This window comes from Myxococcus sp. AB036A (genome assembly GCF_006547355.1).
GTDB classification, from domain to species: Bacteria; Myxococcota; Myxococcia; order Myxococcales; family Myxococcaceae; genus Myxococcus; species Myxococcus virescens.
On record NZ_VHLC01000011.1, the window covers coordinates 57,672 to 115,342 of the forward strand.

37 protein-coding genes and 1 tRNA gene (2 of these 38 cut by a window edge) are annotated in these 57,671 nt (G+C 68.4%); 20 read left to right on the top strand and 18 right to left on the bottom strand.

Annotated features, from left to right (window positions below; translation table 11 throughout):
• From FL344_RS07005 to FL344_RS07025, 5 genes are all read left to right on the top strand, one after another.
• Window positions 1-6,351, top strand: partial view of a tetratricopeptide repeat protein gene (locus tag FL344_RS07005; RefSeq protein ID WP_141617977.1) — the 3' portion only. 5,931 nt of this gene lie to the left of the window's left edge; the window shows 6,351 of its 12,282 coding nt (coding positions 5,932-12,282); the start codon falls outside the window, past its left edge; its stop codon occupies window positions 6,349-6,351.
• A 134-nt stretch (window positions 6,352-6,485) separates the two neighbouring features.
• Window positions 6,486-8,498: an adventurous gliding motility protein GltJ gene (gene gltJ, locus FL344_RS07010; protein WP_141617978.1), complete on the top strand. Its 2,013-nt coding sequence runs from the start codon at window positions 6,486-6,488 to the stop codon at window positions 8,496-8,498.
• 239 nt (window positions 8,499-8,737) lie between these two features.
• Window positions 8,738-9,652, top strand: a complete 915-nt coding sequence (locus FL344_RS07015; protein ID WP_228564843.1) for a hypothetical protein — start codon at window positions 8,738-8,740, stop codon at window positions 9,650-9,652.
• A 144-nt stretch (window positions 9,653-9,796) separates the two neighbouring features.
• On the top strand, window positions 9,797-10,279 hold the full coding sequence (locus FL344_RS07020; RefSeq protein WP_090493066.1) for a toxin-antitoxin system YwqK family antitoxin: 483 nt from the start codon (window positions 9,797-9,799) through the stop codon (window positions 10,277-10,279).
• Between the two features lie 100 nt (window positions 10,280-10,379).
• The gene (locus tag FL344_RS07025; RefSeq protein WP_228564844.1) at window positions 10,380-11,480 is read left to right on the top strand and encodes a TIGR04552 family protein; all 1,101 of its coding nucleotides are present in this window, start codon (window positions 10,380-10,382) and stop codon (window positions 11,478-11,480) included.
• A gap of 84 nt (window positions 11,481-11,564) precedes the next feature.
• Here the strand turns inward: FL344_RS07025 and FL344_RS07030 are convergent, their stop codons facing one another.
• On the bottom strand, window positions 11,565-13,466 hold the full coding sequence (locus FL344_RS07030) for an Ig-like domain-containing protein (protein WP_194863025.1): 1,902 nt from the start codon (window positions 13,464-13,466) through the stop codon (window positions 11,565-11,567).
• Window positions 13,467-13,963: 497 nt separating this feature from the next.
• Entirely contained in the window at window positions 13,964-15,610 is a 1,647-nt protein-coding gene (gene ffh, locus FL344_RS07035; protein WP_141256342.1) for a signal recognition particle protein, read from the bottom strand.
• A gap of 311 nt (window positions 15,611-15,921) precedes the next feature.
• Here ffh and FL344_RS07040 point away from each other — a divergent pair.
• Together FL344_RS07040 and FL344_RS07045 are read left to right on the top strand one after the other, a co-directional pair.
• A tRNA-Leu gene (locus FL344_RS07040) sits at window positions 15,922-16,007 on the top strand.
• A gap of 65 nt (window positions 16,008-16,072) precedes the next feature.
• The gene (locus tag FL344_RS07045) at window positions 16,073-17,029 is read left to right on the top strand and encodes a pirin family protein (RefSeq protein WP_141617980.1); all 957 of its coding nucleotides are present in this window, start codon (window positions 16,073-16,075) and stop codon (window positions 17,027-17,029) included.
• A 6-nt stretch (window positions 17,030-17,035) separates the two neighbouring features.
• Here FL344_RS07045 and FL344_RS07050 read toward each other — a convergent pair whose 3' ends face one another.
• Window positions 17,036-18,991 (bottom strand): ATP-dependent DNA helicase RecQ, encoded by a 1,956-nt coding sequence (locus tag FL344_RS07050; RefSeq protein ID WP_228564845.1) that lies wholly within the window; start codon window positions 18,989-18,991, stop codon window positions 17,036-17,038.
• Between the two features lie 186 nt (window positions 18,992-19,177).
• Here FL344_RS07050 and FL344_RS07055 point away from each other — a divergent pair, with 186 nt between their 5' ends.
• Both FL344_RS07055 and FL344_RS07060 read left to right on the top strand, forming a co-directional pair.
• A complete protein-coding gene (locus FL344_RS07055; RefSeq protein WP_141617982.1) occupies window positions 19,178-20,851 on the top strand; it encodes an amidase in 1,674 nt (557 codons plus the stop codon).
• Between the two features lie 153 nt (window positions 20,852-21,004).
• Window positions 21,005-22,477, top strand: coding sequence for a glycoside hydrolase family 6 protein (locus tag FL344_RS07060; protein WP_141617983.1), 1,473 nt, complete (start codon window positions 21,005-21,007; stop codon window positions 22,475-22,477).
• Between the two features lie 26 nt (window positions 22,478-22,503).
• Here FL344_RS07060 and FL344_RS07065 read toward each other — a convergent pair whose 3' ends face one another.
• The 3 genes from FL344_RS07065 to FL344_RS07075 form a co-directional block, all read right to left on the bottom strand.
• On the bottom strand, window positions 22,504-23,967 hold the full coding sequence (locus FL344_RS07065) for an MDR family MFS transporter (protein ID WP_141591527.1): 1,464 nt from the start codon (window positions 23,965-23,967) through the stop codon (window positions 22,504-22,506).
• 182 nt (window positions 23,968-24,149) lie between these two features.
• Window positions 24,150-24,716 (bottom strand): hypothetical protein, encoded by a 567-nt coding sequence (locus FL344_RS07070; protein WP_141591528.1) that lies wholly within the window; start codon window positions 24,714-24,716, stop codon window positions 24,150-24,152.
• A 73-nt stretch (window positions 24,717-24,789) separates the two neighbouring features.
• The gene (locus FL344_RS07075; protein ID WP_141591529.1) at window positions 24,790-25,224 is read right to left on the bottom strand and encodes a hypothetical protein; all 435 of its coding nucleotides are present in this window, start codon (window positions 25,222-25,224) and stop codon (window positions 24,790-24,792) included.
• 163 nt (window positions 25,225-25,387) lie between these two features.
• Here FL344_RS07075 and FL344_RS07080 point away from each other — a divergent pair, with 163 nt between their 5' ends.
• The 6 genes from FL344_RS07080 to FL344_RS07105 all read left to right on the top strand — a co-directional run bounded on the left by FL344_RS07080 (window position 25,388) and on the right by FL344_RS07105 (window position 32,970).
• The gene (locus FL344_RS07080) at window positions 25,388-28,042 is read left to right on the top strand and encodes an ATP-dependent Clp protease ATP-binding subunit (RefSeq protein ID WP_141617984.1); all 2,655 of its coding nucleotides are present in this window, start codon (window positions 25,388-25,390) and stop codon (window positions 28,040-28,042) included.
• 98 nt (window positions 28,043-28,140) lie between these two features.
• Entirely contained in the window at window positions 28,141-28,773 is a 633-nt protein-coding gene (locus tag FL344_RS07085) for an Isoquinoline 1-oxidoreductase subunit (RefSeq protein ID WP_228564846.1), read from the top strand.
• The gene (locus FL344_RS07090) at window positions 28,770-29,231 is read left to right on the top strand and encodes a (2Fe-2S)-binding protein (protein WP_141591532.1); all 462 of its coding nucleotides are present in this window, start codon (window positions 28,770-28,772) and stop codon (window positions 29,229-29,231) included. Before FL344_RS07085 ends, FL344_RS07090 begins: the two co-directional genes overlap by 4 nt.
• 10 nt (window positions 29,232-29,241) lie before the next feature.
• Window positions 29,242-31,503, top strand: a complete 2,262-nt coding sequence (locus tag FL344_RS07095) for a molybdopterin cofactor-binding domain-containing protein (protein WP_141617986.1) — start codon at window positions 29,242-29,244, stop codon at window positions 31,501-31,503.
• Between the two features lie 359 nt (window positions 31,504-31,862).
• Complete coding sequence (locus FL344_RS07100) at window positions 31,863-32,363, top strand: flavin reductase family protein (protein WP_141591534.1); 501 nt, start codon at window positions 31,863-31,865, stop codon at window positions 32,361-32,363.
• A 25-nt stretch (window positions 32,364-32,388) separates the two neighbouring features.
• The gene (locus tag FL344_RS07105) at window positions 32,389-32,970 is read left to right on the top strand and encodes a superoxide dismutase (RefSeq protein ID WP_141591535.1); all 582 of its coding nucleotides are present in this window, start codon (window positions 32,389-32,391) and stop codon (window positions 32,968-32,970) included.
• Between the two features lie 45 nt (window positions 32,971-33,015).
• On the opposite strand, the gene FL344_RS07110 is transcribed toward FL344_RS07105, so the two are convergent.
• Genes FL344_RS07110 through FL344_RS07120 form a run of 3 tightly spaced genes read right to left on the bottom strand, consistent with a single transcriptional unit; the run spans window position 33,016 to window position 42,107 of the window.
• Window positions 33,016-35,310: an AAA family ATPase gene (locus FL344_RS07110; RefSeq protein WP_141617987.1), complete on the bottom strand. Its 2,295-nt coding sequence runs from the start codon at window positions 35,308-35,310 to the stop codon at window positions 33,016-33,018.
• A gap of 1 nt (window position 35,311) precedes the next feature.
• Window positions 35,312-38,695 carry an AAA family ATPase gene (locus FL344_RS07115; RefSeq protein ID WP_141617988.1) on the bottom strand — a complete coding sequence of 1,128 codons (3,384 nt, stop codon included), beginning with the start codon at window positions 38,693-38,695 and terminating at the stop codon, window positions 35,312-35,314.
• A 4-nt stretch (window positions 38,696-38,699) separates the two neighbouring features.
• Window positions 38,700-42,107: an AAA family ATPase gene (locus FL344_RS07120; RefSeq protein ID WP_228564847.1), complete on the bottom strand. Its 3,408-nt coding sequence runs from the start codon at window positions 42,105-42,107 to the stop codon at window positions 38,700-38,702.
• Between the two features lie 435 nt (window positions 42,108-42,542).
• Between FL344_RS07120 and FL344_RS07125 the strand changes: the two genes are divergently transcribed.
• The 5 genes from FL344_RS07125 to FL344_RS07145 all read left to right on the top strand — a co-directional run bounded on the left by FL344_RS07125 (window position 42,543) and on the right by FL344_RS07145 (window position 47,786).
• Window positions 42,543-43,553, top strand: a complete 1,011-nt coding sequence (locus FL344_RS07125; RefSeq protein ID WP_141618005.1) for a sulfate ABC transporter substrate-binding protein — start codon at window positions 42,543-42,545, stop codon at window positions 43,551-43,553.
• 12 nt (window positions 43,554-43,565) lie between these two features.
• On the top strand, window positions 43,566-44,408 hold the full coding sequence (gene cysT, locus FL344_RS07130) for a sulfate ABC transporter permease subunit CysT (protein ID WP_141617990.1): 843 nt from the start codon (window positions 43,566-43,568) through the stop codon (window positions 44,406-44,408).
• Between the two features lie 5 nt (window positions 44,409-44,413).
• Window positions 44,414-45,262 carry a sulfate ABC transporter permease subunit CysW gene (cysW, locus tag FL344_RS07135; protein ID WP_141617991.1) on the top strand — a complete coding sequence of 283 codons (849 nt, stop codon included), beginning with the start codon at window positions 44,414-44,416 and terminating at the stop codon, window positions 45,260-45,262.
• Window positions 45,259-46,326 (top strand): sulfate/molybdate ABC transporter ATP-binding protein, encoded by a 1,068-nt coding sequence (locus FL344_RS07140; RefSeq protein ID WP_141617992.1) that lies wholly within the window; start codon window positions 45,259-45,261, stop codon window positions 46,324-46,326. Before cysW ends, FL344_RS07140 begins: the two co-directional genes overlap by 4 nt.
• A gap of 92 nt (window positions 46,327-46,418) precedes the next feature.
• Window positions 46,419-47,786 carry a family 16 glycosylhydrolase gene (locus tag FL344_RS07145; protein WP_194863026.1) on the top strand — a complete coding sequence of 456 codons (1,368 nt, stop codon included), beginning with the start codon at window positions 46,419-46,421 and terminating at the stop codon, window positions 47,784-47,786.
• Between the two features lie 18 nt (window positions 47,787-47,804).
• Here FL344_RS07145 and FL344_RS07150 read toward each other — a convergent pair whose 3' ends face one another.
• The 9 genes from FL344_RS07150 to tssC form a co-directional block, all read right to left on the bottom strand.
• Window positions 47,805-48,362 carry a peroxiredoxin gene (locus FL344_RS07150; RefSeq protein WP_141591543.1) on the bottom strand — a complete coding sequence of 186 codons (558 nt, stop codon included), beginning with the start codon at window positions 48,360-48,362 and terminating at the stop codon, window positions 47,805-47,807.
• A gap of 59 nt (window positions 48,363-48,421) precedes the next feature.
• Entirely contained in the window at window positions 48,422-48,787 is a 366-nt protein-coding gene (locus FL344_RS07155; protein WP_141617994.1) for an HPF/RaiA family ribosome-associated protein, read from the bottom strand.
• Between the two features lie 149 nt (window positions 48,788-48,936).
• A complete protein-coding gene (locus FL344_RS07160) occupies window positions 48,937-49,995 on the bottom strand; it encodes a hypothetical protein (protein ID WP_141617995.1) in 1,059 nt (352 codons plus the stop codon).
• Between the two features lie 8 nt (window positions 49,996-50,003).
• Window positions 50,004-52,664 carry a type VI secretion system ATPase TssH gene (tssH, locus tag FL344_RS07165; RefSeq protein WP_141617996.1) on the bottom strand — a complete coding sequence of 887 codons (2,661 nt, stop codon included), beginning with the start codon at window positions 52,662-52,664 and terminating at the stop codon, window positions 50,004-50,006.
• A gap of 83 nt (window positions 52,665-52,747) precedes the next feature.
• Window positions 52,748-53,791, bottom strand: coding sequence for a type VI secretion system baseplate subunit TssG (gene tssG, locus FL344_RS07170; RefSeq protein WP_020478477.1), 1,044 nt, complete (start codon window positions 53,789-53,791; stop codon window positions 52,748-52,750).
• On the bottom strand, window positions 53,755-55,506 hold the full coding sequence (gene tssF / locus FL344_RS07175) for a type VI secretion system baseplate subunit TssF (protein ID WP_141617997.1): 1,752 nt from the start codon (window positions 55,504-55,506) through the stop codon (window positions 53,755-53,757). Before tssF ends, tssG begins: the two co-directional genes overlap by 37 nt.
• A gap of 37 nt (window positions 55,507-55,543) precedes the next feature.
• Window positions 55,544-55,939 carry a type VI secretion system baseplate subunit TssE gene (tssE, locus tag FL344_RS07180; RefSeq protein WP_090493023.1) on the bottom strand — a complete coding sequence of 132 codons (396 nt, stop codon included), beginning with the start codon at window positions 55,937-55,939 and terminating at the stop codon, window positions 55,544-55,546.
• 83 nt (window positions 55,940-56,022) lie between these two features.
• A complete protein-coding gene (gene tssD / locus FL344_RS07185; protein ID WP_090493021.1) occupies window positions 56,023-56,514 on the bottom strand; it encodes a type VI secretion system tube protein TssD in 492 nt (163 codons plus the stop codon).
• A gap of 119 nt (window positions 56,515-56,633) precedes the next feature.
• Window positions 56,634-57,671, bottom strand: the 3' portion of a protein-coding gene (gene tssC, locus FL344_RS07190; RefSeq protein ID WP_011554794.1) for a type VI secretion system contractile sheath large subunit. It continues 447 nt past the right edge of the window; only the last 1,038 of its 1,485 coding nucleotides appear in the window; the start codon falls outside the window, past its right edge; the stop codon is at window positions 56,634-56,636.

Genomic DNA, 57,671 nt, shown 5'->3' on the forward strand with positions numbered 1-57,671 from the left:
TCCCGTGCCTCGGCGGAGGCCGTGCCGCAGGAGCGCGCCGCGCTGCTGCGCCGCATCGCGGAAATCTACGCCGGCTCGCTCGAGAACGCGGAGATGGGCTTCCTGGCCGCCACGCGTGCGCTGCGCGAGCTGCCGGATGACCTGCGCTCGTTGGAGTTGTGCGTCGCGCTGGTGGACAAGGCAGAGGCGCCCGAGGAACTGGCCGCCATCCTGACGGAGGTGGTGGGCAAGGCGGGGGATGCGTCCCGCGCCGAGCTGTACCGCGCGCTGGCCCGCATCCAGACGGACCTGGGCGAGCCCTCCGAGGCGCTGGTGTCGTGGAAGCGCGTGCTGGAGTTGCGGCCCACGGACACCGAAGCGCTGGATGGCACCGTGCGACTGGTGGCGTCGCAGGGCAAGCCCACGGAGCTGCTGGAGGTGCTGCGCCGGCAGCTCGCGGTGGCGGAGGACCCGGTGCGTCGCGCCGCGGTGCTCTTCCAGATGGGCACGCTGCAGGAGGAGCAGCTCAACGACGCGCTGGGCGCGCTGGCCACTTTCCGGCGCCTGCTGGAACTCAAGCCGGACGACCTGCCCACGCTGGAGCGCATGGAGGCGCTCTGCCAGAAGCAGGAGCGTTGGCCGGAGCTGGCGGACGCACTGGCTCGCCGCATCGCGCTGATTTCCACGGAGGAGGGACTGGAACTGAAGTTCCGTCTGGCCATCGTGCGTGAGTCGCGGCTGCTGGACCGCACAGGCGCGCTGGCGCTGTACGGCGAGGTGCTGTCCGTGCAGGCCAACCATGCGGGCGCGGTGGGCCGCATGGAGGCGCTGGTGACCCGCGAGCCGCAGAACCTGCTTGCGGTGGAGACGTTGCTACGCGCCCTCCGCGCCAGCGGCGACATCACGCGTCTGGCGCAGGTCATCGAGACGCGTGTGGGCGTGTCGGGCGACGCATTCGAGCGCAAGGCGCTCCTGGGCGAGCTGGCCACGCTGCGGGAGTCCCAGGAGGAGTCGGAGCTGGCCTTCCTGGCCCTCTTCCGCGCCTTCAAGGAAGACCCGAACGACGCCGCCGTCCGTGCTCGGCTGGAGAACGCGGCGGATGCGTCCGCCAGCTATGACGAGCTGCTGGCCGCGTACGAGGAAGCGCTGCCGCGCGTGGCCGAGGCCGCGGATGCCGCGCAGGTCTGCCTCCGGTTGGGCCAGATGCTGGAGACGAAGCTGCGCGACTCGGACCGCGCCGTCTCCTACTACGAGCGCGCGCGCACGCTGCACCCCACGGTGCAGGAGCCGTCGCTGGTGGCGTTGGACAGGCTGTACCTCCAACTGGAGGCCTGGCCGGAGCTGGCGGGCATCTTGGAGGCCCTGGTCGCTGGCGTGACGGAGCCCTCGGAGCGGGTGGGTTACTTGTTCCGCCTGGGCCAGCTCTACCAGGAGCGGCTGGACAGCCCGGACCGCGCGGCGGGTGCCTACGAAGGCATCCTGGCGTTGGACCCGGAGCACCTCGCGTCGGCGCGGCTGTTGGAGGGCATCTACGAGTCGGCAGGCGCGTCGGAGAAGCTCTACGGCATCCTGAAGCTCCAGGCGGAGAAGGTGTCGGGCGCCGAGCGCGATCGCGTGCTGGCGAAGATGGCACAGGTCTCCGCCGAAGGACTGGCGGACCTGGGCGGGTCCATCGAGCTGTACCGCGAGCTGCTGGCGAAGAACGCGCGCAACGAGCAGGCGTTCTCCGCGCTGGAGTCTCTCTACGAGCGCGCCGACCGGCCGCAGGACCTGCGTGAGCTGCTGGAGGGCCGGCTGGCGGTGACGCTGGACCCCCGCGAGGTCGTGCGGCTCAATGAACGCCTGGGCCGCGTCGTGTACCGCCTGCTGAAGCAGCCGGAACAGGCCGTGCCGTTCTTCAAGGCCGCGCTGGACCGGGATGCACGTCACCGCGGCGTGCTCGACACGCTGCGCGAGCTTTACGACGAGACGGGCCAGCGTGAAGAGTTGGTGGGCGTGCTGCGCCGGCTGATTCCTCTTCAGGAGAGCAGCGACGGCGTGAAGGCGCTGCGTCTGCGCCTGGCGGAAGTGCTCGCCGGCATGGGCCGCCGCGAGGAGTCCCTGGACGCCGCCCGACGCGCGCTGGAAGTGGAGCCGCACCAGGTTCCCGAGCTGGACCGCGTGCACGAGCTCTTCGTCTCACTGCGTGCGTGGAACGACGCGGTGCGCGCGCTGGAGCTGAAGGTGCAGGTGCACCTCCTGACGGAGGAGCGTGAGCAGGCGGTCGCTGCTTACTTCGCGGTGGCGGACCTGTGGGTGGGGCAGGGCGGCAAGCCCGAGCTGTCCTCGGGCGCGCTGGAGAAGGTGCTCGAGCTGGACCCCGCCAACCGCACCGCCTACGAGCGTGCGTGCGACCTGTACCGGACGCACAACGACTGGCGTGCGTACGCCCAGGTGATGGACCGATACATGCCCCACCTCGTCACGGACGAGGAGAAGCTGGCCGCGCTGCGCGAGCTGGCCCGGGTGCAGGAAGCGCGACTGGGACAGAAGGACGTGGCCTTCCTGGCGCTGTGCCGCGCGCTCCAGTTGGACGCGTCGGACGACACGCTGCGCGAGGAGGTGGAGCGGCTGGCCGACGAGACGGGCAGCCACGAGGAGCTGGCCGCCGTCTACGAGGAGGTCGCCGACGATCTGCCGCGCGGCGCCCTGGCCGAGCGGCTCTACGCGACGCTGGCGCGCGTCCACGACACGCACCTGGATGACCCGCAGGCGGCGGAAGCGGCGTTCCGGAAGATTCTCGAGTTCGACCCGACCAACGCCACCGCGCTGGATGGGCTCGCCGCGGTGTTCCTGCGGCGTGGCCGTCAGCGTGAGTACGTGGTGGCGCTGGAGCAGAAGTTGGAGGCCGCCGGCTCCATCGAGCAGCGCAAGGGCATCCTCCGCGAGATTGCCCGCGTCTGGGACGAGCAACTGGAGGACCCCGTCGAGTCCGCCAGCGCGCTGCTGCGTGCGTTGGAGCTCGAGCCCGACGCGGAGACGCTCGGCGTGCTCACCGCGCTCTACCGTCGTCAGCGGTCGTGGCCGGACGTGGCGTCCACGCTGCTGCGGGCCCGGGACCTGGCGGACAGCATCGAGGAGCGCGCGCGCATCCAGGTGGAGGTGGCGGGCGTCTACGAGCGTGACATCGGCGACGACGAGTCGGCGGTGGCCGCGTACCGGCAGGCGCTGGAGTTCGACCCCGTCAACCGCGAGGCGCTGGATTCGCTGGAGCGGCTCCACACGCGGTTGGACCACCCGGCGGACCTGCTCGCCATCTACGAGCGGATGCTGGAGCTGAGCGAGGACTGGCGCGAGAAGATCCGCGTCCTCTTCCGCAGCGCGACCATCTGGGAGGACAAGTACCAGAACCCGGCGAACGCGGACGTCTGCGTGGAGAGCGTGCTCTCCATCGATCCGCAGAACGTCCAGGCCATCAAGACGCTCATCCGGCTGCGCCGGGCGCAGGCGCGGTGGGAGGACCTCATCGCGGCGTACGAGCGGCAGCTCGCGCTGGCCGTCAGCCCGCAGGAGCAGGCCGAGCTCTACGTGGACATCGGCAACGTCCAGTACCAGCAGCTCAAGGCGCTGGACCGCGCGGTGAACAACTACCACGCGGCGCTCGCGGTGGACGCTGAGTGCCGTCCGGCGTTGCACGCGCTGGGCACGATGTACGAGCGCAGCGGCAACTGGCCCTTCGCGTTGGAGATGCTGTCGAAGGAGGCGGAGCTCGCCGGGCAGTCAAAGGACGCGGTGGAGCTGTACTACCGCCTGGGCAAGATCAACGAGGACATGCTGATGGACACGGGCAGCGCCCGGACCGCCTATCAGCAGGCACTCGCGGTGGACCCCGGCCACCTGCCCAGCATCCGCGCCCTCAAGGGCATCCAGGAGCAGGAGAAGGACTGGAGCGGCTACGAGCAGACCCTGCGTCAGGAGGCGGAGCAGACCGAGGACCCGGCCGCCAAGGGCCGCGCGTTGCTGGACGTCGCGCGCTACCACGCGGAGACGCGCGAGGACCGGGACACCGCCACCGGCTACTGGCAGGAAGCGCTGAAGCACATCCCGGACAGCCTGGAGGCCGCGCGCCCGCTGTCGGACGTGTACATCGCGCACGAGGACTGGGCCTCCGGCGAGCGGATGCTGGACATCGTCACGCGGAAGATGGCGGAGATGGCGGTGGCGGACAAGGACTCTGTCTCCGCCGCGGACCTCTGCCGTCAGCTCTACCGTCTGGGCTACGTGGCGGAGAAGCTGGGCAAGCGTGACAAGGCGCTGGGCTGCTACGAGAAGGCCTACGAACTGGATGCCACGTACCTGCCCGCGCTGGAGGGGTACGGCAACCTGCTGGTGCAGACGCGCCGCTACGAAGGCGCGCTCAAGGTCTTCCAGACCATCCTCATCCACCACCGCGAGGAGCTGACGGACCTGGAGGTGGTGGAGGTGTACTGGCAGCTCGGCGACATCCACGCCGCGCTGAGCCAGACGGACCGCGCGCAGAACCACTTCGAGAAGGCGCTGGCCATCGACCCGGGCCACGAGCCGACGCTGCGCGCGTTGGTGGCGCTCCTGGAGAAGCAGGGCCAGTACGAGAAGTCCGCCGAGCTGCGGCAGCAGTTGGTGGGTGTGCTGGAGGGCGAGGCCCGCGCGAAGGTGTGCCTGGAGCTGGGCCGCATCGCGCGTGACGAACTGCACGACCCGTACATGGCCATTGACGCCTTCACCAACGCGCTCAAGTCCCAGCCGGACGCGCCGGAGGTGATGGACCAGCTCTACGTGCTGCTGCGCGAGACGCGTCAGGGCCAGAAGGCGGCGGACGTGCTGGCTCGCATGCTGGCGCTCCCCGCGCTGGGCCTGGAGCCGCACAAGGCCAAGCGTGTCTGGTTCGCGCTGGGCGAGCTGCGCCGCGATGACCTGAAGGACGTGGAGGGCGCCACCGAGGCCTTCAACGCCGCTCTGGACCTGGACCCGCGCTTCGTGGAGGCCTTCAGCGCACTGGAGGCGATGCTCGGCGCGGCGCGCCAGTGGAAGCAACTGGAGGAGAACTACACGAAGATGCTGGGCCGGCTGCCCAAGACGCCGGAGACGCACGTGGCGCGCATGGCGCTGTGGCGCGCGCTCGGCGACCTGTACCTCCAGGTGCTCAAGCACCCGGAAGGCGCGGTGGCCGCGTACGGCGTGGCTGCCAAGGGCCTGCCCGACGACGCGGCGGTGCAGGAGGCCTTCGCGGACCTCGCCGGACAGATGCCGGGCCGGGAGGACGAAGCCATTGCCGCGCTCCGCCGCGCGCTGCCGAACACGACGGACCCGCGCAAGGTGGTGGGCGCGTTGGTGCGTCTGTCCGCGCTGCGCAAGAACTACGACGGCGCCTGGCTCGCCGCTCAGGCGGTGTCCGGCCTGCTGGGCGAGGCAGGGGAGGACGAGCAGGAGATCCTCACCAAGCTGGGGCCCTACGCGAAGAACAAGGAGAAGGTGGAGCCGCGGCCGTTGAACGACCAGCTGTGGCACAACCACCTGTTCCACCCGAAGGCGCGCGGCCCGCTGGCGGAGCTGCTGGGCCTCCTCTTCGCGAAGGTGGGGCACCTGTACGCGGTGCCGTCCCAGCAGTACCAACTGGTGCCCAAGCGCCACCGCATCGACGTGGCCAGTGCGCCCGAGTACCACGTCCACCACTACCGGTATGTGGCGCGCGTGCTGGGCATGGAGGCGGTGGAGCTGTACTCGCCCTTCCTCGTGGCGACGCGCGAGCGGATGGCGAAGCGCTCCAACGAGCCGGCGCCCGAGCCGCTCATCAACGTGGAGTTGCTCCAGACGCACCCGGCCTCGCTGCGAGTGGGCGGCAAGTACTTCGCGGAGCAGGGCCAGAAGGAGGTCTATTACCTCCTGGGCCGCACCCTGGCGCTGGCGCGCTCCGAGCTGGCCTTCAGTCAGCGCGTGGCCCCCGAGCGGTTGGAGGCCATCCTCCAGGCGGCGCTGAGCCTCGTCGTGGGCAACGTGCGCATCGCGGAAGCGCAGCACCTGGTGGAGCCGGAGCGTCGGCTGCTGGAGCGGAGCCTCAACGAGCCGGACCGCGCGGCGCTGGCGAAGGCGGCGCGTGCGTGGTTGCCCACCGCGACGCCGCAGGCCGTGCGGCAGTACCTGGAGGGCGCGGAGCTGACCGCGGCGCGGGCGGGCCTGCTCGCTGCGGGAGAGATGGAGCCGGTGCGCCGAATGGTGCAGGGCGAGACAGGCTCCGCCTTCCGCGTCCCGGTGCGTAACAAGCTGCGGGAACTGTTGGTGTTCGCCACCTCCGAGGACCTGCACGAGCTGCGCGTCGCTGTGGGTACGCACGTGGAGGTACAGGTGCGCAGGTAGGGACAGACCCCGACGTGGGGGTCGTGCGTTAAAAGGCAGGCGGGCGGACTTGGCTCCGAACCTTGACCCCTCCGTCTGCCACTTCTACGATTCAGGCGGGATTTCTCCCGTCATTTCCGAGGCTTACGGGAACGATGCGTTTCGTCTGCGACAGCTGCCGCGCGCAGTACATGATCAGCGACGACAAGATTGGCCCCAAAGGGGTCAAGGTTCGTTGCAAGAAGTGCGGCCACACCATCACCGTGCGTCCCGCTGGCGCGACGGCCGCGAAGGACTCCGCGTCTGAGTCTTCGACCTCCGAGGCCTCCGCCTCGACTGACGTAGGGAAGGGGAGTGACGCCTCCGCCGCCACGATGCCGGCGACGTTGGGCACGCCGCCCGAAGGCGGTCTCTTCACCGACGTGGAAGAGGACGAGATTGGCGCCGTCTTCGACCAGGTGCTGAGTTCCGGCACGCAGAAGATTCCCACCGAGGCCGCGAACGAAGCCGCCGCGCGCGAAGCGTCCGCGGAGAACGTGCGCAAGCTGGCCGAAGCGGAGGCCGAGCCGGACAAGGAAGAAGCCAAGGCCAACGCGGCGGCGCACGAGTGGTACGTGGCCATCGACGAGAAGCAGGTCGGCCCCTTCAATGTCGAGAAGGTCAAGGACCTGTGGGACCGCGGCGAGGTGGGCCCGGACAGCCTCTGCTGGCGCTCGGGCTTCAGTGATTGGATTCCGTTGTCGGAGACGGCGGAGCTGGCGTCCGTGCTGGCGCCGCGGCCCTCCAAGCCCGTCATCGTCGCGCCCGAGCCGGTGTCCGGTTCGACGCCCACGGTGTCCTCAGGCCCCGTGCAGTCCGCCTTCAGCGCGGGCAAGGGGGCGCGTGGTGATTCCGGGCCTGCGGGCGCTTCTGAGGAGGCCGTGGGCTGGAAGCCGTCCGCGGCCAGCGTGCTGGCCTCGCTGGTGAAGGAAGAGAACGACGCGCTGTCGAAGCCGCCTCCGACGCCCGCGCCCGCGCTGGGCCGGGAGCCGGTGTCGCAGTCGCGACTGCTGGACGTGCCCATGCCGCCGCCGGAGCCGGTGTCCTCGCCGTCCCTGCGGGGCGCGGAAGTGCCGATGGCGCAGCCCATGGCCTCGCCCATGCCGTATGGGCAGCAGCCCATGCAGCAGTATCCGCAGCCGGCGCCCATGCCGTATGGGCATCAGCCGGGGCCGCAGTATGCGCAGCCCATGCCCGCGCCGTACCCGCCGCAGCCGAGCTACCCGGCCGCCTATCCGCCGCCGGGTGGGGGCAAGGGCAAGACGGGGCTCTTCGTTGGCATTGCCGCGGGGCTGCTCCTGGTCGGTGGTGGCGCCGCGGCGCTCTTCCTGAAGGGTGAGTCTGGCGCGGACGCGGCACCGGCGAATCCCCCGGTCGTCGCGGCGGCACCCGTGGCCACGCCGACGCCGTCCCCCAGCAATCCTCCGCCTCCTCAGGCGAACACGGCCCCCACGGCGGCCGCTCAGCCGCCCGTGAATCCCGCGACGCCGCCCACGGAGGTCGCTGCGGCGCCGGTGAACACGCCTCCGCCGGAGACGCCGCCCACGGCCGTCGCGGCGGCGCCCGTGGCCACGCCGACGCCGCCTCCGGTTGAAACGCCGAAGCCTGCGGAGACGGCGGTGGCGAAGGCTGAGCGGCCCACGAATCGACGCACCTCGTCGTCGTCGCGCCGGGAGGACCCGGAGCCTCGCACGTCCGCGCCGGCGCGTGCGGAGCGGCCCTCGTCGAGCGATTCGGATGATGACTTCGACGAGCTCTTCGGCACGAAGAAGTCGGCGCCGGAGGCGAAGCCGTCGTCGGCGCGTCCGACGGCCTACGTCCCTCCTGAGCCTGGGGGCGGGGTTCCGGACCGGCTGCAGCAGTCGGACATCATGGCGGTGGTGCTGGCCAACAAGCCGGCCATCATCAAGTGCGTCAACGAGCAGAAGAAGAAGGACCCGTCGTTGAGCGGCAAGCTGGTGATGCGCTGGACCATCCAGACGAGTGGCAAGACGAGCGCGGTGTCGTGCCGCACGGATGAGTTCCGCACCACCTACATGGCGAGCTGCATTTCCGGGCTCATCAAGAGCTGGTCCTTCCCGCGTCACAAGCGGCAGGGCGAGCCCATCGACTTCCCGTTCACCTTCTGAAAGGTGGGGAGCGTCCACTGAGGCTATCGCGACATGAACGTCGCGATGGCCTCCGCTCCCGCTGTCTGCTTGCGCGAAGGGTGAATTTCGTGGCCGAGCAGCCGTCCAGGTGGCGTCGACACTCGTTGACACGTCCGGACGGGGGGGACTAAGCCTCACTTGCTCGCATGGTTGTTGGGGCCTGTAGTCAGTGGCCGGAGGCCCCCCGGGCGGCGTTCCAAACAAGAGGAAATCTCAACATGCAGCTTCGCAAGATGATGTTGGTGCTCACTGCGCTTGGCGCGATGAGCGGTCTCATGGCTGGTTGCGGTGACGACTCAACGTCCCCGGGCGCGTGCACCAGCAACGACGAGTGCGGTGAGTCGGAAATCTGTCACCCGACCGCCCAAGTCTGCGTGCAGACCTGTAACTCTGGTTCGGACTGCCCCTCCACGGCGAAGACCTGCGCCCCGCTGGGCGGCACGGGTCCCAGCGCCACCACGAACATCTGCCAGTGCTCCACGGATGTGCTCTGCAACGGTGGCACGGACTCTGAGTCCACGGGCCTGGTCTGCTCCAACCTGGACAACGTCTGCGTGACGGCCTGTTCGACCGACGCCCAGTGCTCCGGCGACCGGACCTGCAACACGACCACTGGCCAGTGCGAAGAGGGTGACACAGAGCCCGTGCCCGGTGAGAGCTGCACCGGTGAGGGCCGCTCCACCTGTGGCTACGGTCTGATCTGCACCAGCAGCACCTGCTCCGAGCCGCCCGCTCCGACGTGCCAGAACTACACCGCGTACCCCAACAAGGCAGCGGACGTCGGCACCACCGGCCCCATCATCTATGACATGGCGACCGTCAATGCGGTGGCGGGCACGACCGCTTGGTGTCCGGGGGCGAAGCGGCTGCGTCTGTCTGTTTCTGCGTACACCGATGCTGCGTCGCCGTTCCCTCAGACCGCTCCGGAACTGGGCAGCTTCTACTACGTGAGGACGGATGGATCGCGAATCAACGCAGTCATCAGCAATGGGGCGAATGACTACGTCATCACTCAGAACGGTACCCGCGCTGACATCATCGTCAACCTGTGTGTTCCGGCTGACAGCACCACCACTTTGGTTGGCTACCACTTCGGTGACGGCAACTTCTTCTGCTTCCGGTCGAACTACTAGGACTTGATTGCGGACTCCCCGGAGCTTTGGGTGTGGTGGGCGATTCGCAGCATGCTCACAGCACGGGCCACGATGAATCTTCTTCGCGCTCGACCGTCTCATCATGGGAGCGCGGATAGTTCGGCGTCTTGATAAGGAGAGAACATGCGGTACACCAAACTGATTCGGACGATGACTCTCGGGCTGGCCCTGGCTGCCCCGACGGCGATGGCCAACGATGTCGCTGTCAAGCTGAAGTGCCCGGCCGGCGCGACCCAGGTCGGTACGAAGGCTGAAGGCCTGTCCTGCGCGAAGATTGATGCGGCGCAGGGGACCCAGGTCGCGCATGGCGAGTACGTCGCGTTCCACCCGAACGGGGTGAAGGCGGCGCAGGGGCAGTTCGAGAATGGGTTGAAGGTGGGCGTCTGGACCTTCTTCGACGCCGCTGGAAACAAGCGGGGAACCACTGAGTTCAAGGATGGCGGGTGGGATGGCAAGCGCACCGCTTACTTCTCCAACGGCAAGCCCCAGCGCATTGAAGAGTACAAGAGCGGCAGGAAGCATGGTTTGACGCAGGAGCTGTCCAAGGACGGCAAGGTCGTCAGCAAGGCTCACTACGACCACAACCGCCTCGTCTCTGCTCAGTAGGCAGGTGACTTCATTGCGGTAACAAGGGCCTCTCCTTTTGGAGAGGCCCTTTGTTTTTGAGGCCTTCCCCAGCCGGGTCGACTCAGTTAGGAAGTTGCGTGTGAAGCCCCCCTCCCTTGCCCCTGCCTTGCCCGATATTCCCATCCGACCGGTGGGGCAGATGGGCCTGCGCGAACTCGAACGGATCCGGCTAATCCTTCGGGGCGGCTCGGTCATCGACTGGCGGAGGATGTATTTTCAGACCCGGGACGAGGTAGACGCCTTTCTGCGACTGCTTCAACTGGATTTGTCCCAGTCCTTCGATGAGATCTGGGCGCGTCAGGTCCTCGCAGAGGCCGTCGAGTATCTCCGGAAGACGTTCAACTACCGCGTGTCCAATGTGGTGGCACAGCCGGAAGAGATTCATGACCTTTTCCTTTTTGCGTCGGGAGTAAAGGGCTCTTCCCGCCATCGGCGAATTGCATGCGTCGTCCTCAAGGTGATGCACGTTATTCAGCACATCGAAGGACGGGATTTGTTGTTCCGCCTGGCAATTTCAGAAGCCGAACTGGCGGAACTGGTGACTGCGAAGGTCTTGAGTGTCGCCACGGAGATGCAGGCCAAGGGATTGCCTGTCGTGGAGTTTGCTCACTCCATCAAGACGCAGGACTCACTCATCACGAAGTTGCTGGCAAAGAAGGAGACGGTTGCTGCGCAGGTATATGACCGGACTCGATTCCGTGTGGTGACAAAGCGGCGCGAGGACTTGCTTCCTGTTCTCTACTACCTCACCCAGCGCCTCTTCCCCTTTCACCTCGTCGTTCCAGGGCAGACGGAGAACACGCTGCTACCGTTCAAGCAGGTGCTCACTGAGAACCCTCATTTCGAGCAGTTCATATCCAAGCTGCAGCTCGACCGTGATTTCGAGGACCGGGAAGGTCCCGGCAAAAACATCTATTCGGGTAACTCGTATCGGGTGTTGAACTTTGTGGTGGATATTCCCGTTCGAATGGATGCGTATCTTCCTACCCCCGAAGAGGACGACCGTCAGCGCAAGGGGAGGATCGTTATTTCATTGGTTGAGTTCCAAATCGTCGACGAGGAGACGGCTCGGATTAATGAGATGGGAGAGAACTCTCACGATGCCTATAAGCGAAGGCAGAAGAAGCGAGTTCTCAAACGCCTGAGCCAAGGTCTTGTGGTCCCCAAGCGTCAAACGTAATGGCTCTCTGAATTCTGAACGGATGAAGCGGAGCACTCACGGCCAACTCCTACCAGGCCTTCGACCATGAGTGCCTCAGTCACATCATTGATTGTGACGATAGACGTGAATGTCGGTGCCAGTTGAACCTGCTTCGTGCCAGGCCAACCATGGGCGGCTTTGGCGATCCATGTCGAGTGTGGGCCGATGTGCCTGGGCACCGCTCCCCATCATGGAGCGCAAAGGCGGACCGATGGGCTCCCAGGCGGAGGCGCGTTGGCGGGAGACATAGATGGACCGCTGGGAGTTCGCGACGCCGCTCCATGCCACCGCGGGAATGCCATTGTCGCCAATGGCGAGCGATGGCTCAGTATTGTTTGTCGAGTCGTGACTGAGGAGCACCGGCTCGGCCCACTCGCTACCTGTCCAGCTCGAGAAGTGAATCGAGCCTTCTACTGTGCTCTTATGCACTTCTTGCCATGCGACGGACGGCACGCCAACTGCTGAGGTGGCGATGCTGGGGGTGACCGCGGCTACTGACTGGGGCGCGGTGATGATGCTGCTCCCCATTGCTCCTGAATGGTTCAAGAGCACGCCAATGACACGGGTTTCATGCTGGGCATGGTAGGCGTCGTATGAGACGAATACGTTCGTGCCGTGCGCGCTGATGGTCGCTCTTCCAGTCGTGTCATAATCCAATGGACGATGTACTTCGATGGTCGTCCAGTTCGTCGCGCCTGCGCTAAGTTCAAAAGCAACGAGCCGGGGAACGCCGAATTGATGTGTTGCGTAGACGTAAATGGTTCCGGTGCTTGTTGTTGTTATGCTGGGTTCCGCGATGAACCTGTCTTCGGTTCCCGTAATGGGAAAGGCAGGTAGGTCCTCCCAGAAAGTGTTGTTCCAACGCCGCGCATATAGGTTTTTCCCGGCGCCAACTCCCGTCGCTTCCTGCCAGGCAATCAACACCCTTCCCGAGGCATCAAGATGCAGCGTGGGGTTCTCTGCGTGAGTTCCGGTGCCAGTAAGTCCACTCAGTGCTCCGCCTAGATGGATCCAAGTCGCGCCGTTCCAGCGGGCCACATGGATGTTCTTGGCTGAGCCATCAAACTCAGACCAGGCGACAACGGGCAGGTCATCTGTATCCAGCTTGAGTACTGCATTCTCTGCTGGGGTCGATCCAGTCCTTGCACTGAGAGCTCCGCCAACGGGGAGCCAGACAGGGACTGTGAACTGCCATTCGGTGGTGGACTGCAACACATTGCCCGCCAGGTCCTGGATGGGCTGACTGCCGGTTCCGAGCTTCACCAGGACGGTGCTGGGGGCAGGCAGGGGCGTGGTGGGCGTAATCGTCAACGTGGTTCCGTCGGCGGAGAGGCTGACGCTGGCCTCAATCCGGGTGTTGCCGTGAGCGAGCACTTCCACGTTGTCTGGAGATATGCTCGCAGGGCGCACTGGCTCGCTGAGCGTCGCCTCCAAGGATGCACGCGCGCTGACCTGCGCATCGCTCGACGCAGGCGCGCGGCTCGAGACATGAGGAGGCGTGCGATCAACGATCACCGTTCGTGCGACGCTCGTAAAGGTAGTGCCGCCTCGAGCGGCGCGCGCCACAAGTTGGAAAGATCCTTCGGGCATCCCCCGGGTGTCCCACGTATAGGTGTACGGAGGCGCCGAGACACGCGCCAGAAGTTGCGTGTCGCGGTGGAACTCGACAGTGTCGGCCGCGCCTCCCTCAATCGTTGCTTCCAGCGGCAACGCTCCGTTGGTGTAGGTGGCAGAGTCCGCTGGGGCGGGAGCCGCCCATCGCACGACCAAGTCTCCGGCCGGTACGACGGTGAGCTTGAGCGAGGCAATCCGGAAGTCGTTGCCAGATGCCGCGCGGACCGTGATCGTCGATTCTCCCGTCGCCGCGCTGGGGGAGACGTGGAGGGTCAATGTGGCGGTCGTCTCGCCAGCAGGGATCTCTGTGGGCAGAGCAGTGATGCCGGAAGGCGGCTGCTCCAATGTCACGGAGACACTGTCCGAGTATCCTTCGGCTCGAACGATGGAGACCTGAATGGGGCGGTTGCCGCCCTGGAGTGCGGAGTCCTCGCTGGGGCTCAGTCTTAGTGCGAACTTCGTCGTGGGCTGTGCTCCTCCGTCCGGGGTTGGGTCGGGCTCGACCTCTGGGACGTTGATGCACGCAGTGGACAGGGTGATTGCGGTTAACAGCAAGGCGCAGGGGAGTCGGGACATGAGTCGGATGCTTGGCAAAGAGCGTTCCAGGAGCCGCGACGGTTGTTGAGGATGCCTGCGCCCGGCGAGGCTGCGGCCTCTCCGCGCAGCCCAAAGGCGGGTGGTGCAGGGGCGTCGCGTTCGATGCTGGGACGCATACCACGCCTTGTGGCGGTCCCGTCCCCACCGGTGGATTCCAGTCCGAACGCACGGATGCGCCCTGAAAACACGAACGCCCGCGCTCCCAGCACGGATGCGGGGAGGCGGGCGTGGGCACCGGGGCCGCGAGCGGCCTACTTCTTCTTCCGGTTCTTCTTCTTGTTCTCCTTCTCCCGCTTGCGGCGCTCCTTGATGGCGTCACGGTCCTCGCTCTTGCCGGTGGCGGAGGGCGGCGCGTAGCCCATCAGCCGGGCCTTGGCCATGGCGGCCTGGCCCATGGGCGGCGTGTAGCCGGGGGCAATCTGCGGCAGCTGCATGGGCATGCCCATGCCGGGCATTCCACCGCTCATCATCTTCTCCATCATCTTCGGGTCGCCGCCGAACATGCTGGAGAGGTCCATGTTCTTCATCTGCGACAGCTGACCCAACTGCTTGAAGCCGGGGATGCGGCCCAAGAGGCCCGGATTCTGGCCGATGGTGCCCATCACCTGCTGCATCATCCCGAACTTCTGGAGCAGCTCCTTGACCTCTTCGACCTTGCGGCCGCTGCCCTTGGCGATGCGGTTGATGCGGCTGTTGTTGACGGTATCTGGCCGCAGGCGCTCCTTCGCCGTCATCGAGTCGTACATCGACTCAATCTTCGTGAGCTCCTTCTCGTCCGGATTGAGGTGCTCGGTGAGGTCGCCGAAGAGGGGGAACTTCTCCAGCAGGTCCTTGAGCGGTCCCATCTTCCGGACCATGCGGATCTGCTCGACGAAGTCCTTCATCGTGAACTGGCCGGACAGGAGCTTCTTGGCATCCTCCTCGGCCTTCTTCTCGTCGACGACCTTCTCGAAGTCCTTCATCAGGCCGACGATGTCGCCGAACCCGAGGATGCGGCCCGCGAGGCCGGCCGGGCGGAACTCCTCCAGCTTGTCCATGGACTCGCCCATGCCGAGGAACTTGATGGGCTTGCCCGTGACTTCCTTGATGGACAGCGCGGCGCCGCCGCGGGCGTCACCGTCCAGCTTGGTGAGGATGAAGCCGTCCAGCGTCAGCCGCCGGTCGAACTCCGCCGCCGTGCGTACGGCGTCCTGACCAATCATCGCGTCGCACACCAGCAGGATGTTGTCCGGCTGGACGTTGCCCTTGATGGACTCCAGTTCGGCCATCAGGGACTCGTCGATGGCGAGCCGGCCGGCGGTGTCGATGAGCACCACGTCGCACTTCTGCTCGCGCGCGGCGGCATAGCCCCGCTTGGCGAGCTCGGGCGGCTGGATGCCGGGCTCGTGGTAGACGGGGACCTTGAGCCGCTCGCCCAGGACCTTGAGCTGGTCCACGGCGGCGGGGCGGTAGATGTCGGCTGCGACGAGCAGGGGCTTGCGCCCTTCCTGGAGGAGCCGGCTGGCGAGCTTTCCGGTCGTGGTCGTCTTACCGGAGCCCTGGAGGCCCACCATCATGATGCCGGACAGCTGGCCCTTGGGCTTCAGCTTCAAGCTGGTGTCGACAGGCCCCATGAGGGCCTCCAGCTCGTCGTGGCAGATCTTGATGAAGTGGTCCATCGGGCTGACCTTGCGCTTCTGGCCAGCCGTGTCGGTGATGGTCGTCTGCACCAGCTCGCCCACGGACTTCTCGCGGACGCGGGCGACAAACTTCTTCACGACGTCGAAGGCGACGTCAGCCTCGAGCAGGGAGACGCGGATGTCGCGCAGCGACTCGTCGACCAGCTCCGGGGTGAGCTCGCTCTTGCCGGCGAGGCGGTTCTTGGCGGCGCGGAAGCCCTTGGTTACGGTCTCGAGCATGGGGGGCGCTTTATAACAGGGTCAGGCGGGATGCGACGGTGGAGCACATTCCGGCCGTCGAACTGTGAAGAGAAGGGGGCCCGGACCGGCCTCCCTGGCGGCGAATCCGACCCGGGGCCCTGGATTCTTCAACGCTCTTGAGGGGTTGGCGCATCCCTAGGCACCCTGGCGCGGGCCTTGAGGCGTCGCCGGGCGCGAAGTGAGGCGCCCAGGCCTGCCAGGAGCCCCAGCGGAGAGGGAAGAGAGCCTGGGGCTGCACGAGGCCTTTGCCGGAGGTAGGACAGGCCCTGTAGGGTGCTGCCCGCAGCCGGGCACGAGTGGCGGAACTGGCAGACGCAGCGGACTTAAAATCCGCTGGCCCGTAAGGGCCGTCCGGGTTCGATCCCCGGCTCGTGCATGGACTCCGGGCGGCTCCCGGAGGAGGCTCGGGGGGACGCACACCCGGTTTCCGGCAAGGTCTTCATGAACGCCACCTCGCGCCGTCGTTTCCTCCTTCAGTCGGGTCTTCTCGTGGCCGCCTCGGCCATCGGGTGTCGGCGCTCGGAGGCTCCCGCGGTCATCCTGCAGTCGCAACGCAATGTGGTGCAGACGCTTGAGGGCATCCCCGCGACGGATGGGGCAGGGGTTCGCTTGACGCGGGTCATCGGGCAGCCCTCGCTGCGGAACCTCGACCCGTTCCTCATGCTCGACCGGTTCCACTCCGATGACCCCGGGGCCTACATCAACGGCTTCCCGAATCACCCCCACCGGGGCTTCGAGACCGTCACAGTCATGCTCGATGGGCGAATGCGCCACCGGGACAGCCGTGGCAACAGCGGGCTCATCGCCGGAGGTGGCTCGCAGTGGATGACCGCGGGCCGTGGTCTCATCCACTCGGAGATGCCGGAGCAGGTGCAGGGGTTGATGTCCGGCTTCCAGCTCTGGCTCAACCTCCCCGCGAAGGAGAAGATGTGCCCGCCGGCCTACCAGGACCACACGCCAGAGCAACTTGCGGAGGAGCGCCTGTCTCCCTCGGGGAGCCGCGCGCGTGTTATCGCGGGCAAGATGAACGGGCTCCAGGGCCCCGTGCGCGAGCGCCCCACGCAGCCGCTCTTGCTGACGCTAACGCTCGAGGACGACCGTCCTTTCGAACTCGACACACCGTCGGGCCACACCGCCTTCGCCTTCGTGTCCTCGGGCGAGGTCGACCTGGGACCTGAAGACACGTCGAAGCCGGTGCGCGAGGGCTCGCTGGCATTGCTCGGCCCGGGAAGCCGGCTTCGCGTGCGCGCGAGGAATCGCCGGAGCGAGTTGCTCATCGCCGCGGCGATGCCCCTGCGTGAACCCATCGTCCAGTACGGCCCGTTCGTCATGAACACCCGCGAGGAAATCCAGCAGGCGTTTGACGACTATCGCGCGGGCGTGCTCGACCAGGGGTGATGGTCGTCAAGCCACGGCCGACTGGCCACAGAAGTCCAACACCTCCTCGAAGGGCCAGCCTTCCAGTGCGCCGAACAACTTGTGGCCGCCGAGCTTCGCTCGCGTAAGGGCGGGGCTGCTCAATCCGCAGAGGAACCTCGCGGCCTGCCTCGGGTGCCCGAGTGACTCGGGATGTTTCGCGGCCAGGGCTCGGAAGCCCGCCACGTCGAGGCCCGCGGGTAGTGCCGGCCTCCGGCGCACCGCGGGAAGCACCTGGGCCTCCCCGGTCCGGCAGAAGGTGCAGTGCCCACACGGCTGCTCCCGCCGCTGACCGAAGTGGGCGACCAGCGCATTGCTCTGGCACCCCGCATGAGTGACGAGCTTCAGTACGTCCCGGACACGCGTGACCTCCTGGGCTTCGCGCTGCTGAAACCGCTGATGAAGGAGTGCGGTGAGGGCTGCTGCGTCCTCCTGGGTCCGCAGCCGTGTGAAGCGCTGACGCGGCTCGGAGACCTGGAGCAACACGAGCCCTTGTTCCTCGAGATATTCGATGGCCCGGACCACGCGCTCGCGGGGCTGCCGAAGCGAGCTCGCCACCTCGGCCGGGTCGAGCGAGTACCAGGTGCGTCCTTTCTTCGCCTGGGCAAACACGTCGCGCAGGAACTGCACCCGTTCTCCCTGGAAGCGCCCCACGAGCGCGTCAATGGGCAGGAGCGGCTGCACCTTGTAGCCGGCGTAGTACGGCGTGCCTTGCCTCAACACGCCTTCGAGCTCCAGGTACGTCAGCGCCGTGCGCAGCACGAGCGGCCGCACATCATGCCGGGTGGACAGAGCAAACATGTCGACGCTCAGCTCGGGCCCCAGGCCGAGCAACTCGGTCACCAGACTTTGAATGGCTTCCCGCGTGGGTGTGTCCCCGAGCGCGAAGTTCTCCAGGCTGGGGACGTCGTCCGGACACGCGAAGAGCTCCACCACCGATGGCGCTCCATCTCGCCCAGCCCGGCCGATTTCCTGGCTGTAGCTCTCCAGTCCCTTGGGCAGGTTGTAGTGATACACGGCCCGTACATCCGCCTTGTCGATGCCCATCCCGAACGCGATGGTCGCCACGACGATGCCATTCGCGGAGGCCATCCAGGCCTCCTGCACCCGCTCACGGACCTCGGGCTCTAGTCCCGCATGGTACGCGCTGGCGGGGAGCCCTTCGGCGGAGAGGAACGCGGCCACGCGCTCGGCGGTCTTCTGCTGCGTGACGTAGACGATGGTGGGGCCAGGCGCTCGGGAACCGAGCCGCCCCAGGAGGAGCGCGTCGCGGGCCTCGGCGTGAACCGGGGTCGTCTCCAGCGTGAGGTTCTGTCGGTAGAAACCCGTGACGACCGCGTTCTCCTCGGGGATGCCAAAGCCCTGGCAGATGTCTCGCACGACGGAGGGTGTCGCCGTGGCCGTGAGTGCGAGGATTCGCTCCGCCGACAAATCCCGCGCCGCCTTCGCCAGCTTCAGATAGTCCGGTCGGAAGTTGTGGCCCCATTCCGAGACACAGTGCGCCTCATCCATCGCGAACAAGGAAATGCGCAGCTCACGGAGCAGGGCGGTGAAGCGCTCGTTGTTGAAGCGCTCGGGCGCCACGTACAAGAGCTTGAGCGAACCATCGCGCAGCGCCTTTATGACTTCGCGTGAGTCGTCCGCCGACAGCGAGGCGTCCAGCCGCGCGGCACGAATGCCCTGCCGGGCCAGGGCGTCAATCTGATCCTTCATCAGCGCGATCAGCGGGGAGACGACCACCGTGATGCCCTCCAGCAGCAGCGCCGGAAGCTGATAGCAGAGCGACTTTCCGCCACCTGTGGGGAACACCGCGAGCGCCGCGGCTTTCGGACCGAGCAGCGCATCGAGGACCTCACGCTGGCCAGGGCGGAAGTCCGTCAGTCCGAACCGCTCGCGCAGAACGGTATCGAGTGAGCTGTGTCGTGCGCCATCTGCCCCGTGCATGAAGCTCCTCCAACTCGCGAACTCCGGCAACCCACGCCCTCCATGGGCCCTGTCCAGCGACTCCGTCCCTGCTCACCGGGGGAAGAGCGTAGCCACGAAGTCCACGAAGACGCGAACGATGCGTGCCGCTGAATTGGCCACCATCGCCCATGCGGTATCGCCGGCTGGGGGATAGGCTGCGGCGCCATGACCTACCAACGCAATCCCGTGAAGGCGCCCCGTGTGTCGGGCCTGGCGCTCAAGGCTTTCGTGAACGCGCTTGAGAGCGGCGTCGGGTCGGTGATGCTGGACAAGCTGACGCGGGACAGCGGCATCGAGCGATGGCGTGAGCTCCCGGCGGGGGATGCGCCGCCACTCCAGTTCCCGTTGCCCCAGGGCACCGCCGCCACGGAGCCGCAGACGCCCACGGAGCAGGCCGCGCGTGCCATCGCCGCGTCCGCCAGTCCACCGGAGCGTGAGAGCGTCGCGGCCTATGTCCGCGCCTACCGCGAGGGAGCCACGGACCCGGTGGCCGTGGTGAATCGAATTCATGAGTCCATCGCCCGGATGGACAGTGGGAAGCAGCGCCTGGGCTTGTTCATCGCCCGCAAGCCGGACGAGGTGCACCGGGCCGCGGAGGCGTCCTCCGAGCGGCTGCGCGAGGGCCGTCCGCTGAGCGTGCTCGACGGCATTCCCGTCGTGCTGAAGGACGAGATCGACCTGGCCGGGTTCCCCACCACGCTGGGCACGCGGTTCCGCACGCAGGTGGCCGCCGCGGACTCGACTGTGGCGGCCCGGCTCAAGGCCGCGGGCGCCATCATCCTCGGCAAGGCCAACATGAACGAGATTGGCATCAACCCCATCGGGTTGAATCCCCACCACGGCGCTGCTCGCAATCCCTGGGACACGGGCCGCATCACCGGTGGCAGCTCCAGTGCCTCCGCCGCGGCCGTGGCCGCGGGCCTGTGCCCCTTGAGCATCGGTGCCGACGGCGGCGGTTCCATCCGCATCCCCGCGGCCCTGTGCGGCATCGTGGGCCTCAAGGCGACGTGGGGCCGCATCCCGGAGACGGGCGTGCCCCCGCTATGCTGGAACGTGGGCCACGTGGGGCCCATGGGGCTCACCGTGGACGATGTCGCCGCGGCGTATGCGGTGCTCGCGGGGCCGGATGGACATGACCTCGTCTCACAGGGACAGTCGCCGCATCACCTGTCTGGCTACGAGGATGACGGCCTGAGCGGCGTGCGGCTGGGCATCTGCTGGGACTACTTCGAGGACGCCGACACGGACGTCGTCGCCCGCTGCAAGGAAGCCGTGGCCGCGCTGTCGGCAGCGGGAGCGCGCGTGGTGGAGATTCCGCCTCCCGACCTCAACACCGTGCTGTGGACGCACAGCTGCATCATCCTGAGCGAGATGTCGGAGGTGATGCTTCCCCACGTGAAGGCACATCCGTCGGAGTTCGGGCTCGACACGCGCACCAACCTGGCCATTGGTCGGCACTTCCGGGCCACGGACCTGGTGCATGCCCTGCGGCACCGGCACCGCCTGACGCGTGAGCTGCTCGCGCAGATGGCGGGCGTGGACGTCCTCGTCACGCCGACGACGGCCACCACGGCGCCCCTCATTCCGGAGGCGGCGCTTCCGGATGGCGAGTCGAACCTGCCCGTCGTCGATGCCCTGATGCGCTTCGTGCGCCTGGCCAACCTGACGGGCTTCCCCTCGCTGTCGGTGCCAGCCGGCTTCGACGAAGAGGGGCTCCCGGTGGGGGTCCAGCTCACAGGCCGCCCCTACGAGGAGCACCTGCTGCTGCGTCTGGGCCGCGTGGTGGAGCAGGCCTCGGAGTACCGCGTCCCGCCTGTTCATCTGCGCGCACTTCGGTGAACGCTGCGGATTGAAGGGCTGAAAAACAGGAAAAGCGTGTAAGTGTGGCGCCGCGTGCTCGCGGGGCCACCCACGGGCCACGCACTCGACACAGCCCGCGTCACTCCGGGCGCCGCTCCCTGGCGTCCTCGCGCGGGCGGGAGGAATGGCTTCGTGCAACCCAGTAACTCCGCCGGTTCGCCGTTTCGTCGCTTCACCGCTCCGGCCGCGCTGATGCTCGCGGCGGCCCTCACGACTGCCTGTGGTCCCTCGGAGCCGCCCGCCCCGGCGGAGGCCGAGGCGCTCGGCAGTCGCACCGACGCGCTGACCGAGCTCGTCTCCAATGGCACCTTCAGCGGCAGCACCGTGTCGCCCTGGTGGAGCGGCCCCAACACACAGTCCCGCGTGGAGAACGCCCGCCTGCGCGTGGACGTGGGGGGCGGGACGGCCAACCCCTGGGACGCGTTGATTGGCCAGGATGACATTCCGCTGGTGAATGGCCGGGCGTACACGCTGTCCTTCACCGCTTCTGCTTCGGTGACGACGACGGTCCGTGTGACGGTGCAGTTGGAGAGCGCGCCGTACACCGCGCCGCTGGACCGGCAGATTACGTTGGACGGCACGTCACGGCGCTTCACGTTCCCCTTCACGTCGACGCTGGCCACGCAGGCGGGACAGGTCACCTTCCAGATGGGAGGCCGCGCGACGGGGTTCAGCGCGTTCATCGATGACATCTCGCTCACCACGGAGGACGGAGGCGGCGGGCCGCTGTCGATGACGAGCGGCTTCTACATCGACCCGAACTCCAACCCCGCCAACTGGGTCCGGGCCAACAGCGGGGACTCGCGCGCTGCGCGCATCCAGTCCTCCATCGCGAACAACCTGGCCGCACGCTGGTTCGCCGCTTGGAGCGGCGACATCACCACGGCGGTGTCCAGCTTCGTCTCGGCCGCGGACGCGGCGGACAAGCTTCCGGTGCTGGTGGCGTACAACATCCCTGGCCGGGACTGCGGGAGCCATTCGGGCGGAGGCGCGGGGTCGCCAGAGGCGTACCGGACGTGGATTTCGTCCTTCGCTGCCGCCATTGGCAACCGTCCCGCCGTCGTCATCATCGAGCCGGACGCCGTCGCCCAGCTCGACTGCCTGGCGAACGATGCCGAGCGGCAGACGCGCATCAGCCTGATTCGCTACGCCACCGAGCAGTTCAGGGATCGCGCGCCGAACACGTGGGCCTACCTGGACGCGGGCAACGCCTTGTGGATCAACGCCGACACCATGGCCCAGCGGCTGGAGAACATGGGTGTGCGCAACGTGCGAGGCTTCGCGCTCAACGTGTCGAACTTCTACACCACCGCGCAGTCGGCCTCGTACGCGGGCTCCGTCAACAGCTCGCTGAGCAGTCGCTACGGCTACACCAGGCCCTTCGTGGTGGACACCAGCCGCAACGGCAATGGCTCCAACGGTGAGTGGTGCAACCCCGCCGGCCGGAAGATTGGCACGACGAACCAGGTGGGCGTGGGCGGCGCGGAGATGACCCTGTGGATCAAGGTCCCCGGAGACTCCGACGGCCAGTGCGGCGTCGCGCCCAACACACCCGCAGGCACGTTCATGCCGGACGTGGCCCTGCGGATGATTGACGGCCTCTGAGCGACGCACGGGGCGCCGCACGGACGTCAGTGCGGCGCCACCACCTCGGTGGAGGACACCGTCGTGGTGCGCGACACCTTGGGGAAGAACAGCCCCGCGGCGAAGGCGGCCACGGTGAAGGCGCAGATCAGCCAGAAGTTGATGCTCAGCCCGGTGCCCAGTGCGCCGCTCAGTGTCGCCAGCAGGTCCGCGGGCAGGTCCTGGCCATGGTCGGGGCTCATCAAGGCGTTGGCCGCCGAAATCGGCACCGTCGGGTCCTTGAGGAGCTGCGACACCATGACGCCGCCCATCAGCCCCACGCCAATGGCGCCGCCGATGGTGCGGAAGAACATGTTGCTGGCGGTGGCCACGCCGCGCAGCTCCCAGCCCACGCTGGTCTGCACGGCGATGAGCAGCGCGGTGGACGCGAAGCCCATGCCGATGCCGAACAGGCCCATGGCCACCTCCGGCAGCAGCTTGGGCGCCTGGGGCCCCAGGAGCAGCGCCATCAGCGACGTGCCCACCACCGTCAATCCCAGCCCGCCCACGATGAGCGGGCGGAAGCCCGTCTTGAGCAGCAGCTTCCCTGCGACGAGGGCCGCCAGCGGCCAGCCGACAATCATCGGCGTAATCATCCCGCCGGCCTCGGTGGGCGTTCCGCCCAGGACGCCCTGGACGAAGAGCGGAACGTAGGTGGTGGCCCCGAACATCGCAGCGGAGAAGAGCGCTCCCGCGATGGAGGAGATGACGATGGCCGGCACCTTGAAGATGGACATGGGGATGATGGGCTCTGCCACCTTGCGCTCCACCGCGACGAAGGCCGCGAGCAGCACGGCCGCCACGGGCAAGCCCCACAGATTCACGCCCACGCCTTGCACGCCGACGAGCAGCGCCACCACCCAGCCGGTGAGCAGCGCGGCGCCCGCGTAGTCCAGCTTCTGCGGCTTCCGCTCCACGCGCTCATGGAAGTAGCTCAGGAGCAGGATGAGGCAGCCCACGCCCACCGGGACGTTGATGAAGAAGACCCAGTGCCACGTGAGGTACTTCACGATGAAGCCACCGGTGATGGGGCCGATCAGGCCCGCGATGCCCCACACCGCGCTGAACGCGCCCTGGACCTTCGCGCGCTCCTCCAGCGTGTAGATGTCCCCGATGACGGTGAGCGCCACCGGCTGCATGGCACCCGCGCCCAGGCCCTGGAGCGTCCGGAAGCCGATCAACATGGCCATGGACGTGGACAGGCCACTGGCGATGGAGCCCACGAGGAACAGCACGATGCCGAACACGAGCACGGGCTTGCGGCCGTAGAGGTCCGCCAGCTTCCCGTAAATGGGCACGGTGATGGTGGAGGACAGCATGTACGCCGTGAAGACCCACGCGTAGTGCTGGATGCCGCCCAGCTCGCCCACCACCGTGGGCATGGCCGTGGAAACGACAGTGGCTTCCAAGGCGGCCATGAAGAGGCTCAAGGCCAGGGCCAAGGTGGTGAGGGGACGATGAGTGGTTCGCATGAAGACGCCGGCGCGGGAGAGGCCCTCCTTAACGGCTGCGGGCGGGGGTCGCCAGCAACAAGCGGCCTCACGCCCTGAGTGGCCACTCAGCGTGCGGGCGCACACGGACTCGGAAACGAACGAAGGGCCAACCCCCACATGCGTGGGAGCTGGCCCTGGGGGCTTCACCCGTCGATTCGGGATTACAGGCCGCGCATCAGCTGGGCCTGGGCGAAGGCCGCCATCTGCTGGGCGTTGAAGCGGCCCTCGGCGATGTCGCCCACCGTCTTCGCGCCCGTGCGGACCGTCTCCACCATGTCCGCCAGCTTGCCCACGGTGCCGGCCTTGCCGAACATCGAGGCAACGCCACCCAGCGGACCGCCGGCGACCATGGACAGCCCGTTGTCGATGAACTTGTCGACGAACGGCTTGGCGAGCTGGCCGATGCCGAAGGGCATCTTGTCCAGCAGGCCGCCAATCATGCTCTTGAGGGGGCCGGTGATGGCGCTCATCGCCTTGTCGACCAGGCCGGACACCTGGCTCAGCGCGCTGCCAATCTTGCCGGCGATGCCGCCGATGCTGTTCGCCAGGCCGCCTACCGCCTTGCCGATGCCACCCAGCGCCTTGCCGATACCGCCCAGCGCGCCCGCGATACCGCCCGCCGCCTTGCCCGCCGCGTTGGCCGCACCTGCAGCGGCGCTCCGGCCAGCATTGCTCGCGCCATTCGAGCCACGGCTACCGTTCGAACCACCTGCGCCGCCAACGGACATGGGGGAAACCTCTATGAAAGGGGTGAATGTAAGGATTGTCGGGGAGCGTGGGAGAAAGTTGCGTCAAATCCGTCTAAACGCGATCTGGCCCGCCCTTGGGCACGTGCTGGCGCAGCTTCTGGCTGGTCTCCTCGTCCACCTTCACGGGCTCCTGGCCCTCATCCCCCCTGAGTGACGGCTTGTTCGCGTCGTCCTGCTTCCCTTCGAAACCACTGTAATAGGATTTGGGCGGGCCAATGCCCAGCTCACCATTGGCGGCGGCGACGAAGAAGTTGGCGACGTCCTGGGTGGTCGGCGGGTTGTAGCCGGCGGCGCGCAGCTCCTCGTCCGGCGCAACGATGAGCGTTGGCTCCTTGTCCGGATTCTGGGCGTAGTCGAGGACCAGCTCGACGTAGGCCTCCAGCTCCATATCCAGGGACTTCGCGATACGCTGGGTGTCTGGGTCCGCGAGCAGCTCGGCGCGGACATTCTCCACGGGGCGCTTCAGGCGGGGCTTCTGCTCGGACATGTCGGGGACTCCCGGAGGGCATAGAAAGCGGCTCTTCCGGCAGGTTAGCGTCCCCTGCAACGGTGGGCCACCTTGGACGCCCGGCCCTGCCCTGGGGCCGAGGTGAGGTGCACCGGCCGTCCCTAGCGTTGGCATTGAACCGTCGTTCGGGGGACCCGAAACCATGGCCAATGTCTGCGACCTCTGCCACCAGCGCCCGGCGACCACCCGAGTCACCCGCGTCATGGGGAACCGGAAGACCACCGAGTCCCTGTGTGACGTCTGTAGCAGCCAGCGCTCGCGCTTCGGCCGCATGGGCCTGGGCACGTCGCTCTTCGACCAGTTCTTCAGTGACTTCGGAGACGAGGACTTCGGGGGGCTGTCGCGTTCACTTCAACAGCCGGTGGAGCGGTACGACATCACCGAGGCCTTCTCCGATGAGACGCGGCGCGTATTGGAAGCGGCCTTCGAGGCGGCGCGAAGCGCGGGTGCGGCATCCATCGACACGGAGCACCTGCTGGTGGCGCTCGCGAAGGACCCGCTGGGCCGGACCGCCCTGAGCCGCATGAAGCTGGACCCGGCCCGCATCGCCGAGCGCGCCGAGTCCGAGATGCGCCGTGGGAAGCGCCCCATGGAGCGTCCTGAGCTGTCGCCGCATGCGAAGCGCGCCCTGGAGCTCGCGTACCAGGAGGCCTACGAACTGGGACATTCCTATGTGGGCCCCGAACACGTGCTGCTGGGGTTGCTGCACGAAGGGGAAGGCCTGGCGTCGGAGATTCTGCGCGAGCAAGGGGCCCAACACGGCAAGGCGCGCGCGGCCGTCGCGGAAGCGCTGGCACCTTCATCCGAGGCACGCCGGTCTCCCACGCCCACGCTGGACGAGTACTGCCGCGACCTGACGAGCCTGGCCTCGGAAGGGAAGCTGGACCCGGTGGTGGGGCGGGCCAACGAAATCGAGACCACGCTCGAAATCCTCTCGCGTCGCACGAAGAACAACCCCGTGCTCATTGGTGAGCCGGGCGTGGGCAAGACGGCCATCGTGGAGGGCATTGCCCAGCGCATCATCTCCGCCGCGGTCCCGGACACGCTGCGCGACAAGCGCGTGCTGCAACTGGACCTGTCCGGCCTGCTCGCGGGCAGCAAGTACCGCGGTGAGTTCGAGGAGCGGCTGAAGAAGGTCATGGACGAGGTGAAGTCGCACAGCGAGGACATCGTCCTCTTCATCGACGAGATTCACACCATCGTCGGGGCGGGCGCGGCGGAGGGAGCCATGGATGCGGGCAACATGCTCAAGCCCTCTCTGGCGCGCGGCGAGCTGCACGTCATCGGCGCGACGACGTTGGACGAATATCGCAAGCGCATCGAGAAGGATGCCGCGCTCGAACGCCGCTTCCAGCCCGTGGTCGTCCCGGAGCCGACGGCCGAGCAGGCCATTGAGATTCTGCGAGGACTCAAGGACCGCTACGAATCCCACCACCGCGTGCGCATCGCGGACGAGGCGCTGGTGGCGGCGGTGGAGCTGTCGGACCGTTACGTCACAGGGCGCTTCCTGCCGGACAAGGCCATCGACCTGGTGGACCAGGCGGCGGCCCGCGTGCGCTTGCGGCTCACGCTGCCACCGGAGCGACTGGTGAACGCCGAGCATGAGGTGGTGAAGGTGAAGCGCTCGCTCGACGAGGCACGCGGCCGGAAGGCGGGACCGCGCATCCAGGAGCTGGAGTCGAAGCTGAGCGCCGCCGAGCGCGAGGTCCAGAGCGCGCAGAAGGAGCGCCGCACGCAGAAGTCCGGTGAGACGCCGGAGGTCCGCGCCGAGGACGTGGCGGAGGTGCTGTCGCGCATGACGGGCATCCCCGTGACGCAGATGACGGAGGACGAGCGCAAGAAGTTGCTGGAGCTGGAGTCGCGGCTGCACGAGCGCGTCATTGGTCAGGACGAGGCCATCCGCGTGCTGTCCCAGGCCATCCGGCGGGCGAGGGCGGGGCTCAAGGACGAGTCGCGCCCCATCGGCTCCTTCCTCTTCCTGGGCCCCACGGGCGTGGGCAAGACGGAGCTGGCGAAGACGCTGGCGGAGCTGCTCTTCGGTGACGAGAAGGCGCTCATCCGCTTCGACATGAGTGAGTACATGGAGAAGCACACCGTGAGCCGGCTGGTGGGCGCGCCGCCGGGCTATGTCGGCTATGAGGAGGGCGGGCAGCTCACCGAGGCCGTGCGGCGGCGGCCCTACTCCGTGCTCCTCTTCGACGAGGTGGAGAAGGCCCACCCCGACGTGTTCCACATGCTGCTCCAGGTGCTGGATGACGGGCGGCTCACGGACGCGCAGGGCACGGTGGTGAACTTCAAGAACACCGTCATCATCGGCACCAGCAACCTGGGCTCGCACCTCATCCAGGAGTCCACCGCGCGCAAGGAACCGCAGGAGCGCATGCGGGAGCGCGTCATGGGCGTGCTCAAGGGGCACTTCCCGCCCGAGTTCCTCAACCGCATCGACGAGACGGTGGTCTTCGAGCCGCTCAACCGCGCGCAGTTGCGCGCCATCGTGGACCTGATGCTGGAGAAGACGCGCCGCCTGCTGCACGGCCAGGGCATCGAGCTGGAGGTGACGCCCGCGGCGCTGGAGGCGCTGGTGGACAAGGGATGGGACCCGACCTTCGGCGCGCGTCCGCTGCGGCGTGAAATCCAGCGCGCCATCGAGGCGCCGCTCGCGGAGAAGCTCATCTCGGGCGACATCCATGAGAACAGCCGCGTGAGTGCGGACTTCAAGGACGGAAAATTCCGGTTCGCCGAAGTGGAGGCCGCTGAGGCGGAAGGCGAGCAGGCTGTCGCGAGTGCCGTTCACTGAACCGTCACGTGTGGGGTCATCCTGGCCCCCGAACATTCGCCTTGTAGTTGGTACGGACATGCCGGAGCCTTGGCGTGATGCAGCCATCTCTTCCGGTCATGGCCTCGCTCTCCGCCCTCCTGCTGGCGGGAGGGTGCAAGCGGGAGCCCGATGCCGCGGCGGCGCAGATTCCCGCGCTGCCCGAGGTTGCCCCCAACGCGTTGCGCCCCGTGGAAGCCTTCGCGGCCATCCTGGACCGGAAGGAGCGCTCCCGCGCGCTCTTCCTGGAGGCCAGCCGCGTCTTCTTCCACCCGCGGTGCGCGAACTGTCACCCGGCGGGTGGCAGCCCGCTGCAAGGTGACGACGGCCAGCTTCATGACCCGCCCGTGGTGCGCGGCCCCGAGGACCAGGGCGTGGTGGGCATGGAGTGCATCAGCTGCCACCAGGACAAGAACCAGGACCTGGCACGCGTGCCCGGCGCGCCGAAGTGGCATGTCGCCCCCATCGAAATGGCGTGGGTGGGGAAGAGTCCTCGTGAGGTGTGCGAGCAGCTCAAGGACATGAAGCGCAACGGCGGCAAGACGCCCGAGCAGATGATTCAACACAACGCCCACGACGCATTGGTGGCCTGGGGATGGAACCCGGGCTCGGGGCGTGAGCCCGCTCCGGGGACGCAGGCGCAGTTCGGCGCCATCGTCGCGGCCTGGGTGGAGACGGGCTCGGAGTGCCCGAGCGAGGAGGCACGGCCGTGACGGTTCGCGTTCGCATCAACGGTGAGGAGAAGGAACTGGACGTCGACCCGGAGATGCCGTTGCTGTGGGCGGTACGGGACGTGCTCGGGCTCACCGGCACGAAGTACGGCTGCGGCCAGGCGCTGTGTGGCTCGTGCACCGTCCACCTCGACGGGCTGCCGGTCCGCGCGTGCGTGACACCCGTCCGCCGCGCGGAGGGGCACTCGGTGACGACCATCGAAGGGCTGTCGCCCGACGGCAACCACCCGCTGCAGAAGGCCTGGGTGGAGCTGGGTGTGCCGCAGTGTGGCTTCTGTCAGGCGGGGCAGATCATGTGCGCGGCGGCGCTGCTGGCGAAGAAGCCGCGGCCGTCCGACAAGGAGATCGACCAGTCGCTCGCAGGCAACCTCTGCCGGTGTGGGACGTACACGCGAATCCGCTCGGCCGTGAAGAAGGCCGCGGGCATGTCCGAGGAGTGACGAGGCCGCCATGACGAAGCTGCTCACGTTGATTAGCCGGCGCTCGTTCCTGGAAGGGCTGAATCTGTCCGTGGGAGGGCTCGCCCTGGGTGTCTTCTCCGGGGGCCTGGCCGCGGCGGCCAGTGGTGCCTCCACGGCGAAGGGCGCTCCGGGGTTGAACCCGAACGTGTTCGTTCACGTGGCTCCGGATGGAGCGGTCACCATCGTCTGTGCCCGCTCTGAGATGGGGCAGGGCGTGCGCAGCTCGCTGCCAGTGCTCGTCGCCGATGAGATGGGCGCGGACATGGCGCGGGTGACGGTGGCCCAAGCCGACGGTGACAAGGTCTACGGCGACCAGAACACGGACGGCTCCAGCAGCGTGCGGGGCGTGTACGACGACATCCGCCGCATGGGTGCCACCGCTCGGGTGATGCTGGTGGCTGCCGCCGCCCGCCGCTGGAAGGTGAAGCCGGAGGCGTGCGAGGCCCGCGACCACGCGGTGTTCCTCCGCGACGGCAAGCGCTCGCTGGGCTTTGGCGAACTGGTGGCCGATGCGTCGAGGCTGCCCATCCCGAAGGCGAAGGACGTCAAGCTGCGGCCGAAGAGTGAGCTGCGGATGGCGGGCCGGCCCATGCCGCTGCTGGATGGCCCGGCCTATGTGACGGGAACCGCGGTGTTCGGCGCCGACATCCGTCTGCCGGGCATGCTCATCGCGGTGGTGGCGCGCCCGCCCGTCGTGGGCGGCAAGGTCGTTCGCTTCGACGCCACGCGCGCGCTCGCGGTGCCGGGGGTGAAGAAGGTTCTCGAGCTGCCCGCGCCGAAGCCGCCCTACACGTTCCAGTTCTGGGGCGGCGTCGCGGTGCTCGCGGAGAACACCTGGGCGGCGCTGCGCGGGCGCGAGGCCCTGGACATCACCTGGGAGGACGGGCCGAACGCCTCGTATGACTCGACGACCTACCGAGAGCAGCTGACGGCATCGATTCGCGAGCCGGGGACGGTGGCGCGCAACGTCGGAGACATCGACGCGGCGCTCGCTTCGGCCGCCCGCGTCATCCAGGCCGAGTACCACGTCCCCCACCAGTCCCACGTGCCCATGGAGCCTCCCGTGGCCCTGGCGCGGGTGGAGAACGGGACGTGTGAGGTCTGGGCGCCCACGCAGCATCCGCAGGCCGCGCGCAGCGTGGCGGCGGCGACGGCGGAGCTGCCGGAGGAGAAGGTCCAGATTCACGTCACGTTCCTGGGCGGAGGTTTCGGCCGCAAGTCCAAGGCGGACTTCATCGCCGAGGTGGTGTGGCTTGCGAAGGAAGCGGGCGTTCCGGTGCGCGTGCAATGGACGCGCGAGGACGACGTCCGGCACGACTACTACCACCCCGTCAGCGCGCAGCAGCTCACCGCTGGGCTGGATGCCTCCGGCAAGATCATCGCGTGGCGGCACCGCACCGCGTTCCCGCCCATCGCGTCCACCTTCGGGCAGGCCACGCGGCCCAGCCCGTCGGACCTCCAGCAGGGCGTGCTCGACCTGGCGCTCTCCGTGCCCAACGTCCGGGCGGAGACCTGCGAGGCGCCTCCGCACGTGCGCATCGGCTGGCTCCGGTCCGTCTACAACATCTTCCACGCCTTCTCCGTGAACGCGTTCGTGGACGAACTGGCGCACCTTCGTGGCACGGACTCGCGCGACATGCTCCTGGAGGTGCTGGGGCCGCCGCGCAAGGCGTCGCTCCAGGAGCTGGGCATCACCGCGCTGCGGAACTACGGCGCGTCGGTGGAGGACCACCCCGTGGACGCGGGGCGCTTGCGCGGCGTCATCGAGCGCGTGACGGCGATGTCCGGCTGGGACGCGCGCAAGGCGAATGGCCGGGCGCTGGGGCTCGCCGCGCACCGCAGCTTCCTCAGCTACGTGGCCGTAGTGGCCTCGGTGATCAAGGACGACCAGGGACGCATCCGCGTCGACGAGGCGTGGGTGTCGGTGGATGCCGGGACGATTCTCAATCCGGAGCGCGTGCGCTCACAGATGGAGGGCTCCATCATCTTCGGCATGAACATCGCGTTGCATGGCGCCGTCACCATGAAGGGCGGCGTGCCGGAGCAGTCGAACTTCCGCGACCTCAAGCTGGTGCGCATCGGCGAGGCGCCGCGGAAGATTCATGTCGACATCGTTCCGAGTGAGCTGCCGTCCGGGGGCATTGGCGAGCCCGGCGTGCCTCCGGTGGCGCCCGCCATCATCAACGCCATCTTCGCGCTCACGGGCACGCGCATCCGTGAGCTGCCGGTGTCCCGCACGCTGGCAGTCTGAGCGTCACGTCCGGTGCCTGGGGTGTGTTTCCAGGCACCGGGACGGCGCGCCTCGGATTTCGGGCGCGGGCTGCGTCAGGCGCTCCACCGCAGGTACTCAGCACGCCCAGCGGAATGATCCACGGCAGTGCTCCCTTCCGGCTCCGACGCATCGTTCCGACCTCATTGAGAAGGCGGAGGCGCGGGGGCTTGGGCGTCTTCACTTCGGGTGCGGGTCATTCGCAGGCCACGGCGTTCCGTTGACGTCGTGTAGGGCAGGTTTTCTCGTGGGTACACCAGCCCCCTGCCATTGGAACAACAACCCGCCAATCTATTGGCAGGTGTGATGACAGGTGGGCGGAGCGCCTGTATCCAGGGGGCATGACGCAGAGCACGCCAGAAGGTGTGGACGCGCGCGGCTTCCGGGATGCCATGGCCCGGTGGGCCAGCGGCGTGGCCGTGGTGGCGATACAGGACACCGATGGACTGCGGGCGACGACGGTGAGCTCCTTCAGTTCCCTGTCGCTGGACCCGCCGCTGGTGGTGGTGGCGTTGTCGGAGGCGTCCCGCACCTTGAAGCGGGTGGAAGCCTCCGGCGTCTTCACGCTCAGCATCCTGTCCGCCGCACAACGTTCCATCTCCGTGCAGTGCGCGAAGGGTGAGTTGGATGCGCAGCTCTTCGACGCGGACGCCTTCGTGCGGGACAGCCTGGTGGGGCTGTCATGCCAGGTCCATGGCCTGCACCGTTACGGTGACCACACGCTGATTGTCGGCCGCGTCACACGTCTTCATGAGGGACGTCCGCAGGAGCCCCTTCTTTATTGGGCGCGGGGCTATCGAACCGTGACCTCTCTGCCGCCGTCTGATAGCGATGGCGGCTGACCTCTCACACCGAAAGGAAACGACCATGCCGTTCACGTTGCCTGATCTGCCTTACAAGAAGGACGCCCTCGCGCCGCACATGAGCGCGGAGACGCTCGAGTTCCACCACGACAAGCACCACGCCGCCTACGTCAACAACCTGAACAAGCTCCTGGACGGCAAGCCGGAGGCGAACAAGTCGTTGGAGGAGGTCATCCTCAACAGCGACGGTGGCGTGTTCAACAACGCCGCGCAGGTGTGGAACCACACCTTCTTCTGGCAGTGCATGAAGCCCGCTGGCGGCGGCAAGCCGACGGGTGAGCTCGCGGCGGCCATCGACCGTGACTTCGGCTCCTTCGAGAAGTTCAAGGAGGAGTTCTCCACCGCCGCGGCCACGCAGTTCGGCTCGGGCTGGGCCTGGCTGGTGCTGGAGGGCGGCAAGCTCAAGGTCACCAAGACGGGCAACGCGGACCTGCCGATGAAGCACGGCCAGAAGGCCCTGCTGACCATCGACGTGTGGGAGCACGCGTATTACATCGACTACCGGAACGCGCGTCCGAAGTTCATCGAGACGTTCCTGACGCACCTGGTGAACTGGGACTTCGTGGCCCAGAACTTCAAGGGCTAGGTCGCACCGCACGGCGTTCATCGCTGGCCTGGGCGGCCTCGGAGGTTATTCGAGGCCGCTCAACGCAATCCGCCCCTCAGCTCCCACGCGGAGCACCACCTGGGGCGGAGCGCTGGTGGCCTGAGCCGCCAACCACCGAGCCAGGGGCGCGACCACCTGTTGCTCCACGGCGCGCTTGAGAGGCCTGGCCCCATAGCGTGCGTCGAAGCCGGTGCGCGCCAGGTGCTTCACCACGTCCTCGCCGAAGGTCACCTTCACGCCCCGGCGGCTGAGCCCCTCGCGAGAGAGGGCCGCCTCCAACGTGCGCCGGGCGAGTGATTCAATGACGTCCTCCGTGAGCGCGCGGTAGGGCACCACCCGGTCCAACCGGTTCAGCAGCTCCGGCCGGAAGAAGGCCGCCGCGGCCCCCAGGTAGTGCGCCGCCCGCTCCAGGGCGCCGCGCTCCCCGAAGCCCAGCGAGCGCCCCGCGGTGTCCGCGCCCAGGTTGCTGGTGAGCAGCACCACGGTGTTGCGGAAGCTGACGGTGCGGCCGGTGGCATCCGTGAGCCGGCCTTCGCCGAGCACCTGCAACAGCAGGTCATGGACGCCCGCATCCGCTTTTTCGATTTCGTCCAGCAGCACCACGCCGAAGGGCTGCTCGCGGACGCGCCGCGCCAGGCTGCCTTGTTGGCCTCCCGCTTCTCCTACCAGCCGGGTGGCGCTGCCAGGCGCGGCGTACTCCGCCATGTCGAAGCGCGCCAGCCGGGCCACGTCGCCAAACAGGTACTCCGCCAAAGCGAGCGCCGACTCCGTCTTGCCCACGCCGGTGGGACCCAGCAGCAGGAAGGCGCCCAGCGGACGCGAGGGGTCCGCCAGGCCCGTTTTCAGCGTGACGACCAGGTTGCGCAGGAGGAGGGTGGCCTCGTCCTGGCCCACCACGCGCTCGCGGAAGCGGCGGAGCAGGGCATCCGGGTCCAACCGGATGGCGGAGTCCACCAACTCGAGCGGGTACCCAGTCCGGGTGCAGAAGGCCCGCGTCACCGAAGCGGCGTTCACTTCTCCGGCTGCGCCGGGCTCCGTGCTGGCGGCGCGCAGCAGGGACACCGCGCCTCCGGGCGAAGGGCCCGAGCCGAAGCGCTCCGTGAGTTCGCCAGCGCGGTCCAGCGCGTCGGGCGTGAAGCGCACCTTGCGAGCGCGGCCCACCCGATGCGAGGCCTGCTGAAGCGCGGTGCGTGCAGCCTGGGCCGAAAGGGGCGCCACGGCGATGTGCCGGAGCGATTGCAGGAACGCGGCGTGGGTCCGCTCCGCGCGGGCCACGTCCTCCGGTGTTGCCTCCAGGACGAGTGAGACCTCGCCACTTTCCAATGCAGGCAGCAGCTGACGCGCCACATCCAGCCCCGTGTCGCCGCTCCCCAGGGACAGCAGCTCCGACAGGCTGTCGAGGTGCAGCACGGCCCGGCGAACACGCAGGGCCTCCACCATGTGCTTCACGCGCTCCTGCCACTGCCCCAGGTAGCGCATGCCCGCCATGATGCGGCCTCCGGAGGAGCTGAAGACCTCCAACCCGTGAAGCGGCGAACCCGTGGTGGCCGCCTCCGCGCGTTGCACGAGTTCATGAACCAGGGCCGTCTTGCCCACGGATGACGGGCCCACCAGGAGCACGCTGGCTCGGGTGCGCGAGGTGACGGCCTCCGCGAGCCGGGACACCTCCAGGTCCCGTTCCCAGGCGCGTTCCAGCAAACCCGCGCGGGCTTCCTCGTTGAGACACCGGCTGGCTTCCGCGAGCCCCGGTGGTGGCGCCTGGCGCCGCTGCGGCTTCGCGGCATCGAGCGCGCGGGCACGCGGCGTGTCCCGGAAGCGGACCGGCACCGACAGCGTCTCTACCTGTTCCTCGCCCACGTAGGCCAGCGAGTGCAGCCGGTCGAGCGACGCGAGATAGAGTTCGTGGCGGACCATCTCCTCGACGAAGGGCTCCAGGTCCGCCGCATCGTGCAGCGTGCCCTTGACGTCCACGCGGGGCACCCACACGCGTAGGGACTGGCGCGCCGGTGCTCCCTTGCGTGCGGTGCGGGCCTTCACCCCGTGCGTGAGCACGGTGAGGCGCAGAGGGACGGACAGCATCTTCCCGTGTTCGAGCGCGCGCACCGTCAGCGTCGTCTTCCGCTGGCGCAAATCGCTCCAGTGGGTCTCCTCGTCCCAGAGCTCTCCTCGCTTGAGGAGCCGCCCCACCACCGCCGCGATGTCGAGCCTCGCGGCGTGCAGTGTCGGCGCGAAGGCCGCCAGGTGCGGGTGGGTGAGGACATGCGCCGCCACGCCCAGCCCGGGATAGGTGCGCACGAAGAGGTGGACATTCTTTTCCATGTCAGATGTGTCCCTGGCTGGGTTCCCGGAGCACCCTCGCGGCCCATGCGAGCGCCTCCCTGGGGCGGCGTCCGCTCGCGACGTGCGTGAGTTCGGTCGAGTCGTGGGGCCGTCCAGTCGTGACACCCTCGCGGCCACGCAGGATGACGTGGCTGGCCGCGCCCACTGACGCGGCGCCGCTCCTACGGGCATCGCGTTCGCGGACGACTGCCTCATCCCAGGCCGCCATCACGCGCGGCACGTCTTCCAGACTCCCCACGTCTTCGGACAGGTGCTCCAGGCGGACCAGGACCTGTCGCGGCCCGTCGCCATGGACGAGGTCCACCAGCGCATAGCCTCGAAGGGGCGCCAGCACCTCGCGCAGGCCGACGGCCGACATCCGCACGACGACACGCCGAAGCACCAGGTCCTCGGACCGCTCGTCTCCGGACCGGAACCACTCGGTGCGCCCGTCGGCATGGACGCCTTCCAGGTACATCGCCGACTCCCCGAGCGCGCTGGGGAGGGAGTGGGCCACGGTCCACACCGCGGAGGGCGTCGCGTCGCCGAGCCCCTCCACCAACACCGTCACGACGTCCGTCCCCCGCGCCAGATGTGTGAGTTGATGTTCGACCCATGCGGTCTCGTCGCGAAGGGCCAACACCCGGGGCTGTGCGCGGCGGAGCTGTTCTTCGTTCGAGACGTGCAGCGGGCGCTCCTCATACGTAGGGCGCTGCCGCAGGCCCAGGTGGCCCACGTGACTCGAGTGTGACGTCAGCATCTGCTTCACGGTGGACGCAGGCGACTGCGCGTCCTGGAAGTCACGCGGGACCAGCTCGTAGTCGCGGATGTCCGTGGCCTCGAGTGCCAGCCGGTGCAGTCGCTCCGCCAGTTCTCCCGCCTCGGGCACCTCTTCCGTCATCAACGCCTCCAGCCGCGAGCCGGTCTCCTCGAGCAGGCGGGACACCTCCGCCAGGCTCCATGCAGAGGCCGGCCGCTCGGGTGCCCACGCAGGCGCGTTGACCAGCACCTCCACCGACACGCGCATGTCGTTGCCGTCCCGTAGCAGCTCCACGCGCGCCAGGTCGTCCGCGCTCCGCCGCACCAGGTGGTGGGCCAGGGGCAGCGTGAGGCGCTTCTCCAATGCGCGCTTGAGGGGGCGGGCTCCGTAGCGCGGGTCGTAGGCCTCCTCCACCAGCAGGTCCAGCAGGCGCGGCTCGACCTCCACCAACACGTTGCCCTGCCGGATGCCATGGCGCGACAGCAGGGCTTCGAGCGCGAGGTCCACCACCACGCGCAGCGCGGCGGGCGTGAGCGGACGGAAGGGCACCACCCGGTCCAGCCGGTTGAAGAACTCCGGGCGGAACCAGGCACGCACGGCGGAGAGGTAGTGCGCCTCCGCGCTGTCCGCGGCACGGTGGAAGCCGGTGTGGGTGGCGGCCTCGCGCACGCCGAGGTTGCTCGTGAGCACGACGACGGACTGCCGGGCATCCACCGTGCGTCCCGCTCCGTCCGTCAGCCGTCCCTCACCAAGGAACTGGAGGAGGGCGTCGAACACGCGGGGATGGGCCTTCTCCACCTCGTCGAACAGCACCACGCAGAAGGGCTGGGTGCGCAGCGCGGTGGTCAGCTCACCGTCCGGCGCGCCGGGGCGCCCGAGCAGCCGGGTGATGCTGGAGGACGTGACGAACTCCGACATGTCGAAACGGATGATCCGCTGGTCTCCGCCGAAGAGCGTCCGCGCGAGCGCCTTCGCCGTCTCCGTCTTGCCCACGCCCGTGGGGCCCACGAAGAGGTAGGTGGCCAGGGGTTTGTCGGACGGCTGGAGCGCGGACTGCAACGTGAGGATGGCGTCCACCACGGCTTCCACGGCTTCGGGCTGGCCCGCCACCTGCCGCTGCATCTCCCACGTCAGCGCTTCGCGCTTCTTCGGCTGGGCGCTGCCCAGGATGAAGTCCGGGAGGCCCGTCTGCTCCCGCATCGCGTCGATGACGTCCCCCGACGAAAAGCGCCGGGTGCCCGAGGTGCTGACGCCCTGTCGGGCCATGACCCGGCGAAGCAGGCGGACGGCCTTGCCCGGGAACGCCTCGTGCGACACGAAGCGCTCCTGCAAGGTGAGCAGGGTCTCCAGCGCCAACGGCGAGAGCCGGACCGCGCTGCCCGTGCCTTCCGCCTCCAGTTCACGCACGGTGCCGAGGAGCGCGGGCAGCGTGGCACGCGCATCCAGCGCGGGGACGTGGATGACCCGGAAGAGCGAGGCGAGGGTGGGGGCTTCTTCCCGCACGCGTTCGAAGCGCTCGGGCGTGGACTCGGCGAGCACGGTGAGCTCGCCCCGGGCCATGTGGGGCTCCAGGAACTGCGCGACGTTGGTGCGCTCATTGCGCGTGCGGCCCGCGTAGACGAGCGAGGCCAGGTCGTCCACGTAGAGCAGGTCGCCGACCTCCATCAGCTCCTTCACCACGCCCCGCGCGCGGGCCTCCCACTGGCCCACGTACATCATCCCGGCGATGAACTGGTTGCCGTCCACGCGCCACACGTCGCGACGCACGCCTGCGGCGTCCTGCCGGGCGGTGAGCCGGCTCACCGCTTCATGAATCAGGGCCGTCTTGCCCGCGCCGGGTGGACCCACCAGCACCAGCGCGGAGCCTTCGCGGCCTTCGAGCGCCTCCACGAGCTCGCGAACCAGCGCCTCCCGGCCAAAGCAACGCTCCAGCGTGCCGTCTCGGGCTCCGTGGCTCAGGTTGCGCGCCACGGCCCGGAGCTCCACCAACGTGAGGCGCCGCCGGTTGCGGCGTTGCTCCCGCTGCTCCGGCGTTTCGGGCGCGGTGTCTTCCTTCTCCGGGTTCTTCGTCCGGCGGCGGCGCGCGGGCTGGGCCGGTCGCGGCGGCGTGCGCGGGAGGACGGAGGGGGCATAGGCATCCACCTCCAGGAGCTCCAGTTGCTCCCGGCCCTGGGCCCAGTGCGTGTCCAGGGAGTCCAGGTTGTGTTCCAGACACCACGCCAACAGCCGTCGCGCGAGCGCCTGGGGCAGGTCCGCGGGCTGGTTCAGCGCGAAGCGCGCGGCGGGGAGCCGGGTGGGGGTGACGACCCAGAAGGTGTCACGAGGCCACTTCTCCAGCAGCACGGACATGGTGCCCTGGAGGACGACGCGCCGGTTCTTCTCCCGGTCCCTTCCTTCCGCATCGACGGCGACGTGCTTGAGGGCGAAGTGGGGTGGAAGTTGGTACTGCGCCACCTGGGAGGGCGACTCGCGCTCGAAGCGCTCCATGACGGCGAGCGCGAGTTCGTCTCGCAGCATGGAGAGGCTGGGCCCTACTTTGTGCAGCGCCGGGAAGAAGGCGGGCACCCAGGCCTCGACGAGCCGGCCGCTGAGCGGGGCCACCACGAAGGGAAGCTTCAGGTCCATGTCGTCAGTCCTCGTCCCGGCTGTTGAAGACGCGCCACTGCATCCAGGGCTCCAGCAGGGGCTCCAGGTCAGGCCCCTCCAGACCAAAGCGCTGCTGCACCCCGGTGCGAAGGTCCGTCAGCGTCCCCTGGCCGGAAACGCTGCCCGACAGGCGCACCTGACGGATCTCGTTTTTCGGCAACTGCTTCTGCAACGCCTCCCGGGAGGAGAGGTCGAACAGCGAGAGGGGCCGCGGCTCGAAGTACGCATGCACCATCGAAATCTGACTGCCTTCGATGAAGCGATGCAGGCCGTGCTCGCCAGCGAGCAGCAGGGCGTGTGGGCCGCCCTTGACCTGAATCGCATAGGCGACCGGCTGCACGACGAGCTTGTCGAAGGTCTCATCGTCGGCCCACCGCCATTGCGGCGGCGGAGGGGTGCGATGGGCCTTCTCGCCGGACTTGCGCTCGGGAACGGCGAGCAGGCCTCGCCGCTTCTCCATGGACGCCTTCTGGGCCCACCCCTCATAGGCCGCGGCGAGCATGCGGGCCTGCCTCCACGCGCCGCGACCTGGCACCAGGTAGAGGGTCGCGCCATGTGACGGGGGAAAGAGGGAGGAGTAGATGCGTTGCCGGATGCGGGCGAAGGCCGACTTCACCTGGCTCACCTCGCGGCTCAGGGACTCCACCTGCTCCACGGTCCTGGACAGGTGGGCCTCGAAGAGCAGGTCCTCGATGGCCTCCGCCTGCTGGGCGCACTCTCGAAGCGACTGTTCCAGCGCTCGCGCCTCCGACGACTTGCGCGAGTTTTCTTCAGCCAGCGCCCGCTCCTCCCAGTACGCGGTGTGCCGGGAGACCTTGTCGAAGACGGCCAGGACGCGGCGCAGGGAGTGCATCGGCGCGCAGCGGCTCCAACGCTGGACCTCCGCGCGCACGGTGGCTGCGTCCTCGAGGATCCGCTCGATGGCCTCCCGGCCCCCGCTCTCGGCGGCGCCGCCCAGGGACTCGGCGCGCAGCTCGAGTCCCGTGGTTCCCGCATCCACCGTGAGGCTCGCCGGCCCGATGCGGGGATGCGCCGCGAGCCAGTCCGCCACGGGGACCACCAGCTCGCGCTCCAGCGCGCGCTTCAAGGGGCGGGCGCCATACCGCGCGTCGAAGCCTCGCAGGGCCAGCCAGTCCTGGGCGGCGGGGGTGACTTCCAGCAGGGCATCGTGGAGCGAGAGGCCTGGACGGCGGCCCACGGCTTCGAGTTCACGGACCACCAGCCGGCGCAGCAGCGGGGCGGACAGCGGCGAGAAGACGACCACGTCGTCCATGCGGTTGAACATCTCCGGCCGGAAGAAGCGCTGCACCTCGGAGAGGTAGTGCGCGCGCAGGGAGGCCATGTCCGGGGCACCGCCCGACGCATCGAAGCCCACGCGAGCGCGCAGGGTGTCCGCGCCCAGGTTGCTGGTGAGGATGATGAGGGCGTTGCGGAAGTCCGTGAAGCGCCCGGAGGCATCGGTGAGGCGGCCTTCGCCCAAGACGCCTAGCAGCGCATCGTGAACGGCGGGGTGGGCCTTCTCCACCTCGTCCAGCAGCACCACGCAGAAGGGCTGCCGGCGCACCGCCGACGTGAGGTAGCCCGGCGTCTCCCCGTCTCCCATCAACCGCAGCAGGGCGTCCGGACCGGCGTACTCACCCATGTCCAGGCGGACCATGCGCTCCTTCGCACCGAAGAGCAGCTCCGCCAGCGCCTTGGACAGCTCCGTCTTGCCCACGCCGGTGGGGCCCACGAAGAGCAGCACTCCCAGCGGGCGCCGCACGTCCGACATGCCGGCCTTGAGGACGGAGACCACCGAGGCCGCGCGCTCCACGGCGGCGTCCTGCCCCATCACCCGCGAGGCCAGGAAGTCGCGCACGTGTGCGGACGCCAGCGGCTGGTCGTCCCGGAGCAGGTGCTCGGGGATGCCGGACTCCGAGGCGAACTGGCGGATGGCCTCCAGCCGGGTGACGGAGGTGCGCGAGGCTTGGGCACACGACGCCAGCAGTCGGCGCACGAAGGCCACGGTGTTGCCCACCTGAGCGCCGTAGGGCAGGAAGCGGCGGCACAGGAAGCGCGCCTCGTCGAGCGCGTCGGGCTGGACCTGCATCGCGGCGGCCAAGGCGTCGTCCTCCGCCACCTTGGCGACGATGCGGCCGAGCGCGTCGGACGTGGGCTCCGCGACGCGCACCACCGAGAAGAGCCGGGCGAAGCTGGCGTTGCGCTGCTCCACCTGGGCCCAGGTCTCCTCCGTGGCCTCGGCCACGACGGCCACGTCACGCGCCGCGAGGAGCGGGAGCAGCAACTGGGCCACGTTCTGGTCACTGTGGGCGCTCTTGCCCGCGTCGAGGAGCTCCACGGCATGGCCCAGGGACAGCAGGGCCCGGGCCTCGGTGGCCTCACGGAAGGCGCGCAGCACCTGCTGCTGCCAGTCTCCGAAGAAGCCCTCGCCCGCGATGAGCCGGCTTCCGTCGAGGAAGTAGAACGGGCGGGCGCGCTCGGCCTCGGTGGCGGAGGGGGCGCGCAGCGACTGGGCGAGCGCGTGGAGCACCGACGTCTTGCCCACACCCGAAGGCCCCACCAGGACCACCGGTTCGGCGTCCTTGGCCGCGAGCCGGGTCCGGAGCAGGGCGACCAGCGCATCCTGCTCGTAGGCCGCGTCGAGCTGCCCTTCTTGCGCGAGCCGGTGCCAGGCCACGCCGACGCTGTCCAGGGTGGGCGTAGGTGGCGGCTTCGCGGGCGGCTCACCCGGGCCCCGATGCGCGGTGCGGCGGCGTGGCTCCCAGCTGTCCAGGTCCAGCGCCTCCGTGTCTTCGTCCTCGTCGTCCTCGCGCGTGTCGTCAACCAGGTCGGCGGGTGCGTCTGGAGGGCGCGGCGGTGGACGAATGTCCCGGTGCAGCTCGCGAGGCGTGAGGTCCGACAGGGCCACGGGGGTGGCCCGCACTTCGATTTCCAGCAGGGACTCAGGGCCATCCGGACGCAGGGCAAGGCGCTCCGCGTCGGACATTCCCTCCAGGCGATCTCCCAACAGCTCCGAGGCCTCGGCGGGGAGTGTCTTGCTCTGGAACCAGTGGTGGCTGTTGAGGCGTGGCGCGTGGAGGCCCAGGAAGGCATTGAGCGTGGGGGCCACCACGGCGGACAACGTCAGCGGCGCGAAGTGATTCTCCTCGGCGCCCCAGACGGGAATCGCGGGCAGCTCCACCGTTTCGAGCGCCCCTCCGGTGGGGGCGATGAACTCCGGCACGCGCCGCGGGTGGACGCGGGAGAGTTGGTCGTCCAGCGCGAGCGTCAGCTCCTCGGTGGCGGCCTCCAGCGAGTCCGCGTGCACCGCGAGACGGCGCAGCGCCAGCGGCGTGAGCGTCACCCGGCCGCTGACGTGCCGCTGCAACCAGCATTGAAAACGGAAGTTCATGGGTGAGGGCTCGGGTGAAAACGGTGCCGTGCGTGACGGCATGAGCTCTCGGGAGCTGACCGGACCCGCTCACGACGCGGGTCCGGCCTGACAGTCCGTCGGATTTGTCAGGGGGCGAAGCGCCAGGGCACCGTCGCGGCGGGGTGGAAAGGGAGCGGGGCGCTCCAGGAGGGCTCGGGCGGTCGCGTTGACAGCGCCGCGGGTGCCGGGGCATCGTGTGGGGACTGATGACGCGCTCGACCCACCAGACGTGTTGCTGCTGTCCGGCATCCGCGGTGGGCGTCCGTCCGCCAGTGGCCTGAGTGCCCTGGCTGAGCTGTTTCCGGAAAGCCCACTGCCCGCGAGGGAGTGGGCTTTTGACTTTCTCGCGTGGCCCCCTGTTTCACCTCGAGGTCCCGCATGGAACGTCTCGCGCTGTTGCGCGCCAGGAACTGGATGCCGTTGGCCCTGCTGCTGTCCGTGGCGGGCTGTTCGCGCGCGTCCAGTGATGCGTCACCCGACGGGGCGGTGACGTTGCTCAACGTCTCCTATGACCCCACGCGGGAGCTCTACGAGGACTTCAACGCGGCCTTCGCGAAGCACTGGGCGGCCACGCGTGGCCAGCAGGTGTCCATCCAGCAGTCCCACGGGGGCTCCGGCAAGCAGGCCCGGTCCGTCATCGAAGGATTGCGGGCGGACGTGGTGACGCTGGCGCTCGCGTACGACGTGGACATGCTGCACGAGAAGGCGCAGCTCCTTCCGGCGGACTGGCAGGCACGGCTGCCCCACAACAGCGCGCCGTATACGTCCACCATCGTCTTCGTGGTGCGCCAGGGCAATCCCAAGGCCATTCGTGACTGGGACGACCTGGTGCGCGAGGACGTCACCGTCATCACCCCGAACCCGAAGACGTCGGGCGGCGCGCGGTGGAACTACCTGGCCGCGTGGGGACAGGCGCTGAGAGGTGAGGGCGGTAGCGAGGCCCGGGCCCAGGCATACGTGGAGAAGCTGTTCCGCAACGTGCCGGTGCTCGACTCGGGCGCGAGGGGCGCCACCACCACCTTCGCCGAGCGGGGCCTGGGGGACGTGCTCCTCGCATGGGAGAACGAGGCCTTCCTCCTCATCCGTGAGGTGGGGCAGGCGCGCTTCGAGGTCGTCATTCCCCCGGTGAGCATCCTCGCTGAGCCACCCGTCGCCGTGGTGGACTCCAACGTGGACCGCAAGGGCACCCGGGCCGTGGCAGAGGCGTACCTGGCGTACCTCTATTCGGACGAGGGCCAGGAGATCGCGGCGCGGCACCACTTTCGGCCGCGCTCGGAGGTCGTGGCCGCGAGGCATGCGTCCGACTTCCCCAGTCTGAAGCGCCTCACGCTGGCGGAAGTCGCGGGCGATTGGCGGCGGGCGCAGGCCATGCACTTCGCCGACGGCGGCCTCTTCGACCGCATCTACGCTCCCCGCGCGGACTGAGGACACCCCGCCATGTCTCGCCCTACTCGCCACCGGGTGCTCCCGGGGTTCCGTCTGTCGCTGGGCTTCAGCTGGTTCTACCTGGGCCTCATCGTCCTCATTCCGCTCTCCAGCCTCTTCCTGCGGACCTTCTCCCTGAGCTGGGAGGAGTTCTGGGGCACCGTGACGACGCCGCGCGCGCTCGCCGCGTACCGGCTCAGCTTCGGGGCCTCGCTGGCCGCCGCGCTCGCCAACGTCGTCTTCGGCCTGTTGGTGGCTTGGGTGCTGGTGCGCTACCGCTTCCCCGGCCGCGACGTGCTGGAGTCCCTGGTGGACCTGCCCTTCGCGCTGCCCACCGCCGTGGCCGGGCTCACGCTCACGACGCTGTTCTCCGCGAAGGGGTGGTACGGCCAGTACCTCGAAGCGCTGGGGCTCAAGGTGGCCTACACGTCCGTGGGCGTGGCCATCGCGCTGACGTTCATCGGGTTGCCCTTCGTGGTGCGCACCGTGCAACCCGTGCTGGAGGACATCGACGTGGACGTGGAGGAGGTCGCGGCCACGCTGGGCGCCTCTCCGTGGCAGACCTTCCGACGCGTCCTCTTTCCCGCGCTCTTCCCCGCGCTGCTCAGCGGCTTCACGCTGGCCTTCGCCCGCGCGCTGGGTGAGTACGGCTCTGTCGTCTTCATCTCCGGCAACATGCCGCTGCGCACGGAGATTGTCCCGCTGCTCATCATCACCCGGCTGGAGCAGTTCGACTATGCGGGGGCGACGGCCATCGCCATCGTCATGCTGGGGGCGTCGTTCTCACTGCTGCTGGCCGTCAACCTGCTCCATCGCTGGAGCCAGCGCCGGCTGGAAGCCCGGCCGGGAGCGTGAGCGCCATGCATCCATCCACCCTTGTCTTGCGCCGAAGCGCGCGCAGTCTGAGCGGCCCGGCGTTCGTCCGTTGGGGGCTCATCGGCGCGGCGGTGCTGCTGCTGGGTGTCTTCCTCATCGTCCCGCTGGTGGCCGTCTTCACCTTCGCCTTCCAGAAGGGCTGGGAGGCCTACGTCGCCGCCCTGACGCACCCGACGGCGCTGGCGGCCATGCGGCTGACGCTGCTGGCCGCGGCCATCGCCGTGCCCTTCAACCTCGTCTTCGGCCTGGCCGCGTCGTGGCTCATCGCGCGGTTCCAATTCCGGGGACGCTCGTTGTTGATGACGCTCATCGACCTGCCCTTCAGCGTGTCACCCGTCATCGCGGGGCTCATCTTCGTGCTGCTCTTCGGCCGGCAGGGCTGGCTGGGGCCGTGGCTCCTGGACCACGACGTCCGCGTCATCTTCGCCGTGCCCGGCATCGTCCTGGCCACGGTATTCATCACCTTCCCCTTCGTCGCGCGCGAGGTGCTGCCCGTGATGGAGGCCCAGGGCAGCGACGAAGAAGAGGCGGCGCTGACGCTGGGCGCGAGCGGCTGGCGCACCTTCCTGACCGTCACGCTGCCGAAGGTGAAGTGGGGCGTGCTGTACGGCGTCATCCTCTGCAACGCGCGAGCAATGGGTGAGTTCGGCGCCGTGTCCGTGGTGTCCGGCCACGTGCGCGGAGTGACGACGACGCTGCCGCTGCACGCGGAGATTCTCTACAACGAGTACGACCTGGCCGGCGCGTTCGCCGTGGCGTCGCTGCTGACGCTGCTCGCGCTCGTGACGTTGGTGGTGAAGAAGTTCGTGGAGTGGAGGAGTCAGCCGTCATGAGCATCGTCGTCGAACAGCTCGCCCGCCGGTTCAATCGGGGTGGCAGTCCCGCCGTGTCCAAGGTGTCCTTCCAGGCCCCCGAGGGTGCCATCACCTCGCTGCTGGGACCGTCCGGCGCGGGCAAGTCCACGCTGCTGCGGCTCATCGCCGGGCTGGAGATTCCCGACGAGGGCCGTGTCCTCATCGACGGCGTGGACAGCACGCAGATGCCCGTGCAGCAGCGTGGCGTGGGGGTGGTCTTCCAGAGCTACGCGCTCTTCAAGCACCTCACGGTCCGGCAGAACGTGGCCTTTGGCCTGGAGGTCCGGCGCGTTCCCAAGGCGGATCGCGAAGCCCGTGTGGAGGAGATGCTCCGCATGGTGCAACTGGAGCACCTGGGCGGCCGCTATCCCGGCCAGCTCTCTGGCGGGCAGCGACAGCGCGTGGCCTTCGCGCGTGCCCTGGCCATCCGCCCCCGCGTGCTGCTGCTGGACGAGCCCTTCGGCGCGCTGGACACGCGGGTGCGGGAGGAGCTTCGGGAATGGCTCCATGCCCTGCACGAGCGCACGCGGCTGACGACGCTGCTGGTGACGCACGATCAGCAGGAGGCCTTGGAGATTTCCCAGCACGTGGTGGTGCTGAGCGAGGGCCGCGTGGCTCAGGCGGGCTCTCCCGCGGACATCTACGACCGGCCCGCGTCCCCCTTTGTCGCCTCATTCATTGGAGGCGCCAGCGTGCTGCGTGGCCACGTCCAGGCGGGCAGGGCGGCCATGGGGGCCTTGTCCGTGACGGCTCCCGCCGCCGCTCGTGAGGGCGAACCGGTGCATGCCTTTGTCCGTCCGCATGACATCAAGCTGGCGAAGGCCGTCGCGGGCGCGGCGAGCGCTTCCACTGCCACCGGCCGCGTCGAGCGGCTCAAACCGGTGGGAGGCTACGTGAAGGTGTTCCTCCGCCTGCCGAGCGGGGACGAAGTCACGGTGGAGGTACCGCGCTCGGAGTTCGACGCGCTGGGCGTGGCGGAGGGGGACTCCGTGCGCGCCGATGTCCGGTCCGCCACCGTCTTCGTGGGGGACTACTCCATCTAGGTAGGAGGTCTTGAAAATCCAATATTTCAGCTAAAGCAACTTGTGTGATGGGTGAGGGCGGCTATGTCCCAGGGGAACCCCTGGAGCGAGACATGCACAAACGACACGCATTGCGTTCGATGTTGTGGGCCGCGAGCAGTCTGGCGTTGGTTGGCGGCTGTTCCCCGGAGCTGGAGCTGTCCGACGCGGAAGCCCTTCCCCTTGTGACGCAGGAGCAGGGCGAGCGGGCCTATGACCCAGGGCCGGGCTGGAACCTGGCGTGGCAGGACGACTTCACGGGCAACAGCCTCAACTCCGCCAACTGGACGGTGCTGACGAGCAACTTCGACCCTGTCACCAACAACTGCAACTTCGGTACGGGGGAGCTGGAGTACCCCCGCGCGCAGAACGTCACCGTCGCTGGCGGCAAGCTCATCCTCACCGCGCAGCGGACGGCGGACGCGCCGTTTGACTCACGCTGCGCGGGTTACGGGCCACGTTCGTACTACTCGGGCCGCATCCACTCGAAGGGCAAGGTGGAGCGCCGGTACGGCAAGCTGGTGGCGAGCATCAAGGTGCCGTCCGGCTATGGCATGTGGCCCGCGTTCTGGACGTTGGGCGCGAACATCTCCAACGTCGGGTGGCCCCGGAGCGGCGAAATCGACATCCTCGAGTGGCACTCCAACGACGCGTCGTGGATGAAGTCCGCCGCGCACTGGTTCGCCAATGGCGCGCAGCAGAGCTGGGGCACGGGCGCGAACCGCGGGTACAGCATCGCGGACGGCTTCCACACGTACGAGGTGGAGTGGACGGCCAACCGGATGCTCTTCCGCCTGGACGGTGAGATTCGTGGCAGCGAGTTCGCCCACAACGAGGCGGCCTTCCAGCAGAACCACTACATCCTCCTGAACCTCGCCCTGGGCGGGAACTGGTACGGCCACCCGCACCCGGACGCCATCGCGCTGCCCTGGGGCCAGACGAAGACGATGGAGGTGGAGTGGGTGCGCTGGTACCAGCCGGGGAGCACGCCGCCGCCCGCGTCACTCACCAACGCCAGCTTCGAGAATGGCATGACGGGCTGGGCCACCTGGAGCCCCAACGGCACCGAGGCCGCGGACTTCAGCGAGACGTACAACGGGGGCCGCACCGGCGCCTATCACCTGACGCACTGGACGAACGGCACGCCCTTCGAGGTCTGGACGTACCAGCCGGTGTCGGGCCTCGCGTCGGGCACGTACAAGGTCCGCGCGTGGGTGCGAAAGAACGGCGGGTTCGACCTGTCGCGCCTCCAGGCCAAGACGTGTGGCGAGTGCGCGCCCGTGTTCACCGACCTGGGGAACCATGGCGACTGGGCGATGGTGGAGACGCCGCCCATCTCCGTGACGGGAGGCTACCTGGAGCTGGGCTTCCACACCCGCGCCACGTCGGGCAACTCCGCCAACTTCATCCACATGGATGACGTGGAGCTCATCCGCCTCTAGTCGCGGCGTGAGCCAGGGCTACAGCACCATTCGCCAGAACAGTCCGGCCAGGGTGGTGTAGCCCACCGCCGCGCGTTCCACGCGCCCCTCCGAGGAGATGAAGAACACGGTGGGGAAGCTGTTCACACGAAAGGCGGATTGAATGGCGTCGTCCCCGAGGAGCACCGGGTAGTCCACCTCGTGCTCCCGGGCGAAGCGCCGCACGGCCTCCTCGTCTTCGTAGGCTACGGCGACGGACACGACATGCGCGGAGTCCCCCGCGAGCTTGCGCAGCTGCGAGAGGTTGGAGGACTCCATTCCGCAGACGCCGCACCAGGGGGCCCAGAAGGCCAGCACCACCGGCTTGCCGCGGAGCGCGTCCAGCCGCACGGTGTCACCTGTCAGCGTCTGGAGGGTGAAGGCGGGCGCGGGTGTCCCCGCTCCGGGAAGGTTCCGGGCCTGCCACGCGGCCACCGCCGAGAAGAGGAGGGCGAACACGGCCAGGTCCACGCCCCATCGCACCCATCGCCGCTCCCGGGCACGGGCCCAGGTGGACTTCAGCCTCGCCAACATCCCCGCGCCGCCCTGCATGTGCATCCTTTCGATTCGGGACAGGCCACGGCCGCCCGGAAAGGGGCGGCCGTGCCTGCATCACATCATGTCAGCGCGGCGGCCTCGTCGGGTTGCCAGGCTGCGTCACGCAGCCGGGTGCCGTCCTGGCGCTGCGCGCGGCCCACCGCCCGCGTGACGGCGTTGCTGGCGCGCTCCAGCGTCCGGTCGATGGCCGCCAGCAGGTGGGTGTCCGAGGATTCGATGGCCAGCTCCCGCCCGTGTTCCAGGCGGAGTGCCACGCGGCACACCTGGTCCACGCCGCCCTTGGGGCCGTTGGCATCCTCCAGCCGCACGACGACTTCCTTCACCCTGTCGGACAGTCGGTCCAGGGCGAAGCGCACGCGACGCTCGGTGTAGGTTCGAAGGGTCTCTGTGAGGGGGATGTTCCGGGCTCGGATTTCGACTCGCATCCAGGACGCTCCTTCCGGGGCCCACCATGGGCCCACGCCTCTATCTCTGTCGTCGTGACGCTTTTGCCGCAAATAGGAAAAGCCCCCGTGAGCGCTTCGGAAAACCGAAGGTTCACGGGGGCCGGTGGCAGGGCCATGAGGCCCTGGAATCACGGGCCGCTGGACGTCGCGGCGCTGCCCGCGGGCTTCTTGGCAGCCGCCTTGGCGGGTGGGCTGGCCGCCTCCGGGGCCGCGGCGTCCGTGGGGGCCTTCTTCGCGGGCATGGCCCAGATGGGGGCCTCCGGCACCGCGCGGGCACCAATGCGCACTTGCTGCTCCACCATGCGCGACCACAGTGACGCCTTGTTGCCTACCAACGCATTGTTCGCCAGCTCCAGGGTCCGTGTGTCCTGTGCGCGACGGTAGAGGCGTGGGGCCACGTCCGGCTGGGCCGGGTCGGAGTCGCTCACCTGCACCTGCTCCTGCACGCTGATGCCCTCCTCCGCGAAGGTGAGGGTGGACGTCAGCTCGAACTTGCGGCGAAGCCCGTTGGGCAGCTCGAAGGTCATCTCCCGGGACAGGGGGAACCACGCGGCGCCCAGGCAGGCGCGGTTCGCGTTGGAGACGGACTCGCTGAAGAAGCGGTTGGTGCGCAGTGGCATGATGCGCGCGTGCCGGCGGCAGACCTCCTCGTCGCCGGAGGTGCACGCGTCACCTTCCGCGACGAGGATTTGCGTGCCCTTCACCTTCTCCAGGCGCAGCTTGGTGTGCTTCGCCATGGCGCGCAGCGAGCCCAGGGCCTCCACGCGGAAGCCCTGCTCGGTGCTCTCCACCAAGGCCACCGGGCCCAGGGCCTCGCCGTTGGTGAAGCGCCGCGTCTGCACCCAGACCAGCCGCTGGCCCGCCTGGAGCGTCTCCAGGACGAGGTCCTCCTCGGAGAGCTTCTCCGCGGGAGGCAGGGCCTGCGAGTCCGGACCGGCCTCCACGCACTCGTCCGCGGCCGGGTCCTGCCACCACACTGGGGCACCGGCGCAGTCCACGCTGGGGCGCGGGTTGGCGCCCGTGTCCTTGTCGTAGCCGTGGAGCAGCAGCGCGAACCAGGTGTCCGGCGTGGGGAACGAGCGCGCGTTGGGGCCCGCCTCGGCGAAGCACATCGACGGCTTGGGGACGGTGGCGCAGCCGGCCAGCAGCGACAGCGCGACGGCGGAGGCCTGAAGCGTTCGTTTCATGGATTCTCTCAGGCCTCGGCGAACCGGAGGTCCCAGTCGCCTCCCTCGGTCAGGGCCACATGCAGCTTCGGGGGCACCGCGCCGCTCACCAGGTGCTGCAGCAGCTCGCGGGACAGCGCCGGCATCAGCGAGCCCTGGAGAATCTGCTCCATGTTGCGCGCCCCCATCTCCGACTCTGTGCAGCGGCGCGCAAGCTCGTCCAGCAGCTCTGGCGCCAGCGTCGTCTCCACGTTGTGGGCCGTGCGCAGCCGGCTCACCAGCTTGGCCAGCTTCATCTCGGCAATCTGGCGCATCACGTCGCGCTGCACCGGGCCGAAGGGGACGACCGTCATTCGAGCCAGCAGCGCCGGCTTGAAGTGCTGGCTGAGCGCGGGGCGAATCACCGACAGCACCTCATCGGAGGTGGGCTGCGCGCCATCCTCGAACATCCGCATCACCAGGTCCGAGGCCAGGTTGCTGGTGAGGATGAGCACGGTGTTCTTGAAGTCCACCGCGCGGCCCTCGCCATCCGTCAGCGAGCCCTTGTCGAACACCTGGTAGAAGAGGTTCATCACCTCCAGGTCGGCCTTCTCGCACTCGTCCAGCAGCACGACGGAGTAGGGCCGCTGACGCACGGCTTCCGTCAGCAGGCCGCCCTCGCCGTAGCCCACGTAGCCCGGCGGCGAGCCGATGAGCCGGCTCACCGTGTGCTTCTCCTGGAACTCGCTCATGTTGAGCGTCGTCATGAAGCGCTCGCCGCCATAGAGCGCGTCCGCCAGCGCCAGCGCCGTCTCCGTCTTGCCCACGCCGCTGGGGCCCACGAAGAGCATCACGCCAATGGGGGTGTCCGGGTTGCGGATGCCGGCCTGGGAGATGCGGATGATTTCCGCCACCTTCTTCAGCGCGGCCTCCTGGCCTCGCACCCGGCCCCGGAGCTTGTCCTCCAGGTTGAGCACCGACTCCAGCAGGTCGCTGCGCATCTTCCCCACGGGCACGCCCGTCCAGCCCGCCACCACCCGCGCGACGATGTCCGCGTCCACGTCCGCGTGTACCAGCGGCACCTCGCCGCGCGTGGCCGCCAGCTTCGCCGCCGCTTCGTCCACGGCCGCCTTCAGTGGCGCGGAGTCCGTGTCCGGAGCGGCCTCGCGCAGGGCCTTGCGGGCCTCCATCAGCGCCGCGACGGCCGTGCGCTCCGTCTCCCAGCGCGCATGCAGCGTGGCGCGTGCATCCACCGTGGCGCTCAGCTTCGCCTCGGCGGCCTCCAGGGACGTCTGTTCGTCCGGGCCGCCTGTGCCCTCGGCGAGGTCGCGCTTGCGCGTGTCGCGCTCGCGCTCCAGCGCCGAAATCTCCTGGTCCAGTTGCACCAGCTCCTCGGGCCGGGTGGACAGCTCAATCTTCACGCGGGCCGCGGACGTGTCGAGCAAGTCCACCGCCTTGTCCGGGAGCTGCCGGCCGGAGATGTACCGGCTGGACAGTCGCACCGCGGCGGTGACGGCTTCGTCGCGGATGATGACGCCGTGGGCCGCTTCGTACGTGGGGCGTAGGCCGCGCAGCATCAGCTCCGCGTCCTCCTCGCTGGGCTCCTCCACCTTGACCGGCTGGAAGCGCCGCTCCAGCGCGGCGTCCTTCTCGAAGTACTTCTTGTACTCGGCCCAGGTGGTGGCCGCGAGCGTGCGCAGCTCACCGCGTGCCAGCGCCGGCTTGAGCAGGTTGGACGCGTCCGTGCCGCCCTGCGAGCCGCCCGCGCCGATGATGGTGTGCGCCTCGTCGATGAACAGGATGATGGGGGTGGGGGAGGCCTTCACCTCGGAGATGACGGCCTTGAGGCGGTTCTCGAACTCGCCGCGCACGCCCGCGCCCGCCTGGAGCAGGCCCAGGTCCAGCCCCAGCAGCTCCACGTTCTTCAACGCGTCGGGCACCTCGCCCCGGACGATGGCCCAGGCCAGGCCCTCCACCAGCGCCGTCTTGCCCACGCCGGGCTCGCCCACCAGGATGGGGTTGTTCTTCCGGCGGCGGGAGAGGATGTCCACCATCTGCCGGATTTCGCGGTGCCGGCCGAAGATGGGGTCGATCTTCCCCTCGCGCACCCGACCGGTGAAGGACGTGGCGAAGCGCTTGAGCGCTTCATCCCCACGGCCGCCCGCGCCACCACCGGCCGCGCCTCCCGCGGCGCCACTGGCGGCGGCATCCGCGGAGGCGACCTCGACATTCTCGGGCGAGGGCCGCAGCACCACGTCCAGCGAACTCATCAGCTCGTCGCGGCTGATGGCGTCCAGTTCGGGGAACAGCTCCGCGGTGTAGCGCGCGCGCCGGCTGACGAACTGGGCGAACAGCAGGCCCGAGCGCAGCCGCGTGGCGCCCTGCTCCACGGAAGCCAGGAGCCACGCTTCCTCGAACCACTGGAACAGCGTCTCGGAGAAGACGGGCCGGCCGGAGCTGCCCGCGCGCAGGCCCTGGAGGGCGCGCTCCATGCTGGCTAGCAGGTGGCGGCGGTCCACGCCGAACTGCTGGAGGATGCGCGCGACGTCCGAGTCCTCCGGCTCCAGCATCTGCACCAGCATGTGCTCCGGGACGATTTCGTAGAATCGTCCCGCGCTGGCCCGGGCCACGGCGGCCTCGAGCAGACGGGTAGAGGTGGGCGTCAGGCGACGGACGAGCGCTTTCGGATCGACGCGAATGGGAGCCCCCAAAAAGGAAAGCGGTGATGGACGGTATATCGGGCGCGCCCTGGCGGCGTAAATCCCCGCGCGCCGCGCCCGCCTGCTCTAACAACTCATTTCACCACGGGGACACTCATCTGCGTCTGCTGACTCAGGCCCAGCCACGTGTCCCGCCCGAGCTGACTCGGCTCCCGGCTGGAGAGCCGGAACTGGTGCTGCACGCCTTCGGTGAGCCCCAGCTCCAAATCGTACTCCAGGGGGTCCCTGACGAAGAGGGCCACCACCTCTCTCACCAGTGGCAGCAAGTCCCCTTCCTGCATCAGCCGCTTGTAGGCGCGCGGCGGCAGCGGCCGGATGTGGATTTGAATCTTCCCCGTCCGGTCGAAGGCCTTGCCGCCCAACAGCATGTTGCGCCCCAACTGGTGGTTGGAGTGGCCCAGCCGTGCCCGGGCGTCGATGTCCACCCAGCGGCCCACGAACTGGCGCACCGACACGCGCGCGCCCTCCAGGTCGTCGCCCAGCACGTCCTCGAGCGCGACCTCCAACTGCTCGGACGTCCTCGCCCGGCTGGCCAGCAGCGGGGCGATCCGCAGCAGACGCCAGGTCGGCAGCGTGCCCTCCAGGGCCTTCTCGTAGGTGTCGAACCCGCCCAGCGCCAGCAGGCGCCGGGACCACTGGTCCGAGAAGGACGTGTCCGTCTCACTCGTGACGCGGTACTTCGACTCGATGCGGTACAGCAGCGACAGCAGCCGGTGGTGGAACAGGTCCAGGAACTCGCGCCGCACCGGGTGGTCCGGGTCCTCTTGCGCGACCTCCTCGGCCAGGTAATGGGGCAGGGGACTCACCGCGCCCGTCAGGCCCAGGAAGCGTGTCACCACCTCGAAGAGCGGCCGCTTCGAATACGGGTCCTCCGCCCGCACCGGCACCTGGTGGAGCGTCACGGACGACACGTCGCCCGAGGGGAACCCCAGGGACGGGTCGTGCCGGAAGCGAATCATCTCCTCGTTGACGGGCCCCGCGCCGCCCACACGCGTGGCCTGCGACGTCAGCCGCTCCAGGAACGCCACCAGGGGAAAGAAGCCCACCCGGGGCGCCAGCTCGGCCAGCTTCTGGGCCGTCTCTACAAAAGCGTCTGGGAGCCGTTCCTCGGAAGCCACGCGAACTCCGTCTGCGAGGGGTGAAGCCGGATGCTCAGCTCGTTGAAGGAGTTGATGGTGACGTGGGAGGCGAGCAGCTCCTCCAGCACGGAGCCGAAGAGGAACGAATCGCCCACGCCCATGAAGTTCTCTTCGTCCAGGTCCACGCGGGTGCGGTGACCCCGCAGCGGCGCGCCCTCCAGGAAGCGCGTCACCGGCTTCGTCTCCACCGCGCGGATGGCGTTGATGCGCAGGCGGCTGGCGCGCGCCGCCAGGTTGTCGGTGAGCGAATGGAAGTTGTACAGGTCCATCAGCCGCCGCAGCGCGGCCGCGTCCGCCAGCGAGTGCTGGTTGATGGCCAGGTGCGACAGGAGCCGCCAGTGCAGCTCGGTGCCCAGTGGCGCGCGCGCGGGCCGGCTCACCGGGGAGATGTTCTTGAACTTCGCCTGCGTGGGGCTGGCGGAGGTGGACGCCGTCAAGTCACCCACCTGCAGCCGCGAGGGCAGCGAGCGGTTGGTGCACGTCAGGTCCATGGACAGCGCTTCCTCGGCGTTGACCTCCGGCGCGATGTTCCGCGGCGTCTCCAGGGTGATGTACGTGTCGATTCCTTCGTCCAGCGGCGAAGGCGCCCGGCGCAGCCGATAGAAGGACTGCTCGGCGTCCCCGCCCGCGGTGTGGGTGAACTCGTAGAAGGGCCGATAGACGCGCCGCTCGTTGCGCCCGGCCTTCAGGCCCGTCACCGAGTCCACGGAGTAAATCTCCGCGTGGTTGGGGGGCAGGTCGGACGCGCGCAGCAGGTGCTCCCGGTCCAGCGTACGGTGGAGGATGGGGTCCGCCGGCACGCTGAAGAGGTTCACCACGGGGGCGCAATGCAGCCGGAACATCTCCCGGTGGATGCGCGCATCCAGGGGCGGCGGCCGCTCCAGGTGGAAGGCAATCTCGAAGCGGTCCTCTTTCAGCCCGGCGGCGGCATCCAGCCCGCGCACCTCGAAGAACAGGAACTTCTCCGGCAGCGTCAGGTACTCCTGGAGGTGCCGGTAGCCCTCGCTGGCGCGCGGCCAGGGCAGCAGCTTGAAGTCCCGGTGGAAGCCCACCGGTTGGATGGCATTCGCCGGCAGCTTGATGCCATCACCCTGGCCAGACGCGCCGCGCACGCGCACCTGGCGGCAGTAGCGGAGCAGCCACAGCAGCACCACCGACGCGGCGGACAGGTCGGCGTGGATGAACAGGCGCAGGCCTTGCTCGCGGAACACCTCCGCGCGGCCCTGCTCCGTCGTCTGGAAATAGAGGCGCAGCACCGGCGCGGTGATGGACGACCGGTCCAGCAGCGCGTCGGTGAGCTGCACCGGCAGCAGGTCCACGTCCGTGGTGGTGCGGAAGACGCAACTGGTGCCGTCAATCGGCTGCGACGCCACCTCCGCCCCGGCGGCCAGCCGCGAGCGGCCGCGCAGCGCGCGCAGGTGCGGGGTGAACTCGACGATGGTGGAGGCCGGCAGCGGGCGCAGGTAGTGCGGCAGCAGCAGCTCGGTGAGCCCGTGCACCAGCTCCGGCACGTCGTCGTCCACGCGCTCGCGGATGCGGGCCGCGAGGAACGCGAAGCCCTCCAGCAGCCGCTCCACGTCCGGGTCCGCGCCGCGCTCCACCAACAGGCCCGCGACAGAGGGGTTGGCCAGCCCGAAGGCCCGGCCCATCTCCCGCAGGTACGACAGCTCGCTCAGGTAATACTTGCTGAACATCCTCGCCCTCCGCCACGCACCCCTGGATTCACCCGGCTCACCACAGGTCCACGCGTCCGCCCGGGTGCACCTGGGTATGGAAACGCACCATGCCTCGTCGATCCCGCGTGGCCAACTGGGCGGTGATGTCGAAGCGCAGCGCCGTCGGGTCCACCGGGTCCGCGTTGTAGTGCACCACCACGCCCTTCAGGCGCGGTTCGAACTCCTGGATGGCCTGCCGGATGGACTGCGTCATCCGCGGTATCGCCGACGGGTAGGAATGGACGATGTCGTTCAGGTCCAGGATGCCGTAGCCCGGTGAGGCCACGGACTCTCCCTTGCGCGTATTGAGGAGGTTGCGCAGGTGCTCGGCGATGGATTCAACGACGTCGCCAGGTGGGGCGAGCGTGCCGTTGCCTTCAGCGATGCGCGACAACAAGCCTCGGGAGCCCATGGTTTTCCTTCAACAACGGAGTACCCCAACCCCCGGCCGCCCGCGGAGCCCACTTGCACGGACGGCCGGTGGAGGGACGGACATCAACGCTGGGTGTCCCAGGTGTCCTCGTGCGTGACGCCGCCCTGGGTGATGGTCCAGTTGATGGTGTGGAACACCAGCTGGATGGTCTCCATCGGGGGCAGGTTGGTGCTCGCCGGCACGAAGGAGTTCGGCACCGTCTGCTGGATGGCGTTGATGCGGGCCTTCTTGATGGACACCGTGTAGAACTGCTCGGTGGTGCCGTCGCCCGTCGGGTTCGGACGGAAGAACTTGAAGGTCGCGTCGATGACCTGGTTCTCGCAGAGGGCCTTCATCAGCAGCGGCGACGACTTGTCGATGCGCTTGGTGATTTCGATGCCCTCGTACTGGCGGCGGCCCGTCGCCAGACCCGAGCCGGCCTCGCGAGCGGTGAAGACCTTCTGGCTGTACGCAACGCACTCGATGGAATCCGCGCGGCCCAGGCTGGTCTGCGTGCTGTCGCCCTTGATGTCGCTGCCGTTCGCCTTCAGGTACAGGTGTACTGATTCAGCCATGACTTCAACCTCGTCGCTTTGCGCGCGTCCGCGCGCTGGTGGACCCAGGCTCACCCTGAGCCTGGGCTTGTTGGAGCCCCTAAACTAGCTGAAATGACCGACGCTGGGTGAAACGGGCTCTACTCCTTGTCCAGCTTGCCCACGAGGGACAAGGTGAACGACGCACCCATGTACTTGAAGTGGGGGCGCACCTGCAGGCTGCAGCGGTACCAGCCCGGCTGACCCTCCACGTCCTCCACCACCACGCGCGCGGCGCGCAGCGGGCGGCGCGAGCGCACGGCGGGAGCAGGATCGTCCATGTCGGAGATGTACTGGCTGAGCCAGTGATTGAGCTCGCGCTCCAGATCCGACTTCTCCTTCCAGCTTCCAATCTGCTCGCGCTGGAGCACTTTGATGTAGTGCGCCAGGCGGGTCATGATGAACATGTAGGGGAGCTGCGTGCCCAGGCGGTAGTTCGTCTCCGCCGCCTTGCCCTCCGGGGTGTTGCCGAAGAACCGGGGCTTCTGCGTGGAGTTGGCGCTGAAGAAGGCCGCGTTGTCGGAGTCCTTGCGGAACACCAGGCCGATGAAGCCCTCCTCGGAGAGCTCGAACTCGCGCCGCTCGGTGAGCATGACCTCGGTGGGAATCTTGGTCTGGATTTCCCCCATGGCCTCGTACTGGTGCAGCGGCAGGTTCTCCACCGCGCCGCCGGACTGGGGACCGATGATGTTCGGGCTCCAGCGGAACTTGGCGAACGAGTCCGCCACGCGGCTGGTGAGCGCCACGGAGGCGTGACCCCACAGGTAGCGCTCGTGGTGGCCCACGACGTCCTCGGTGAAGTTGAAGGCCTTCACCGGCACCGTCTTCTCACCGTAGGGCAGGCGCAGCAGGAAGCGCGGCAGTGCCAGGCCCACGTAGCGCGCGTCCTCGCTCTCACGGAACGAGTGCCACCGGGCGTACTGCGGACCCTCGAAGAGCGACTTGAGGTCCTTCAGGTCGGGCAGTTTGAGGAAGCTCTCCTCGCCGAACACTTCCGGCGCGGCATTGCCGATGAAGGGCGCGTGCGCCATGGCGGCCACGGAGGCGCACTTGCGGAGCAGCTCCATGTCCTGCGGGCCCACGTTGAAGTCGTAGTTGGCGGAGATGATGCCGTAGGGCTTGCCACCGAAGACGCCGTA

Excerpts from the sequence above, each read along its gene's own strand:
- gltJ (WP_141617978.1), top strand. The coding sequence starts at position 6,486 with ATGCGTTTCGTCTGCGACAGCTGCCGCGCGCAGTACATGATCAGCGAC.
- FL344_RS07015 (WP_228564843.1), top strand. The coding sequence starts at position 8,738 with ATGCAGCTTCGCAAGATGATGTTGGTGCTCACTGCGCTTGGCGCGATG.
- FL344_RS07020 (WP_090493066.1), top strand. The coding sequence starts at position 9,797 with ATGCGGTACACCAAACTGATTCGGACGATGACTCTCGGGCTGGCCCTG.
- ffh (WP_141256342.1), bottom strand. The coding sequence starts at position 15,610 with ATGCTCGAGACCGTAACCAAGGGCTTCCGCGCCGCCAAGAACCGCCTC.
- FL344_RS07045 (WP_141617980.1), top strand. The coding sequence starts at position 16,073 with ATGAACGCCACCTCGCGCCGTCGTTTCCTCCTTCAGTCGGGTCTTCTC.
- FL344_RS07050 (WP_228564845.1), bottom strand. The coding sequence starts at position 18,991 with ATGCACGGGGCAGATGGCGCACGACACAGCTCACTCGATACCGTTCTG.
- FL344_RS07055 (WP_141617982.1), top strand. The coding sequence starts at position 19,178 with ATGACCTACCAACGCAATCCCGTGAAGGCGCCCCGTGTGTCGGGCCTG.
- FL344_RS07065 (WP_141591527.1), bottom strand. The coding sequence starts at position 23,967 with ATGCGAACCACTCATCGTCCCCTCACCACCTTGGCCCTGGCCTTGAGC.
- FL344_RS07070 (WP_141591528.1), bottom strand. The coding sequence starts at position 24,716 with ATGTCCGTTGGCGGCGCAGGTGGTTCGAACGGTAGCCGTGGCTCGAAT.
- FL344_RS07075 (WP_141591529.1), bottom strand. The coding sequence starts at position 25,224 with ATGTCCGAGCAGAAGCCCCGCCTGAAGCGCCCCGTGGAGAATGTCCGC.
- FL344_RS07080 (WP_141617984.1), top strand. The coding sequence starts at position 25,388 with ATGGCCAATGTCTGCGACCTCTGCCACCAGCGCCCGGCGACCACCCGA.
- FL344_RS07085 (WP_228564846.1), top strand. The coding sequence starts at position 28,141 with ATGGCCTCGCTCTCCGCCCTCCTGCTGGCGGGAGGGTGCAAGCGGGAG.
- FL344_RS07095 (WP_141617986.1), top strand. The coding sequence starts at position 29,242 with ATGACGAAGCTGCTCACGTTGATTAGCCGGCGCTCGTTCCTGGAAGGG.
- FL344_RS07100 (WP_141591534.1), top strand. The coding sequence starts at position 31,863 with ATGACGCAGAGCACGCCAGAAGGTGTGGACGCGCGCGGCTTCCGGGAT.
- FL344_RS07105 (WP_141591535.1), top strand. The coding sequence starts at position 32,389 with ATGCCGTTCACGTTGCCTGATCTGCCTTACAAGAAGGACGCCCTCGCG.
- FL344_RS07110 (WP_141617987.1), bottom strand. The coding sequence starts at position 35,310 with ATGGAAAAGAATGTCCACCTCTTCGTGCGCACCTATCCCGGGCTGGGC.
- FL344_RS07115 (WP_141617988.1), bottom strand. The coding sequence starts at position 38,695 with ATGGACCTGAAGCTTCCCTTCGTGGTGGCCCCGCTCAGCGGCCGGCTC.
- FL344_RS07120 (WP_228564847.1), bottom strand. The coding sequence starts at position 42,107 with ATGAACTTCCGTTTTCAATGCTGGTTGCAGCGGCACGTCAGCGGCCGG.
- FL344_RS07125 (WP_141618005.1), top strand. The coding sequence starts at position 42,543 with ATGCCGTTGGCCCTGCTGCTGTCCGTGGCGGGCTGTTCGCGCGCGTCC.
- cysT (WP_141617990.1), top strand. The coding sequence starts at position 43,566 with ATGTCTCGCCCTACTCGCCACCGGGTGCTCCCGGGGTTCCGTCTGTCG.
- cysW (WP_141617991.1), top strand. The coding sequence starts at position 44,414 with ATGCATCCATCCACCCTTGTCTTGCGCCGAAGCGCGCGCAGTCTGAGC.
- FL344_RS07140 (WP_141617992.1), top strand. The coding sequence starts at position 45,259 with ATGAGCATCGTCGTCGAACAGCTCGCCCGCCGGTTCAATCGGGGTGGC.
- FL344_RS07145 (WP_194863026.1), top strand. The coding sequence starts at position 46,419 with ATGCACAAACGACACGCATTGCGTTCGATGTTGTGGGCCGCGAGCAGT.
- FL344_RS07150 (WP_141591543.1), bottom strand. The coding sequence starts at position 48,362 with ATGCACATGCAGGGCGGCGCGGGGATGTTGGCGAGGCTGAAGTCCACC.
- FL344_RS07155 (WP_141617994.1), bottom strand. The coding sequence starts at position 48,787 with ATGCGAGTCGAAATCCGAGCCCGGAACATCCCCCTCACAGAGACCCTT.
- FL344_RS07160 (WP_141617995.1), bottom strand. The coding sequence starts at position 49,995 with ATGAAACGAACGCTTCAGGCCTCCGCCGTCGCGCTGTCGCTGCTGGCC.
- tssF (WP_141617997.1), bottom strand. The coding sequence starts at position 55,506 with ATGTTCAGCAAGTATTACCTGAGCGAGCTGTCGTACCTGCGGGAGATG.
- tssE (WP_090493023.1), bottom strand. The coding sequence starts at position 55,939 with ATGGGCTCCCGAGGCTTGTTGTCGCGCATCGCTGAAGGCAACGGCACG.
- tssD (WP_090493021.1), bottom strand. The coding sequence starts at position 56,514 with ATGGCTGAATCAGTACACCTGTACCTGAAGGCGAACGGCAGCGACATC.